The organism is Aquirufa originis, assembly GCF_042714495.1.
In the GTDB taxonomy this organism is placed as follows: domain Bacteria; phylum Bacteroidota; class Bacteroidia; order Cytophagales; family Spirosomataceae; genus Aquirufa; species Aquirufa originis.
Genome location: NZ_JBBKXY010000003.1, coordinates 57,672 through 115,342, shown reverse-complemented (window position 1 = coordinate 115,342; position 57,671 = coordinate 57,672). Strand labels below are relative to the sequence as shown.

At 42.2% G+C, this 57,671-nt stretch carries 56 protein-coding genes and 1 riboswitch (2 of these 57 cut by a window edge); of the genes, 30 read left to right on the top strand and 26 right to left on the bottom strand.

Translation table 11 applies throughout. The features are described 5' to 3' along the window. The 10 genes from SKC35_RS08880 to SKC35_RS08835 all read right to left on the bottom strand — a co-directional run. Nucleotides 1-1,000, bottom strand: the start of a protein-coding gene (locus SKC35_RS08880; protein ID WP_377979046.1) for a hypothetical protein. It extends 1,565 nt beyond the left edge of the window; the window shows 1,000 of its 2,565 coding nt (coding positions 1-1,000); its start codon is at nt 998-1,000; the stop codon falls past the left edge of the window. A 57-nt stretch (nt 1,001-1,057) separates the two neighbouring features. Continuing rightward, nucleotides 1,058-2,389, bottom strand: coding sequence for a glycosyltransferase (locus SKC35_RS08875; RefSeq protein WP_377979045.1), 1,332 nt, complete (start codon nt 2,387-2,389; stop codon nt 1,058-1,060). An 84-nt stretch (nt 2,390-2,473) separates the two neighbouring features. After that, nucleotides 2,474-3,265: a GLPGLI family protein gene (locus SKC35_RS08870; protein WP_377979044.1), complete on the bottom strand. Its 792-nt coding sequence runs from the start codon at nt 3,263-3,265 to the stop codon at nt 2,474-2,476. Then, a complete protein-coding gene (locus tag SKC35_RS08865) occupies nt 3,262-3,993 on the bottom strand; it encodes a GLPGLI family protein (protein WP_377979043.1) in 732 nt (243 codons plus the stop codon). The genes SKC35_RS08870 and SKC35_RS08865 overlap by 4 nt, the downstream gene beginning before the upstream one ends. A gap of 418 nt (nt 3,994-4,411) precedes the next feature. Next, nucleotides 4,412-4,642: a helix-turn-helix transcriptional regulator gene (locus SKC35_RS08860; RefSeq protein WP_377979042.1), complete on the bottom strand. Its 231-nt coding sequence runs from the start codon at nt 4,640-4,642 to the stop codon at nt 4,412-4,414. A 343-nt stretch (nt 4,643-4,985) separates the two neighbouring features. Further along, the gene (locus SKC35_RS08855; protein ID WP_377979041.1) at nt 4,986-5,426 is read right to left on the bottom strand and encodes a nucleoside deaminase; all 441 of its coding nucleotides are present in this window, start codon (nt 5,424-5,426) and stop codon (nt 4,986-4,988) included. Continuing rightward, on the bottom strand, nt 5,423-6,514 hold the full coding sequence (gene aroC / locus SKC35_RS08850; RefSeq protein WP_377979040.1) for a chorismate synthase: 1,092 nt from the start codon (nt 6,512-6,514) through the stop codon (nt 5,423-5,425). Before aroC ends, SKC35_RS08855 begins: the two co-directional genes overlap by 4 nt. Nucleotide 6,515: 1 nt before the next feature. Continuing rightward, nucleotides 6,516-7,892, bottom strand: coding sequence for a BatD family protein (locus tag SKC35_RS08845; protein ID WP_377979039.1), 1,377 nt, complete (start codon nt 7,890-7,892; stop codon nt 6,516-6,518). Between the two features lie 36 nt (nt 7,893-7,928). Next, a complete protein-coding gene (locus SKC35_RS08840) occupies nt 7,929-8,660 on the bottom strand; it encodes a transporter (protein ID WP_377979038.1) in 732 nt (243 codons plus the stop codon). Between the two features lie 36 nt (nt 8,661-8,696). After that, nucleotides 8,697-9,551 (bottom strand): hypothetical protein, encoded by an 855-nt coding sequence (locus tag SKC35_RS08835; RefSeq protein WP_377979037.1) that lies wholly within the window; start codon nt 9,549-9,551, stop codon nt 8,697-8,699. 151 nt (nt 9,552-9,702) lie between these two features. Here SKC35_RS08835 and SKC35_RS08830 point away from each other — a divergent pair, with 151 nt between their 5' ends. Beyond that, entirely contained in the window at nt 9,703-10,530 is an 828-nt protein-coding gene (locus SKC35_RS08830; protein WP_377979036.1) for a phytanoyl-CoA dioxygenase family protein, read from the top strand. A 32-nt stretch (nt 10,531-10,562) separates the two neighbouring features. Here SKC35_RS08830 and ruvX read toward each other — a convergent pair whose 3' ends face one another. Then, a complete protein-coding gene (gene ruvX / locus SKC35_RS08825; protein WP_377979035.1) occupies nt 10,563-10,976 on the bottom strand; it encodes a Holliday junction resolvase RuvX in 414 nt (137 codons plus the stop codon). Nucleotide 10,977: 1 nt separating this feature from the next. Next, nucleotides 10,978-11,526, bottom strand: coding sequence for a YcxB family protein (locus tag SKC35_RS08820; protein ID WP_377979034.1), 549 nt, complete (start codon nt 11,524-11,526; stop codon nt 10,978-10,980). 97 nt (nt 11,527-11,623) lie between these two features. On the opposite strand from SKC35_RS08820, the gene SKC35_RS08815 reads away from it, so the two are divergent. Next, nucleotides 11,624-12,127 (top strand): phosphoribosyltransferase family protein, encoded by a 504-nt coding sequence (locus SKC35_RS08815; protein ID WP_377979033.1) that lies wholly within the window; start codon nt 11,624-11,626, stop codon nt 12,125-12,127. Here the strand turns inward: SKC35_RS08815 and SKC35_RS08810 are convergent. The 3 genes from SKC35_RS08810 to SKC35_RS08800 are packed head-to-tail and all read right to left on the bottom strand — an operon-like array spanning nt 12,124 to nt 14,280. After that, nucleotides 12,124-12,882, bottom strand: a complete 759-nt coding sequence (locus SKC35_RS08810) for a shikimate dehydrogenase family protein (protein ID WP_377979032.1) — start codon at nt 12,880-12,882, stop codon at nt 12,124-12,126. The two genes, SKC35_RS08815 and SKC35_RS08810, sit on opposite strands and share 4 nt — an antisense overlap. A 1-nt stretch (nt 12,883) precedes the next feature. Then, nucleotides 12,884-13,513, bottom strand: coding sequence for a VTT domain-containing protein (locus tag SKC35_RS08805; protein WP_377979031.1), 630 nt, complete (start codon nt 13,511-13,513; stop codon nt 12,884-12,886). Between the two features lie 5 nt (nt 13,514-13,518). Continuing rightward, on the bottom strand, nt 13,519-14,280 hold the full coding sequence (locus SKC35_RS08800) for a phosphosulfolactate synthase (RefSeq protein ID WP_377979030.1): 762 nt from the start codon (nt 14,278-14,280) through the stop codon (nt 13,519-13,521). 181 nt (nt 14,281-14,461) lie between these two features. Between SKC35_RS08800 and SKC35_RS08795 the strand changes: the two genes are divergently transcribed. Together SKC35_RS08795 and SKC35_RS08790 are read left to right on the top strand one after the other, a co-directional pair. After that, the gene (locus tag SKC35_RS08795) at nt 14,462-14,881 is read left to right on the top strand and encodes a DUF2147 domain-containing protein (RefSeq protein ID WP_377979029.1); all 420 of its coding nucleotides are present in this window, start codon (nt 14,462-14,464) and stop codon (nt 14,879-14,881) included. Between the two features lie 18 nt (nt 14,882-14,899). After that, nucleotides 14,900-15,349: a PaaI family thioesterase gene (locus SKC35_RS08790; protein ID WP_377979028.1), complete on the top strand. Its 450-nt coding sequence runs from the start codon at nt 14,900-14,902 to the stop codon at nt 15,347-15,349. On the opposite strand, the gene feoB is transcribed toward SKC35_RS08790, so the two are convergent. Together feoB and SKC35_RS08780 are read right to left on the bottom strand one after the other, a co-directional pair. Further along, the gene (gene feoB / locus SKC35_RS08785) at nt 15,346-17,472 is read right to left on the bottom strand and encodes a ferrous iron transport protein B (RefSeq protein WP_377979027.1); all 2,127 of its coding nucleotides are present in this window, start codon (nt 17,470-17,472) and stop codon (nt 15,346-15,348) included. The genes SKC35_RS08790 and feoB overlap by 4 nt on opposite strands. Before the next feature lie 3 nt (nt 17,473-17,475). After that, the gene (locus SKC35_RS08780) at nt 17,476-17,703 is read right to left on the bottom strand and encodes a FeoA family protein (RefSeq protein ID WP_377979026.1); all 228 of its coding nucleotides are present in this window, start codon (nt 17,701-17,703) and stop codon (nt 17,476-17,478) included. 101 nt (nt 17,704-17,804) lie between these two features. Here SKC35_RS08780 and SKC35_RS08775 point away from each other — a divergent pair, with 101 nt between their 5' ends. The 7 genes from SKC35_RS08775 to SKC35_RS08745 are packed head-to-tail and all read left to right on the top strand — an operon-like array spanning nt 17,805 to nt 23,861. Next, nucleotides 17,805-18,473, top strand: a complete 669-nt coding sequence (locus SKC35_RS08775) for a heme exporter protein CcmB (RefSeq protein ID WP_377979025.1) — start codon at nt 17,805-17,807, stop codon at nt 18,471-18,473. Next, entirely contained in the window at nt 18,461-19,129 is a 669-nt protein-coding gene (gene ccsA / locus SKC35_RS08770) for a cytochrome c biogenesis protein CcsA (RefSeq protein WP_377979024.1), read from the top strand. The genes SKC35_RS08775 and ccsA (SKC35_RS08770) overlap by 13 nt, the downstream gene beginning before the upstream one ends. Continuing rightward, nucleotides 19,129-19,338: a CcmD family protein gene (locus SKC35_RS08765; RefSeq protein WP_223131047.1), complete on the top strand. Its 210-nt coding sequence runs from the start codon at nt 19,129-19,131 to the stop codon at nt 19,336-19,338. Before ccsA (SKC35_RS08770) ends, SKC35_RS08765 begins: the two co-directional genes overlap by 1 nt. Then, on the top strand, nt 19,335-19,778 hold the full coding sequence (locus SKC35_RS08760; RefSeq protein ID WP_377979023.1) for a cytochrome c maturation protein CcmE domain-containing protein: 444 nt from the start codon (nt 19,335-19,337) through the stop codon (nt 19,776-19,778). Before SKC35_RS08765 ends, SKC35_RS08760 begins: the two co-directional genes overlap by 4 nt. A gap of 1 nt (nt 19,779) precedes the next feature. Beyond that, nucleotides 19,780-22,329: a cytochrome c biogenesis protein CcsA gene (gene ccsA / locus SKC35_RS08755; protein ID WP_377979022.1), complete on the top strand. Its 2,550-nt coding sequence runs from the start codon at nt 19,780-19,782 to the stop codon at nt 22,327-22,329. A 1-nt stretch (nt 22,330) separates the two neighbouring features. Next, a complete protein-coding gene (locus tag SKC35_RS08750) occupies nt 22,331-22,555 on the top strand; it encodes a hypothetical protein (RefSeq protein WP_377979021.1) in 225 nt (74 codons plus the stop codon). Next, on the top strand, nt 22,542-23,861 hold the full coding sequence (locus SKC35_RS08745) for a hemolysin family protein (RefSeq protein ID WP_377979020.1): 1,320 nt from the start codon (nt 22,542-22,544) through the stop codon (nt 23,859-23,861). Before SKC35_RS08750 ends, SKC35_RS08745 begins: the two co-directional genes overlap by 14 nt. On the opposite strand, the gene SKC35_RS08740 is transcribed toward SKC35_RS08745, so the two are convergent. Beyond that, nucleotides 23,850-24,938, bottom strand: a complete 1,089-nt coding sequence (locus SKC35_RS08740; RefSeq protein ID WP_377979019.1) for a chorismate-binding protein — start codon at nt 24,936-24,938, stop codon at nt 23,850-23,852. The genes SKC35_RS08745 and SKC35_RS08740 overlap by 12 nt on opposite strands. Further along, nucleotides 24,938-25,357, bottom strand: coding sequence for a hotdog fold thioesterase (locus SKC35_RS08735; protein ID WP_377979018.1), 420 nt, complete (start codon nt 25,355-25,357; stop codon nt 24,938-24,940). The genes SKC35_RS08740 and SKC35_RS08735 overlap by 1 nt, the downstream gene beginning before the upstream one ends. A 45-nt stretch (nt 25,358-25,402) precedes the next feature. Between SKC35_RS08735 and SKC35_RS08730 the strand changes: the two genes are divergently transcribed. From SKC35_RS08730 to SKC35_RS08720, 3 genes are read left to right on the top strand one after another with little or no spacing between them, the layout of a single operon-like run. Continuing rightward, nucleotides 25,403-26,056 carry a histidine phosphatase family protein gene (locus tag SKC35_RS08730; RefSeq protein ID WP_377979017.1) on the top strand — a complete coding sequence of 218 codons (654 nt, stop codon included), beginning with the start codon at nt 25,403-25,405 and terminating at the stop codon, nt 26,054-26,056. Between the two features lies 1 nt (nt 26,057). Then, a complete protein-coding gene (locus SKC35_RS08725) occupies nt 26,058-27,104 on the top strand; it encodes a sensor histidine kinase (protein ID WP_377979016.1) in 1,047 nt (348 codons plus the stop codon). A gap of 7 nt (nt 27,105-27,111) precedes the next feature. Further along, nucleotides 27,112-27,849, top strand: coding sequence for a LytR/AlgR family response regulator transcription factor (locus tag SKC35_RS08720; protein WP_377979015.1), 738 nt, complete (start codon nt 27,112-27,114; stop codon nt 27,847-27,849). Here SKC35_RS08720 and SKC35_RS08715 read toward each other — a convergent pair. Next, nucleotides 27,827-28,909, bottom strand: a complete 1,083-nt coding sequence (locus SKC35_RS08715) for an AI-2E family transporter (protein ID WP_377979014.1) — start codon at nt 28,907-28,909, stop codon at nt 27,827-27,829. The two genes, SKC35_RS08720 and SKC35_RS08715, sit on opposite strands and share 23 nt — an antisense overlap. A gap of 67 nt (nt 28,910-28,976) precedes the next feature. On the opposite strand from SKC35_RS08715, the gene SKC35_RS08710 reads away from it, so the two are divergent. The 5 genes from SKC35_RS08710 to SKC35_RS08690 are packed head-to-tail and all read left to right on the top strand — an operon-like array spanning nt 28,977 to nt 34,255. Next, entirely contained in the window at nt 28,977-29,678 is a 702-nt protein-coding gene (locus tag SKC35_RS08710) for a response regulator transcription factor (RefSeq protein ID WP_377979013.1), read from the top strand. Between the two features lie 30 nt (nt 29,679-29,708). After that, on the top strand, nt 29,709-31,202 hold the full coding sequence (locus tag SKC35_RS08705; protein WP_377979012.1) for a glycoside hydrolase family 10-like protein: 1,494 nt from the start codon (nt 29,709-29,711) through the stop codon (nt 31,200-31,202). 1 nt (nt 31,203) lies between these two features. Next, nucleotides 31,204-32,250 (top strand): 2Fe-2S iron-sulfur cluster-binding protein, encoded by a 1,047-nt coding sequence (locus SKC35_RS08700; RefSeq protein WP_377979011.1) that lies wholly within the window; start codon nt 31,204-31,206, stop codon nt 32,248-32,250. A 1-nt stretch (nt 32,251) separates the two neighbouring features. Then, entirely contained in the window at nt 32,252-33,955 is a 1,704-nt protein-coding gene (locus SKC35_RS08695; RefSeq protein WP_377979010.1) for a M3 family oligoendopeptidase, read from the top strand. A gap of 51 nt (nt 33,956-34,006) precedes the next feature. Further along, nucleotides 34,007-34,255, top strand: coding sequence for a hypothetical protein (locus SKC35_RS08690; protein ID WP_377979009.1), 249 nt, complete (start codon nt 34,007-34,009; stop codon nt 34,253-34,255). Between the two features lie 73 nt (nt 34,256-34,328). Here SKC35_RS08690 and SKC35_RS08685 read toward each other — a convergent pair whose 3' ends face one another. Further along, complete coding sequence (locus tag SKC35_RS08685; RefSeq protein WP_223131033.1) at nt 34,329-34,775, bottom strand: hypothetical protein; 447 nt, start codon at nt 34,773-34,775, stop codon at nt 34,329-34,331. Continuing rightward, the gene (locus SKC35_RS08680) at nt 34,775-36,772 is read right to left on the bottom strand and encodes a protein-disulfide reductase DsbD family protein (RefSeq protein WP_377979008.1); all 1,998 of its coding nucleotides are present in this window, start codon (nt 36,770-36,772) and stop codon (nt 34,775-34,777) included. Before SKC35_RS08680 ends, SKC35_RS08685 begins: the two co-directional genes overlap by 1 nt. 150 nt (nt 36,773-36,922) lie before the next feature. On the opposite strand from SKC35_RS08680, the gene glyA reads away from it, so the two are divergent. The 6 genes from glyA to SKC35_RS08650 all read left to right on the top strand — a co-directional run bounded on the left by glyA (nt 36,923) and on the right by SKC35_RS08650 (nt 43,562). Next, nucleotides 36,923-38,212, top strand: a complete 1,290-nt coding sequence (glyA, locus tag SKC35_RS08675) for a serine hydroxymethyltransferase (protein ID WP_377979007.1) — start codon at nt 36,923-36,925, stop codon at nt 38,210-38,212. Between the two features lie 6 nt (nt 38,213-38,218). Beyond that, nucleotides 38,219-39,085 carry a twin-arginine translocase subunit TatC gene (tatC, locus tag SKC35_RS08670; RefSeq protein ID WP_377979006.1) on the top strand — a complete coding sequence of 289 codons (867 nt, stop codon included), beginning with the start codon at nt 38,219-38,221 and terminating at the stop codon, nt 39,083-39,085. Between the two features lie 22 nt (nt 39,086-39,107). After that, on the top strand, nt 39,108-40,973 hold the full coding sequence (locus SKC35_RS08665) for an ABC-F family ATP-binding cassette domain-containing protein (protein ID WP_377979005.1): 1,866 nt from the start codon (nt 39,108-39,110) through the stop codon (nt 40,971-40,973). A gap of 274 nt (nt 40,974-41,247) precedes the next feature. Continuing rightward, nucleotides 41,248-42,507 carry a hypothetical protein gene (locus tag SKC35_RS08660; protein ID WP_377979004.1) on the top strand — a complete coding sequence of 420 codons (1,260 nt, stop codon included), beginning with the start codon at nt 41,248-41,250 and terminating at the stop codon, nt 42,505-42,507. Nucleotides 42,508-42,518: 11 nt separating this feature from the next. Next, nucleotides 42,519-43,019: a hypothetical protein gene (locus SKC35_RS08655; protein WP_377979003.1), complete on the top strand. Its 501-nt coding sequence runs from the start codon at nt 42,519-42,521 to the stop codon at nt 43,017-43,019. A gap of 3 nt (nt 43,020-43,022) precedes the next feature. Beyond that, complete coding sequence (locus SKC35_RS08650) at nt 43,023-43,562, top strand: hypothetical protein (protein ID WP_377979002.1); 540 nt, start codon at nt 43,023-43,025, stop codon at nt 43,560-43,562. Nucleotides 43,563-43,693: 131 nt separating this feature from the next. Here SKC35_RS08650 and SKC35_RS08645 read toward each other — a convergent pair whose 3' ends face one another. Beyond that, nucleotides 43,694-47,062 carry a ThuA domain-containing protein gene (locus tag SKC35_RS08645; RefSeq protein WP_377979001.1) on the bottom strand — a complete coding sequence of 1,123 codons (3,369 nt, stop codon included), beginning with the start codon at nt 47,060-47,062 and terminating at the stop codon, nt 43,694-43,696. 85 nt (nt 47,063-47,147) lie between these two features. Between SKC35_RS08645 and SKC35_RS08640 the strand changes: the two genes are divergently transcribed. Together SKC35_RS08640 and SKC35_RS08635 are read left to right on the top strand one after the other, a co-directional pair. After that, on the top strand, nt 47,148-47,984 hold the full coding sequence (locus tag SKC35_RS08640; RefSeq protein ID WP_377979000.1) for a dienelactone hydrolase family protein: 837 nt from the start codon (nt 47,148-47,150) through the stop codon (nt 47,982-47,984). Next, nucleotides 47,984-48,121 (top strand): hypothetical protein, encoded by a 138-nt coding sequence (locus tag SKC35_RS08635; RefSeq protein ID WP_377978999.1) that lies wholly within the window; start codon nt 47,984-47,986, stop codon nt 48,119-48,121. Before SKC35_RS08640 ends, SKC35_RS08635 begins: the two co-directional genes overlap by 1 nt. Here the strand turns inward: SKC35_RS08635 and SKC35_RS08630 are convergent. Further along, nucleotides 48,108-48,902 (bottom strand): phytanoyl-CoA dioxygenase family protein, encoded by a 795-nt coding sequence (locus tag SKC35_RS08630; protein ID WP_377978998.1) that lies wholly within the window; start codon nt 48,900-48,902, stop codon nt 48,108-48,110. The two genes, SKC35_RS08635 and SKC35_RS08630, sit on opposite strands and share 14 nt — an antisense overlap. Before the next feature lie 114 nt (nt 48,903-49,016). On the opposite strand from SKC35_RS08630, the gene SKC35_RS08625 reads away from it, so the two are divergent. Beyond that, nucleotides 49,017-49,886, top strand: a complete 870-nt coding sequence (locus SKC35_RS08625; RefSeq protein WP_377978997.1) for an AraC family transcriptional regulator — start codon at nt 49,017-49,019, stop codon at nt 49,884-49,886. Here the strand turns inward: SKC35_RS08625 and SKC35_RS08620 are convergent. Further along, nucleotides 49,883-50,938: a TerC/Alx family metal homeostasis membrane protein gene (locus SKC35_RS08620; protein ID WP_377979467.1), complete on the bottom strand. Its 1,056-nt coding sequence runs from the start codon at nt 50,936-50,938 to the stop codon at nt 49,883-49,885. The genes SKC35_RS08625 and SKC35_RS08620 overlap by 4 nt on opposite strands. A gap of 52 nt (nt 50,939-50,990) precedes the next feature. On the opposite strand from SKC35_RS08620, the gene SKC35_RS08615 reads away from it, so the two are divergent. Next, nucleotides 50,991-51,728, top strand: a complete 738-nt coding sequence (locus SKC35_RS08615) for a glycosyltransferase family 2 protein (RefSeq protein WP_377978996.1) — start codon at nt 50,991-50,993, stop codon at nt 51,726-51,728. A gap of 38 nt (nt 51,729-51,766) precedes the next feature. Here the strand turns inward: SKC35_RS08615 and SKC35_RS08610 are convergent, their stop codons facing one another. Continuing rightward, nucleotides 51,767-54,136: a TonB-dependent receptor gene (locus SKC35_RS08610; protein ID WP_377978995.1), complete on the bottom strand. Its 2,370-nt coding sequence runs from the start codon at nt 54,134-54,136 to the stop codon at nt 51,767-51,769. Between the two features lie 93 nt (nt 54,137-54,229). Then, nucleotides 54,230-54,324, bottom strand: a riboswitch (TPP riboswitch). A gap of 67 nt (nt 54,325-54,391) precedes the next feature. Here SKC35_RS08610 and mfd point away from each other — a divergent pair. Further along, nucleotides 54,392-57,671 carry the 5' portion of a transcription-repair coupling factor gene (gene mfd, locus SKC35_RS08605; RefSeq protein ID WP_377978994.1) on the top strand. 65 nt of this gene lie beyond the right edge of the window, so the window shows 3,280 of its 3,345 coding nt (coding positions 1-3,280); its start codon is at nt 54,392-54,394; its stop codon lies beyond the right edge, outside the window.

Sequence of the window (57,671 nt, the reverse complement as noted above, 5' to 3'; positions counted from 1 at the left end):
GTTTTCTATGGATTTTAAATATATTATTTACATTCACATTCAGCTGCTTATTCCTGTTCAATTTTAGCTTCCCTTCATTTGGGAAGCTTCCTCCATAGTTCAGAGGAAAACTAGGAAGATTTTCATACATCGGACTCATATCCCGGTAATCCGAATAATTAATAGATGATTGATTATCCCCTACATTATTGGTGGTAAGCAAGGCGAAGGTCTTAACATATTTTGTATTGATTATAGAATTGGATTTAATGGAATAACCATTCAGTTGATCTTCCACTACGGCCATATTAGCTTCTCCAAATTGGGTGTAAGAAAAATTCCTGGCAAACTTAAGATTAAGCGCAACAGATTGCGATGACCCTAAACCTGCCACAATGGAATTTTCGGAAAAATGATCATATGCTTCTATTTCTTCAATTTCATCTATATTGATATTTTTAGTAGCCATTGTGTAATTAGATTCCATCAGGTTATCTCCATCCAAAAGCACTGTTTCAACCGGCTTATTTCGATAGGTCATCCTACCACTTTCTTCCACTTTGACTCCTGGAAATCTCCTCAATAGATCTTCTATTTTTTTATCCGTTGAGAGTCGTAAATCTTTCACCTTGATAGATACGGTATCAGGTAAATAATGATAATTTTTAGGTCGAACAATCACTTCTGTAAGCTGATAGGCCGTATCTTTTTTCATGAAAAAATACTGGGTCTCGCGCACAGGAAAATGGATTACATCTGAATAAGTATGATAATTTATCGAATTAATGGACAGCTTGAGCACCTTGTTGGGAACCTCATCTTTTGAAATACTAGAATCAATTTTGGTGAATTTGACAAAATTCCCGAGTGTATCTTCATAGGTAATTATGCCCCTGTGAATAGGCTTTCCTGTAGCACCGTCTAAAAGCTGAAATCGATACATAGAATTTTGAGCCATTCCCTGCCATGAGCAAAAAAATACTACACAAAACGATAAAGAAGTAAATAGCTGCTTAGTCAATCTCCAAGTTTTTTCCACATATTCGAAATACACATTAAATGAATCAGAATTTTAAAACTAGGCAAATAGTAAATTCTCTATATCATAAACTTCTTCCTGTATCTTTTTCTTCAAATGTTGAATTCTAATTTTATAAGAATTGCTTTGTTGAATTAACAGGTCCATCTTATTTGTCCATTCATTCAAGGGCTGATTAAAATCTACAAATTCTCCACATCCGTGATATTTAATTCGTGCGGCATTTCCATTTTGATCAAAAATAGAATTATTGAGTGTGATTAAAATAGGACATTCGGCTAAGATGCTTTCTAAAATGGAATTCGCACCACCATGAGAAATAAACAGATCTACCTGAGGCAGTAAACTCCTTTGAGGTAAAAAATGAGTAGCATATAAATTTGCATATGCACTTAAATCAGTCGATTCTAAAAACGTTTGATCAAAAGAAGCTATGAAATAATACGTGGGATACCATTTTACCAATTCTAAAAACTTTTGATAAAATGAATTCAAATCTGAATTTAATTCCCTTTGTAATGTACCTTGACTTAGTAAAATTACTTTTTCATATTTTATGGAATTCCTTAAAAATAAGTTTGCCTCATCTGAATTAAGCACCGGATTTTCGAAATAGCCTAAATGCTTAATCAAACTACTGCCTTCACTTGAAAACTCAACAGATTTAGGAAGTAATAGTATGGTTTCTATAGTTGATAATCGAGGACTAAAAGAGTTCCATTTATTAATTTTCAACTTAACTTTTCGGGTTTTATTTATTTCTTTTAATTGGGTTTTAATTTTTCGAAATTCGGTATAGCCCAAAAACTTAAATTGATATACAGTATTTCTAACAAATTTGATGATCCAATACCTTAACCAAACTAAGGTAATCGTCATCCTTCCTACGAGGTCAAAAGAAGTGGGAACAAACCTAGAATGAAGTGGTAAGTTTTTTGTAGAAAAATCCGCGTTAAATAGGGTCTGGATTCCTTTAATCTTAAAATCAAGTTTTGCAGATTTGATTTTTTCTAAAACTACTTGGTCTCCCCAAAGCATCGAATCAACAAAAACATAATCAGGCCTTATTTTTTCAATATGTTCCAAAAGATCAATTCTCCTATTTTCAAAATTATTTTCATTCAAGCAGAAATGAAGTTTTTGTAAATAGTTTTGGCAAAAAATCTCGTGATTTTCTAAACCGAAATTCAATGATTTACACTCAATAAAATGAAAACCATTTTCTTCGATGCTAGATTGAAAAGAAATATGAGAAATAAAATAAGGGTCAAGATCATTGCCTCTTCTTAAAAGCGCATGGAATAAATTAAAAACAGGGTTTAGGTGACTAATCGAATTTTCAATAATGCAAATGATTTTAATTTTTGTCATTGTATAAACGATTTATAATATTCCCCTAAAGAACTTACCTACATAAATAGAAAATCGAACCCTCTAAATTGCTATAAATAAAACTTAAAGCTGAAGGTTTTTTTCTAAGTGCGGAAATTCATGAATACGTATTTCACCTGGAGCTGTGGGATATCTTTTTATCAATTCTTTAATCGCTCTTTTGTCATCCTGTTTTTGCCAACTGGCATAGGTGTGGAACGGGATAGATTTTTCCTTGAATTTTTCAGTTATTCCTACATTAGCTTTTTCGTTGTAATTGATTTTGATCGCTTGCCAAATAGTATAATTATCATCCGCAGCAACTTTAATTATCAAACCAGGAAGTCCTGAAAATTTAAATGGCCCATCCGATTTCTTTATTTTAGGAGCAAAATAGGCAGTAAAATTTCTTCCTCTAAAATGCGCTTTAGCTTCATAACAATCTAATCCCAAATACCGAATAGGTTTTGATTTTTGAATTTTCCATTTCATCAAATTCAACGAATCAGATACCACAAAATAGGCCTTATTGATTTTCGGTGAAAGAAACAGAATCTTCTTGCCTTGGTAAAACTTAAACAATAAATCATTGGCCTTTTTGAATGTATCCTCAGGTTCCGAAGCCGCAAAATAGGGCGAATTATTTTTAATGAATTTAGATTGAAAATAAACCGAATAAGTAGGATAAAGAATCAATTTATGAATATTTGTACCACCAGAAATATATTCAGGAAGCGGACACCATTCTTTGTATTCAACTGAGATAGAAGATTGCGCAACCACTACATTCGACAAAAGGATAAAGCAAAACGACAACACCTGTTTAAGACATTTCATAATTGTAAAATTTAGCTTTGTTATATTATTCCGGCTCAAAATACCATTTCGAGCCTGTCGATTTTCACATCAAATTTTGTATTCCTTTGATCTGGAGGTAGAGTAGACAAAAACTGTTTATAATTTTCTGCCATTTCTTTTTTGGCTAACTTCACATAGGCCCAAAATGGAATTTGATTGCTGAAATACTTGGGCGCAATCTTAATCTGAGGATTCTCTACAAACTCAATTTTTGTCGCTGAAAAAGAAAACATGTGATCATCGGTTTCTATTTTCAATATTATACCTGGTAACCCATTAAATTTAAAGGGCCCATCAGAAATAGGGATATCGGGACAATAATAAGCGATATAGTTTCTCTCCCGAAATCGACATTTAGCTATTTTCACTTTTCTACCTAGGTACTTTGTCGGTGGAATATTAGACATAATTTTCCATTTGATTGAATTTAAAGAATCGGAAATAATCTCTTTTTTTCGATCAAAAACACGAATCGCGGGATACAAAATTTTATTCTCCTTAAAAAGTTTCACAAGATAAATAGCGTTTTTGTCCATATCTTGTATTGCTCTCATTACTTGAGCTGGATTTTGTTGTCGCTCCTTTCTCGCCATCATTTTATAGATACTCATTTCTCCATTACTAGTCAATCGCATTGTATTGGTATTCCCAAATTGATTTTCTTCATACGTGACAATAATGCCATTTTGCGCTAAAAACATACGCGGCAATAAGGATAAAAGAATTACAATAACGTACTTTTTCATAGTCAAAGAGTTTTAGTAAAAAGAGAATGGATCTAAAAATCAAATCCATTCTCTTTAAAAATTAATATGAGGTCCGTTTTAGCATAGCTATGTAACTTTGAACTGCGTTTACATTTCCACTTGATGAACATACTTTGTAACCATAATCAACATTGTGGGATGAAGTCCAGTAGACTGTTTCACAATATTCCGCACTACTGATAAAGGGCGCGAGCCCAAGGACAACTAAAGAGAGTAACTTTTTCATAATGAATACATTAGATTTTTTCCCTACTGCTTAGTGGTTTTTCGGGATTTACCAAGGTTTCGAAACTTGGTTTAAAGGTATTAGCAATCCTTTATCTGGCAAATACTACCTAATGTAGTATTTTTGTAGTATGAAATTAAATTATTACAACAAAATATATAATAATTCTTATTATTTAAATCGAAGAGAGGGATAGTCCCGAAGAAATTTTCTGAAATCCTTTTTACCTGAAACACCTATTTTAGTCATGATATTTCGACGATGTTTACGCACCGTATTTTCTGAAATAAATAAATGTTCGGCAATTTCTTTGCATGTAAAATTATCCTTAGAAAATTGAATAACTTGAGCTTCTCGAGAAGTAAAATCAAAATTATTAGGTAGAGTTAGGTGTTGTGTCATATATTTTTTTGAATTAGGGTTAGTGATACAAACATACAAGTATCCAAAGAACTTGCAACCTAAAAACAAAAAATATAATTATATTTTAACGACGAATAATACAATTTTTATATCTTATTATTCAATTTAAGAAAATCTAAAATGTAAGGAGTTTTTAATAAAATTTATACTCAAGAATTGAGAAACTGCAATATCATTAGAAATCGAAAGAAAGCTTTTTGCTTATCTCCCAAAACAGCATTTATAAAAGTCCAACTAGACTGGCACCTCATTCACCATTTACCACTTACCATTCACCATTTATGAATGGCACCTCATTCACCACTTACCATTTACCATTTTATTAGCGTCGCATCGAAAAGAACTCCTTCAATAGTTGTTCTGATTCGTTTGCCAAAACCCCGCCAACAATCTCTGTCTTCGGGTGTAAAATGCCTGTTCCTAGTTTTTCAAAGCCGCGCTTCTCTTCTGAAGCACCGTACACTAATCGCCCTAACTGTGACCAATAAATGGCCCCTGCACACATGAGGCAAGGTTCCAGGGTCACGTAAAGCGTGCAATCTTTCAAATACTTAGAGCCGATTGTTTGGGCGGCAGAGGTAATCGCAATCATCTCAGCATGAGCCGTTACGTCGGTCAAAATTTCTGTTTGGTTGTAGGCCTTTGCCACAATTTTTCCTTGGCAAACGACCACTGCTCCTACCGGAATTTCTTCGTCTTCTAAAGCTCGCTCCGCTTGTTTCAGCGCGAGGCTCATATAATATTCATCCTCGTTTGGAATCATAAAACGTCTGCTAATTTTGTCAAGCGATTACGTAAATAGAAATCTAACAATACAATCGCTGACATTGCCTCCACGATAGGTACGGCGCGTGGCACCACACAAGGATCGTGACGACCTTTGCCTGATACAACAATTTTTTCTCCAGAATTGTTCAAACTATCCTGATCCTGCATAATCGTAGCCACTGGCTTGAATCCTACCCGGAAATAAATGGGCTCTCCATTCGAAATCCCTCCTTGAATACCACCCGAATGGTTGGTAACCGTGCTCACTTTGCCTGCTTCGTCTTTGACAATGATATCGTTGTGCTGAGATCCGCGAAGTTCAACTCCATCAAATCCAGAACCGTATTCAAAGCCTTTTACGGCGTTGATGCTTAACATCGCTTTGCCTAATTCCGCGTGCAATTTATCGAAAACCGGTTCGCCTAAACCCACCGGACAGCCTGTGATGTAGGCTGAAACGACCCCTCCCACGGAATCCCCTTGCTTGCGGATATCGTCGATGTAAGTGAACATTTCTTCTGCTAATGTAGTATCAGGGCAACGCACGGCGTTTGTTTCTGCAACCGCTAAATCCAGTTGCTCTACGGGCGTTGTTAATTTTAAGGTTCCTACTTGCGAAACGTAGGCGGTAATTTTTACGCCTAATTGTTTTAATACTAATTTGGCCAAAGCCCCTGCAGCCACCCGCGCCACCGTTTCTCTCGCCGAGCTACGGCCGCCTCCGCGGTAATCGCGAACTCCATACTTTTCTTGGTAGGTAAAATCAGCGTGGGAAGGACGGAATTGATCTGCAATGTGTGAATAATCTTTCGAGCGTTGGTCTCCATTCCAAACTAACATCGCAATAGGTGTACCAGTCGTTTTTCCTTCAAAAACGCCGGAAACTACTTCCACTGAATCCGCTTCTTTCCGTTGCGTTGTGATGCGCGATTGACCCGGTTTGCGGCGATCTAATTCCGATTGAATGAATTCCATATCGAAATCAACTCCCGCTGGACAACCCGTTACGACCACACCCACCGCAGCACCGTGTGACTCGCCGAACGTACTAATTTGAAATATTTTACCGTAGATACTGCCCATACTATTTATTTTTGGCCTTAATTATCAAAATGAAAAGCCAGAGTAAAACCAGCCCTAAAAAAGCATTAAAAATCTGTTTCCAATCAATCCATCGATAGCCGATCACTTTGTCTGCTGCTAATCTCTCTAGTCCTCGATACAGCAACATCGTTTCCGTCTGCGTGTTCAACTCGCGATCCGAGGGTTGACCACTCACGATCAAAATTGCTTCTGAACGCAAGGTATCATATGCTGCAGTCCGGGTGTTAAAGTAGATCCAATTAAAATAGGATTTCAATGCAAATTTACCCGGTTGCGATGGAATAATCAGTATTTTCTCCGTTTTATTGCCTAACATTTTGTCTCCAAAGGGGTAAACCGAACTTTGGGTCCCCACTGGAAAGAAATTTAGGAAATAATCAGACTCGATTAATTTCGAATCCCACAGAATACCATTTCCATCTCCTACCACACTCGAAACATAAACGACCGTATCCCCGGTTTGAACCTGATCTCTGGACAAGGTTTCAATTAAACGAAAATCCCCCACGGGCACCTTCCCTTTTAAGGGATGATTAGGTAATTCCTTCGGACTAATCACGATAGGTTTCGAACTAAAAACCACTTTTTCTGTATTTTTTAGCATCTGTAAACTGACAGAAGGAATGACAATTTTCTTCGCATCTAAAGCAAAATAAGTAGACTGAAAGAAGCGATACTCTGTGTATTTTTTATTCTTATAAACCACTTTAGACACCTTCACTTCCTGTAGTCCAAAACTCTCTTCCCAGCAATTTTTAGGCCTTAATTTCTGAATCAAGGCTGGTATTTGAATATCATTTCGATCAAAACTATAGCGAGTCGAATTATCGTCCGGGATAAACAATGAGAATTTCAGGGTGAATCCTTGACCTACGAAGGGTTGAGTCTGGGTAGAGGTGAGGGCTAGAAAGACGGAGTTTTGGCCTTTGAAAAGTTCTTCAATTTGGGCTTTATTTTCTTCTATCACTTCCTCCTTTTGTTCTGAGGCACTGACTTGCAGGGCAAATCCATCCATCTTTAATGATTGCTGATTCACGATGATTTCAGCAGATGGAATAAGTAAGGTTCCTGTGGCGGAAGCTTGATAATATTGAGAAAAAGTGAAAGAATAAACCGGTTCACCGTTTTGAATATCGGTAGCTTTCGAACGAGAAACCCCTAACTTTCTAAGACCCGGAAGTTCAGGGAATTTATAAGAAGGTGTTTCAACGCTGGCATTCGCGGATTTGAACACAAAGGATAAAGAGAAATTCTCTTCCAGTGTAATGGATTTCTCCCCCACGAGCAAGGTGGCCTGCGCACGTAAGTCCGTGAAGGCGAGTAAAAAGACCCCGAAGAAAAAGAAAATCCGTCTCATTGCTGCAATTTAAGAAATCCTAGTCCAACGACCGCATTATCGAATAACTCGAAAGCGAAAAGATAGTCCGAAAGCGATATAATGATCTTCTGGATGCAAAAAACTTTGGCCGGCAGAAATATCTAATTTCACATCCTCATTCACATAATAAGCAAAACCGGCATCATAGGAATGATCCGCGAATTCTGAGGCAGGGAATCGCCCAAAAACCTCCACATAGGCATAGCCCTTCTTACCAATCAACACGTTGGGAGCTACCCGGTAAATACCTTCAAAAGAGCCGTTCGAATGCATTTCTGTTCCAATATTGTAACCTATGCCTGAACGCTCATTAAAATCATTTTGCATCGTAAAAACCACGTCACCTATCGAGTGACCACGCAAATTTTTCTCGGAGAAATCCCGATTTTGGTGATCCCAATTATAATGAACAATCACCGAGGTGCGCGGTTTCCAACCAAAAGGCTGAAACAAGGCCCATTTAAATCCGATAGCCTCCGTCTGAAAACGGGTTTCCATCCCTGGCTCTTTCGCTAAAACAGAAACATAGCGCAATTCGAATCGCTTACTGACTCCGTATTTTAATAAGGAAGTAGGAAATAAATATTCTCGATTAGAGCGATTGAAACCTATTTCGGCCTGTAAAAAACCCTTTTTCACAATGAAAGGGCATTCCGTTTGATCTGGACGATCTGTTTCGATGCGACCCTCGCTCTGAGCAAAAGCGGCGAAAGAAATCATTGACAGCAACAAGATCCGTGTAAACATACACGAAGTTAGTGTTTTTTAGTCTAGTCTAAAAAATTATTTAGAAGAACCTTTTATCGTAAAACCTAAAGCCCCATAAAATTCAAGGAAATAGATGGATTGCTCCGCGTGATCAACCGAACGACCTGTGGTATGGATGTCCCACAATTTCGTAGCTCCTGTCTTGACTGTAGTTTCGAAGAACAATAATTTAGAGAAATTAAATTTCAATCCAGTTTTCAAAGAAGCTCCACCCCCGGCCAGATTCCAGAAGTTGTTTTGACCCACCCCAAATACGTGCACATCCGAACGGGGCACTAAAGCCCCAATTCCGACACCTTGCATCCAATCGATGGCAAAACGACTCTTAGAACTTTGGTATACCGGATTATAGTGCTCTAGTTCAATAGAGGCATAATTATAGCCATCCGTGTGTTCTAGGTGAACGAATTTGTTCGGATCTAAGACTAAAGGAGTTTGATTGAAATTTCCAATAGGTGAAACATAATCAGAATGTACATCAATCTCAGGAGTTGAAACCTTGGATGAAATAAAGCCATTCACTTTCACCGTTTGGCCATCAGTTACCACGTATTTCATATGGTCCCAACCAATACTGATGGATAAATTATCTTTTATGAAATAACCCGCATGGAAATTAAATTGAGGAATTGACAATAAACCGGGATCTACGTAAGTTTTAAACTCACTTAAAGGCGTGGGAGCATCTAAGGCCTGCGCATCTAATAGGGTAAAATCATAACCCGGTCCTACAAAACGAATATCAGAATTTGCATAGCTAGAACGATTATACCCCCAGGTGATATAATAGGAACCCTTTTTATTCGTTTGTTGTGAAAAAGCGGAAAGGCTCACCAAACTAAGCAAAGCGATAAATAGGATTTTTTTCATAATGCGGATCTTAAATTCGAGTCACAAAGTTCGGCATTTTTTGACGCTTTTATATACCAAAAACTTGATTTTCATCAGAAATCAGGAACGCGATAACTATAATTCGTACAGATTGCCGTAAATTGCATCCCGAATTCATTACCATTACCTTATGAGAAAACCATCTGCGAAATTTGAATACAAAACCTTTACGTTAGGCGAAAAGCTGACGGAAGAGCAGAAAGAATACTTCAAGAAGTATGGAGTAATTCACTTTAAGAAATTTATTGAGCCTGACACAGCAGAACTTTTCATTTCGGAATTAGCGAAAATTGAGACACAATGGCTAAAAGAGGGCATTGAAAAGGTAAAAGGAATTCCTTTGAAGTTTGGCAAAGACCACGAAGGAAATCCGATGATTCAGCGCATGTGCTTTACGAATCAGTTTAGCCCAGTTTTAGCGGAATTAATTAGAGATCCTCGCTTACAGTTATTAATCGAGCTTTTAGGACCCTACGAAGGTCGCATCAGCGAAGATGAAAAAGATGGCTTAGTATTTAACCATTATATCAACCAACCTAATTCGAAGTTCAGCCAAATGGGCTGGCACACGGATAGCCCACGTGATTTATTCTTAGGACAAAAAATCCTTCCGATGTTAAATGTGGGAATTCACTTAGACAATTGCCCTTCTTCGAATGGCGGTCTACGTGTACTTCCTGGCACACATACGCAAGGGGTCTTAAAATTATTGTTTGGAAAGAAGCAATTCATCGATCACAAACCAGATCCTAGAGAAGCGGCGTTCGAAATCGAACGTGGCGATTTAACCATTCACGATGGCCGCTTATGGCACCGGGTGGAGGTTTCTCCGAATGTGGGTGAAAAATCCCGTCGCCGTGTGATGTATGTTCCTATTATTACCGGGAAATACAAACCGAAAACGGATCAAAGTAAGACTCCATTCTACCACCGCTTCGCGAAAGTGGTAACGAAATAAAAAAAGCGGCTCTTTTCGAAGAGCCGCTTTTTTTATGATTTAGATTCTAAATAGGATTGCAAAATGATCGTGGCTGAGACACGGTCGACTGTTCCTTTTTCTCTCCGATCCTTCTTCGACATCCCTCCCGCGATCATCGCTTGCATGGCTAGCTTGGAGGTGAAACGTTCATCGTGTTCTTCTAAAGGAATCAAGGGAAACTTCTTACGAAAGCTTTTGATAAAAATGCGAACACCGGCTGTGGAATCCGTATCGGTATTGTCGAGATTTTTGGGCATTCCGATCACTACTTGATCGACCGTTTCCTTCGAGAAGTAAGTTTGTAAAAATACCAACAAAGTATGGGTGGGAACCGTATCTAAACCATTTGCGATAATCTGCAAAGGATCTGTGACAGCAATGCCAGTTCTTTTTAAACCAAAATCAATCGCTAGAATGCGCCCCATCTTAGGAATTTAAATACCCCTTGTCGCGCAATATCTTATCGAGTAATTTCTTGTCATTATCGTTATTAAACACGCTAAATGGCAAGTGCAAGAATTGGTATTTTCCCATCTCAAGAACGTAGGCGTCCTTGTCTTTGTAAGCGCCTAAAATCATATCCCATTTGATCATTCCGCCTTCTTTATCAGAAAGCTTCATGAAGATTTGGCGACTATCGATTTCGTAGCGGTATTTATCAAATAATTGCTTGTATTGCGCTAATTGTGTAATTCCGGTAAACTGAATTAACCAAAAAAGAATGTAGGCAATCACCGCAATGGCGATGAAAATATAGATCCAATAGTTCTTATAGGCCCCTGTCAGGTTCAAAGCTACATTTCCTATAATAAGTACCAAAGGAATAAAAGCAAACTTCCACTGATTCGAGAAAAGCTGACGCATACACAGACCTACAAACTTGTTTTTTTCTAAGGCGAATTTCTTCGTTTTGATCGCTAATGGATTGGAAGGTGCTTGCATTTGGCGCTGTTGAGCCCCGTACATTTTAGACATATAGAATGATTTTTAAACGCTATTTAAGGCGTAAAGGTACGAAAATTGGATAATTTTGGTAATTTTAAATCGCACTATTTGAATTAAAGCAATCCCTATGTCTGCCAAACAAGTACTTGATGGCCCTGCCCTCCTCCAAAAAATCCGTAGAATTGCCTTTCAAATCTATGAGAATAACTTCGAAGAGTCCGAAATTGTTATCGCAGGGATCGTAGGCGAGGGATTCGCGTTTGCCGAAATGTTATGTGATGAGATCAAAAGCATCTCGAAAATCCAGGCTATCCCGGTCAAAATTGATTTAAATAAAGAGCAACCTTACGAGCGTCCAGTAAAATTTGAAGGCGGAACGGACGCCTTAGAAAACAAGGTGATCATTGTGGTAGATGATGTATTGAACACAGGCCGAACCTTCTCTTATAGCTTAGCTCCTTTCTTGAGCATGCACGTAAAACGTATCCAGGTAGCCGTAATTGTGGATCGCAACTACAAGCGCTTCCCTATTTCAGCTGATTATAAGGGATACGAGCTTTCTACAACGCTTTCGGAGCATGTACAAGTGATCTTATCAGATCCCACAAAAAGAGGAGTTTATTTAGCTTAGTTTTTTTGCCAAATTTCCCAAGCCTTATCGGCTTGGCCTTGTAACATCTCCAATCCGGCATAGATGCCTCCCACCTTCTGATCTAGACCTGCTTTCAAGAAAGCAGTCTCCAATGGGTTGTAGACGATATCATATAAATAATGTTGCTTATTCAGTAATTCATAAGGGATAGGGGGTTTGTCATCCACCTTGGGGAACATCCCTAACGGCGTCGTATTCACGATCAAACCAATTTCTTCCATCAACTCAGGCATTTGTTCGTAAGTGATCGTTTCATCCGATGATTGACGGGAAACCTTGATTACCTCAAATCCCATATCCTCCAAGGCCACAATGATCGCTTTTGCAGCGCCTCCCTGACCTAAAACACAGGCCTTTAGTGAGCCAAAGTTCTTGAATTTATCCCAAAACTCCACCGTCGTACGAAACCCCCAATAATCCGTATTGTACCCACGGGTATAGCCGTCTGCGGCAATTTTGATCGTATTGACAGCGCCTATTTGGGCAGCGGCTAAATCAATCTCATCGAGCAAAGGCATCACCAGTTGCTTGTAAGGAATGGTCACATTCAGCCCTTTCAGATTCGGATTCGCTGCTAAAATTGCCTTGAACTCGTCGATACTCGGGATCGGAAATTGTTCGTATGCATGGGTTTCTGAGAGACCCAGCTTTTCAAATTTTTCCGTGAAATACGCTTTGGAAAAAGAATGACCTAAAGGATAACCAATCAGACCATATAAGTGCGAGATAGCCATCTTATTTGCGTTTTGAAATCAATCCCCAAACAATAGGCAGAACAGAAACGCCAACGATTCCTAAAACGACTTTCTCAAAATTTGCTTTCACAAATTCGTTATCTCCTAAGAAATAACCCGCCGCAGAAATACTGCTTACCCAGAGAGTCGCCCCTAAAAAGCCATATAACAAATAAACCGGATAAGACATGCGTCCCGCTCCTGCCACAAAGGGCGCTACGGTACGAACGATCGGGATGAATCGGGCTAGGATAACGGTTTTCGGGCCATATTTGGCATAAAATGCTTCCGTCTCTTCAATGTGCTCTCGCTTCAAAAACAAAACCTGTTCTCGTTCTCGAATGAGATTACTAAAATATTTACCAATAAAATAATTCACTTGATCTCCTAAAAGAGCCGCTCCGATTAACAAAGGAATCACCGTTCCTAAAGACAATTCACCACTGGCCGCGGCTAATAAACCCACCGAGAACAAAAGAGAATCGCCAGGTAAGAAAGGCATCACCACGAGCCCCGTTTCCACAAAAACAATCAGAAACAGGAGACCATAAGTCAATGCGCCATGAGCGGCAATGAATTCTGATAAAAACGTCAAAGGATCCTTTAAGAGATCTAACAAAAGCTGTAGCATTCGAACTATTTCGTTAAGAAGTGGTCAAATGTATCGCCACGTAATCCTAAACGAATCGTTTCAAGAGAAACAACTTCCTGCGGTGCAATATTTCCTACGTTTACGTTCGCGCCTACTAATTTCACGAACCAAACTTGTTGCGACTTCTGCGGTGCCTCCCAGATGATTTTCTCTTCTGGAATCTCCGTTAAAATTTCTTCTACTAATCCTTGGCGAACTTCTCCAGAGGAACGGAACAAACCTACATTTCCTCCTTCACGTGCCTCACCGATTACTTTCCATGCACCTGCCTCTAATTCCATGCGCATCAATTTAATCCACTTATACGGTGGAATAATCTTTGCCTCATCTTTCGACCCTACTTCAGAAAGAACAGTTACTTGCGTTGCTAACGTGCGAATTAATTCACATTTAATATCTGACTCCATTTCGATCGAACCGTCCGAAACTTCCGCATATTCCATACCGAATTCATCTAAAATACGGCGGTAATCATCAAATTGTCCACGGATATAGAATGCTTCAAATAAGGTTCCACCAAAATAAACGGGAATCCCAGCAGATTTATACAAAGCTAATTTCTCCTTCAAATTAGGGGTAACATAAGAAGTCGCCCAGCCTAATTTAACGATATCTGTATAATCAGCGCCTGTTTCCAAGAAGTCTTCTACTTGACGCAGACTTAGTCCTTTATCCATGACCATGGTTAAACCTTTTTGACGTGGCTTAGTTGTACGATCAGGAATTTGATTTAAATGATAATTCATATAGTTTATTAATGGATTGGTACGGTTTTGTGCCAAATATCTACAAAAATAAGCATTCCAAACGAGAGCCACAATTTTCCCTTGTTTTCTGACTTAAAAAATAAACTTTTAGGGTCTAGAATAGTTTCGTATTTTTGACCCAACAATCAGTGATCTTCACCAAACAAAAATTTTTATTCGTATGAAAAAGTTCACTTTCTCATTCCTTACTCTATTTTTTGTATCCCTTGCTGTGTTAGCGAACTCTACTGCAGATACCATTATTGGCGAGTGGATTTCACAAGAAAAGGATGGCAAAATCATTATTTACAAACAAGGAGATCAATACCATGGCAAAATTTCCTGGGGCAAAACTCCTGGAAGAAAAGATGGAAAAAACCCAGACGAGAAATTACGCGGTCGCGAACTGCTGGGTGCTGTCATACTAAAGAACTTTAAATTCACTGGTTCTGCGTGGGAAAATGGAACGATTTATGATCCTAATTCTGGAAAAACATACGATTGCATTCTTAAAATAAAAGACGGGAACAAAACGCTCGACATCCGCGGCTTTGTGGGTATCTCGATGTTTGGAAGAACATCTACCTGGTCACGCTCTTAATTAAACTAACCGCCTAACATGGAACCAAACGAACAAGTATTAGCCTACCTCAACCAAAATCTACATAAAAAAATTGCAGACGGGAATCCGGCACCCATCGGAAAATGGCTCGATGGTACATTGGTCAAAGCGGAAGCTGGGAAATTAACCGCAGAATTCATTGTCCGCCCAGATCAATTAAATCATGCGGGAGTTATCCACGGTGGTGTGATCTCCGCGATGTTAGATGAGATGATGGGAATGACGTTGATTACAGCAAAAATCGATCACCTTTACGTGACGATCAATTTGTACATCGACTTTTTATATGGAGCGAAGGCAAACGAAGTTATCACCGTAACTACCGAAATTCACCGCGTAGGCAAGAAAATTGCGAACGTAGAAGCGAAGTTGCACAATGCAGAGGGCAAATTGCTCGCAAAAGGAGTAAGCAACCTAGCGGCGACTTCGATCCCTTTCTCTTTCTAAGACAATAATTGGTAGACGGCGAAGGCTGATAAGTAGGCCAAAGCCGTCATATAGCCAAACTGGATCAAGGGATATTTCCATGACTTTGTTTCGCGGTAGGTGGTAGCGAGTGTACTCATACATTGCATCGCAAAAGCGTAGAAAATCAATAAGGAGAAACCTAAGGCCGCATCGTACATGGGCTTTCCGGTAAGTGGATTAATTTCTGCACGCATCCGGTTTTTAATCGTTGCATTTTCATCATCGACCTCACCGCCCATACTATAGATAGTGGACATCGTCCCCACGAAAACTTCGCGAGCTGCAAAAGAAGTAATCAACGCAATTCCAATTTTCCAATCGTAGCCTAATGGACGAATAACGGGCTCCACAAAATGCCCAAAATGTCCCGCATACGAATTTTCTAATTTCTCAGCAGAGATCTTATTCTGCAATTTGACTCCTTGCAAGGTTGGATTTTCCTGACGAACCCGAGCTTCAGATTGTGCAATCTTATCCCCAGGACCATAACTCGCTAGCACCCATAAAACGATGGAAATAGCCACGATAATTTTACCCGCTTCAAAAACAAAGGCATTCACCGAATTCCAAATGGTCAAAGCCACATGTTTGAACCGAGGTCCCTTATAGGTAGGTAATTCCATGATGAAATAACTTTTCTCTTTGGCTTTCAAAATCACTTTCATGACCCAAGCAGAAACCAGTGCCATGAAGAAACCCAATAAATAAAGTCCAAACAATGCCACTCCTTGTAAATTGAATAAGCCAAATAAGGCTTTATTCTCCGGAACCACCAAGGCAATCAGAACCGTATAAATGGGCAAACGTGCAGAACAAGACATCAATGGCGTCACTAAAATCGTGATTAAGCGATCCTTCCATGAACCAATCGAACGCGTACTCATAATCGCCGGCACCGCACAAGCCACCCCAGAAATCAAGGGCACCACAGACTTGCCATTCAAGCCAAATCGGCGCATCAATTTGTCCATGATGAACATGACGCGTGACATGTAGCCGGTCTCTTCCAAAAGAGAGATAAATAAAAACAAGAAGGCGATTTGGGGAATGAAAATTAACACCCCACCAATTCCCGCTATCAAACCATCGGTTAACAAGGCGGTCAAAGCCGAATCCGGTAATACTCCTTTCAACCAGTCATTCAACATCGCAACACCCCCATCGATGGCGTCCATTGGATAGGTAGCCCAGGTGAAAATAGCCTGAAACATCACAAAAAGAATGGCTAAGAAAAACACATAGCCTCCCACCGGATGTAAAAAGAATTTATCTAAACGATCTGTCCACGTCCGAACAGGTGCTGCATCCCATTGGCGATTTAAATTAATCACACAACGATCCACGACTTCCGTAATTTGCTCGTAACGTTTGACGGTTTCTTCAGATTGGTATTTCTTAGACGAGAAATGGTGTTTGTTTTGGATAGAATCAAACGTTTCACGCTGTTGAGTAGAGAACATTTTCATGCGATCATGTTCCATCAACCACAAAAGTGAACGGTAGGTCTCGCCATCCCCAAATTTGGCTTGGACCTCTTGAATAAGATCTTCCGCAACAGGTAAGGGAAGTGCGTCGTTCGAAGCATAGCGGTTCGCCAACGTCTTCACAACGGCTAATTTCAGGCCATTCAAACCGATTCCCTTTTTGGCATTCACCTCTGCCACTTCGACGTTTAATTCGCGTGCCAATTTAATCGAGTTGATCACATAGCCCTCGTTCTCTGCGACATCAATCATATTCAAGGCCAAAACCGTCGGAATACCGAGGTCCCGAACCTGCGAAAACAATAATAAGTTACGCTTAAGATTAGACGCATCCGCTACTACAATCGCCATATCCGGAAAATCTGGATGCGTGGGATCACCTAAAATATTGATAACTAATTCCTCGTCGATTGACTTTGGATATATACTATAGATACCTGGCAAATCTAAAATTTCCACCGGACGCTTGGGTTCTAATTCCCAAATCCCCGTCAGCTTCTCCATCGTCACCCCCGGAAAATTACCCGTCTTTTGATTCAATCCCGTTAAGGAATTAAAAAGAGAGGATTTTCCTGCATTTGGATTACCAATCAGCGCTATTTTAGGTGTTTTTGCCAAAATTTAAGTTCGTTTAATCAGCATCGTTTCCGCTTCTTCTCTCCGCATAGAGAGGGTATAAGACCCAGAAACGCGAATGGCGATAGGGTCGCCGAAAGGTGCCAAATGAGTCAATATGACTTCAGTTCCTGGCAAACATCCCATTTCCAATAGCTTTAAAGAAAGCAGTTCGTCCGTAAAGCCCACAATCTCCCCTTTTTCACCAATCTTCAAGTCGGCCAAATTTGCCATGCTCACTATTTAGAATAATTCAAAATTAGACACAAATGTACTAAGTATTTCTGAGCTAAAAAATGATACAAATAGTTTTTTCTGTCGTAAATTGCAGGTTCATGGCATTAACAGAAATATTCGTGTTGATTCGCAAAGAAATGCAATTAGAGTGGCGCAATAAGTATGCGATCCACGGGCTAGTGCTATATTTAGCGGCGACGATTTTCATCTGCTATTTATCCTTTAAGGCCAAACAACAATCCATACATCCGATTATGTGGAATACGCTGTTTTGGATTATCCTTTTGTTTTCTGCCGTGAATGCGGTGGGCAAGAGTTTTACACAAGAATCTGCGAATCGAAATATCTTCTATTATACGTTTGCAAAGCCTGAATCGGTTATTTTCAGTAAAATCATCTACAACACTTTAGTGATGCTAGGTGTGTCCTTGATCGGGATTTTCTTTTACTCCTGGGTGATGGGGAACCCGGTGGGAAATATGCCACTGTACCTTGTTTCCCTGATTTTGGGCGCGATTGGGTTTGCATCTACTCTTTCTTTAGTGGCTGGAATTGCGGCACAGGGAGAAAATTCAGCCACTTTGATGGCGGTGATGAGTTTCCCGCTAATCATTCCGTTGCTTTTGTTATTATTAAAATTATCCAAAAGTGCCCTTGACGGTATTTCTCTCGCAGAAAACTGGGATGAGATCGCCATTTTGGGGGCTTTAGATATCATCGTTATTGTATTTTCTGGGATCCTTTTCCCGTATATATGGAAACATTAAAACGCCAGTATTGGAAGATTTTGTCGATCATTTTATTGATCTACACCGTCTATGCCGGTTTTAACGGACAAGTGCCGCGCCAACCGATCTTGAACGAGACAATCCGCAACCTGTATTTCCACGTGACCATGTGGTTCACGATGATCTTCTTGCTAGGAACATCCGTGTATCATTCGATTCAGTATTTGCGTAAATCAGATTTGAAATCTGACCTCATTTCGAGCACATACGTGGAAGTGGGGATGGTTTTTGCCATTTTAGGTTTGATTACGGGAAGTGTGTGGGCGAAGTTTACGTGGGGAGATTGGTGGACAAACGACCCAAAATTGAATTCCGTGGCGATTGGTTTATTGATTTACCTGGCTTATTCGTTAGTGCGCTCATCGATGCCCGATGAAATGCAGAAAGCCCGCATTTCGTCGGTTTACAATATTTTCGCGTTTGTGATCTTTATGGTGTTGATTTGGATCTTGCCTCGCATGACCGATTCATTGCATCCAGGAAATGGAGGAAACCCTGCTTTTTCCAAAATGGACTTAGATAACCGCATGCGAATGGTCTTCTATCCAGCGATTATTGGATGGACATTATTGGGCTTTTGGATAGCCCAAATTCGCATTCGAATTAAAAACCTTGAACAACAAAACGAGTTATAATGAAAGCATTTCTTTTACTCTTAGTAAGTATTACGTTAAGTTTTACGGCCAGCGCTCAAGCGAGCGATATCGAGATGGCAGATCAATTCCGTGCTGATGGAAAAATCTACGTGGTGATTGCGGTAGTGAGCGTCGTATTGATTGGGCTATTTGCCTATTTATTCCGTTTGGAGAGAAAAGTCACTGAATTAGAAAAACGCAGCAAATGAAAAAGACACACATCATTGGATTAATCTTAATTGCGGTTGCTATTGGAATCATTATGATAACAACAGCTGACGTAAGTACCTATGTAGGTTTTGATGAGGCGGAAAGCATTTCGCAACAGGATCCGAGCCAAAAAGTACACGTAGTGGGAACCTTAAAAAAGGATGCAGCTGGAAAAATTATGGGCTTAAACTACAACCCTGCCTTAGATGCAAATCGCTTAGAGTTTTTAGTACAAGACAGTTTAGGTCGCGAAAACCAAGTGGTATTCGCAGGACCTAAGCCTCAAGATTTAGAAAAATCAGAGAAGATTGTTTTAGTAGGCAGTATGCATTCCGATAAGGTATTCTATTGCGATAAAATTAATTTAAAGTGCCCTTCTAAGTACCAAGAGGGTAAAATTTCAGCAGACTCAAGCGCCTCAGTAGCCGCAAAAAATTAATATGATACACGAAACCATCGGTTCGGTCGGACATTTATTTGTAATTATTTCATTCGTAACAGCGCTACTAGCGACTTTTGCGTATTTCAAATCGACACAATCCGCAAATGAGATTGAGAATGATTGGAAGATCACGGCACGTGTTTTATTCGGGCTGCATTTTATCTCGGTGATCGTCGTGGCGGCGAGTCTATTCGTGATCATTTACAACCATTATTTCGAATACCATTACGCGTTTACGCACTCCTCGTTGCAATTGCCTACCATGTTCATGATTTCCTGTTATTGGGAGGGACAAGAGGGTTCGTTTTTATTATGGATCTTTTGGCAAGCGGTTTTAGGGCTTTTGTTAATGATCAAAAACCCGAAATGGGAGTCGCCTGTGATGACGGTTTTTGCGCTGGTGCAGACTTTTTTGACTTCCATGATTTTAGGGGTTATTATCCCTTGGATCGATTTGAAAGTGGGTTCTTCGCCTTTCTTATTGTTGCGCGAAGCGCAGCCGGATCTACCGGTTTGGAGCATGCAGCCTAATTTTATTCCCAAAGATGGCCGCGGATTGAATCCTTTACTTCAAAACTATTGGATGGTGATTCACCCGCCTACCTTGTTCTTAGGTTTTGCCTTGACACTAGTTCCGTTCGCCTATTTGATCGCGGGTTTGTGGAAGAAGAAATTGACAGAATGGGTGATGCCAGCTTTGCCTTGGGCCCTTTTTGGCGCGGGAGTTTTAGGGATTGGTATTATGATGGGGGCTTATTGGGCTTATGAGACCTTAAACTTTGGGGGGTATTGGAACTGGGATCCGGTAGAGAATGCGTCATTTGTGCCTTGGTTAGTTTTATTAGGTGCCATCCACACAATGATTGCGCACAAGACGTCGAGTTCGGCATTAAAGACATCGATTATTTTAGTGATTGCGACCTTCATTTTAGTCTTGTATTCGACTTTCTTGAACCGTTCTGGAATTCTTGGAAATGCCTCTGTGCACTCCTTTACGGATTTAGGCCTATCTGGACAACTCTTGTTGTATATGGGAACCTTCCTTTTAGTGGCGATCGGGATGTCAATCTACCGTTGGAAGGATTTGCCTAAGGACCAAAAAGAATTAGGGACGTATAACCGCGAGTTTTGGGTTTTTGTGGGTGCAGCCGTTTTAGGATTGTCTGCTTTCCAATTAACGTTCACGACTTCGATTCCGGTATATAATAAAATCGCGGAGGCTTTTGGCATTCTATCAAACATCGCCTTACCGGCAGACCAAGCAGAACACTACAGCAAAATTCAGATTTGGATTTTCTTAGCGGTAGCTATTTTGAGTGGTATAGGCCAATATGTGTGGTGGGGAAAAATCAAACAAAGCACGACTTTCAAACCTCTCTTAGGTCCAGCTTTAACGGCGACTTTATTGAGCGTGGTATTTATCAATATCGGCAAGATTTACACACTTTCGTACATCGCGTTGTTGTGGAGTAGTTTGTTCGCGGTTTTGGCGAACTTCAAAATCTTGTGGTTCCTGATTCGCGAGAAATTCTCTTTAGTAGGTGGAGCTTTAGCCCACGTAGGATTAGCCATTATGTTAATCGGTATTTTATTCTCCGCGGGTTATTCTAAAGTCGTTTCGTTGAACCGCTCTGGTTTCGCGATTAGCACGAAAGTGGAGGAATTCACGAAGGATAATAATAAGGAGAACAAGGAAAATTTACCCCTTTGGTTAGGACAAGGAGCCCAAATGCAGGACTATTTAGTGACCTACAAAGGACGCCGCATCGAGGTCCGCGGACATAAAGGCTATTTCAATAAGAACGATTTCGAAATTATTGAAGGCGATTTTCACGCATTGGCTTTGAAAAACATCGAACGCGATGGCGTAAAAATTGCGAGCAAAGGTGATACCGTTACCGTAGAACCGGAGAACACTTATTACGAATTAGAATTCAAAAACGAGGAAGGAAAAGCTGTTTCCTTATTCCCTAGATGGCAAGTAAACCCCAAAATGGGCACGGCGATTTCTCCAGACGTCAAACACGCGTGGAACCACGATATTTATACCTACGTCTCCCTTGATCCGCGTTTAGCAGCTGAAGCAGGCTCTGAAAAACAATGGTCACAGACAGAAGCCCAAACGGTTACCACCGGCGACACGCTTTTCATCAATGACTTCGTTGCCATCTTAAAAGAGGTGAATCGGGTAACCAATGTAGATGGAGTAGAATTAGGCGCAAACGATGCGGCGGTTCAAGCGAACTTCCAAGTATTAGGTAAAAATTCACAACAATTTACCCTAAGCCCTACCTTCGTGATTAAAGGGGGAATGGTCGCGATGCCAGCTTTCGAAAGTGAAGAGACTGGTATTAAGATTAAATTCACAGGTATTAACCCGCAAGCTCAGGAGTTTGGTTTTGCGTGGAATACCACCCAACAGGAATTAATCGTCGTGAAAGCCTTAGAGAAACCCTACATTAATTTAGTGTGGATCGGATCTATCTTGATTTTCATCGGTTTATTTATTGCGACGTATCGCCGTTTAAAACCCGCGACCGCGGCTTAATATGGGAAAGAAAGAGATCTTCAGTTTAGCGGCAGCCATCGGGTTTATCCTGATTTGGATTATCGATTTGAATAGCCCTACGCCGGCGGAGGTGAAAGGGCAGTTTTGGGGAGAAATCTTCTACCATTATGGCTGGTTAATGTATGGCGTAGGCTGTTTGTTCTATTACCAATTCGCTAAAAACGAGCGCATTAAGAAAGAAAAAGAACAGGATGGGAGCAAATAACATCAGTTTAGATAATGCCCAAATCATCGGCATTATCGCCTCGATGGTTTTTTCAGCCTTCTTTTCTGGCGTCGAAATGGCCTTCGTTTCTTCGAACAAGCTTTACTTCGAACTCAAGGCGAAACAGGATATTTTAAGTGCGAAAATCATCGCTAATTTCAATCAGCAGCCTTCTCGTTTTATCGGAACGATGCTCATTGGGAATACCTTGTCGCTGGTAGCCTATGGTATATTTATGGAGGAGTTTTTGCACCATGTCGTATTGCACTTCTTATCCATTAATGAGATTTTAGCTCGGTTAATTGCGACGATTGTAGCGACGATTCTTATCCTAATGACCTCGGAGTTTACGCCCAAAAGTGTCTTTTTAATCAATCCAGATGCTATTTTAGAATTTTTAGCGGTGCCTATTTGGGTGATTTACACCTTGATGTTCCCTTTAGTTTGGGTGACAGTGGGTCTGTCTAAATGGTTCATTACGAAAGTCCTTCGTTTGAGTTATTCGGAAGAGAAACCGGCCTTTGGGTTAACGGATTTAAACCATTACCTCCAAAACCTAAACCGCAAAATATCCACCGAACAAGAAGCGGAAGTGGACCACAAAATTTTCCACAATGCACTTGAGTTCAAACAGGTGAAAGTGCGTGATTGCATGATTCCCAGAACGGAAATCACCGCGATTGACATCGAAGATGGAATGGAGAAACTGAAAGAAGTATTCTTAGAAAGCGGGCACTCAAAGGTATTAGTTTACAAAGAAACCTTAGAGGAGGTCGTGGGTTATTGCCATTCTTTGGCCCTATTTAAAAAACCTAAAGATCTACAATCCATTCTGACCAGCATTCCGATTGTTCCAGAGGCGATGCCGGCGAATGATTTAATGATCAAGTTCTCGAAAGAACGTAAATCTCTTGCTCTAGTCGTGGACGAATTCGGTTCCACGAGTGGATTAGTCAGTATGGAAGATGTGATGGAACAGATTTTTGGGGAGATTCAAGACGAATATGATGATTCAGAGGACTGGATCGAAAAGCGAATGGATGATCACACGTTCGTTCTTTCTGGTCGTCACGAGATCGACTATTTAAATGAGAAATACGAATGGAATTTACCGGAGGGGGATTACGAAACATTAGGTGGCATGTTGATCAGCTTGTATGAAGATATTCCACAGGAAAATGAGTTGATTACCTTTGCGCCTTTCCAATTCCAAATCTTGACCACAACGGACGCTCGGATTGATACCGTCAAAGTAATGATTACCGGCAAAATCACTCCAGCTCCCTCATCGGAATTATTGCATTAAAATTCGCTGCAAGGTTTGGCATTTCATTTGTGTTTCCTGCCATTCCTTCGCAGGATCAGAATCCTCTGTTATGCCACAGCCCGCATAGAATACCGCATGATTTTCTTTGATCTCTACTGTCCGTAAATTCACAAATAAATGCGTGGCATTTCCGAGGTTCACAGGCCCCAGATAGCCAGAATACATCGAGCGATCATGACTTTCCGTTCTGGAAATAAATTCAACTGCTTCCTGTTTAGGCGTACCGCAAACAGCAGACGTAGGGTGCAATAATCCTAACATCAAACCGGGCAATTGCGGAAAATCCATCGCCTTCGTATCGACGATGTATTCCGTTTTCAAGTGTAATAAATTGCCAGTAGAAATGGTTTTAGGACCTATTTCTGTATATTCTCTCAATCGAATCTTCTTAAAACAATCAATGATATAGCGACTGACGAAGGCCTGCTCCTCGATCTCTTTTTGAGACCAACGCGCCTGTGAAGGCGAAATGCCAAATCCGTCTGCGTCGACTCCGGATTGAGTGCCCGCTAACGAAATCGTACGAAAAATCCCTGCCGCATTTTGCTCGACTAAAATTTCTGGGGTCGCACACATCCACACACCTGGAAGGGCTGGAATAGACAAAGCACAAACGAAGGCATTCGGATAAGCGGCACCTAATTCTTGCAGAGCTGTCATCACCTTAAAATCGGCTGGCAAATCTTGCTCATCCGTTCTGGACAAAACTACTTTCTGCAATGGTCCCTGCTTGATGGCCGCAATGGCCTCTGAAACCCAGCCCATAAATTCCGTTTTCTTAGCCAGATTTTCAACAGGTGCATCGAAAGGTTTCGAACTTTCAGCTGAGTGAAGCGGAAAAGAAGTAACGGAATCCGCTTGTAAAAAATAGGGCAAACCGATAAAAGGCGCTGCTAAGAATCCAGCCGATAAATCAGCGAGATTCCAACCTTCTTCTAGAATGGATCCTCCTGAAAAATCTTGCAAAAGAAAGGCCTCCTCTCCATGCGGCAAGCGCCAAGCTGCAACCGCTGCCCCTTTTGCAATCCCCTCTTCCCAAGCTAACTCTTGTTTCATTATAATGGTATAATCGCCACCGTTAAACGGCTCGCGCAAATCAAATTCTCTTCCTCGTCGTGGATTTTAATCTCATACACATGAATCTTTCGACCAATGCGCAAGGGAATACACGTCCCAATCACATAACCACCCCGCGCAGACTTCAAATGGTTCGCATTAATCTCCACTCCCACTCCTGTTTCCGTCTTCGGATCTTTCACGGCTAAAACGACCGCCACACTTCCTAGCGTTTCCGCTAAAACCACCGAAGCTCCTCCATGTAACAAACCCAAGGGCTGTTTTGTTCGGTGATCGACCGGCATTTTGGCCTTAATAAATCCAGGCTGAATTTCCGTAAACTCAATACCCAAATGCTCGATCATATTTCCCTTCGACATCGAATTCAATGTGTCTATGGAGATGAAAGTATTAAACATATATTTCGTAATTTTGGCTAAAATTCGGAATAAAATACGATTAATATGCAAGCTCGGCCTGATTTAGTGAAAGATATTTACCTGATTCGCCACGGCGAAACGGAATACAATCGCAAGGGGGTCGTGCAAGGCAGTGGGATTGATGCAGATTTAAATGAATTAGGCCAAAAGCAGGCCGCGGCTTTCTTTGCGCATTACCAAGACCTCCCGATAGATAAAATCTACACTTCGGCGCTTCGCAGAACCCATCAATCAGTGAAAGGATTCATCGACAAAGGTTTACCTTGGGAACAACATGAAGGTTTAAACGAGATTTCGTGGGGAAATAAAGAAGGGAAATCGCCTAATACAGCCGACGATTTATACTATAAAAATCTAACCAAAACTTGGCGCGAGGGTAATGTCCACGTACAATCTGAGGAAGGTGAAAGTCCAGTAGAAGTTTTAGAACGCCAAAAACCGGTGGTCGATCTGCTACTTTCAAGACCCGAAGAAAAGGCTATTTTAATCGCCATGCACGGACGTGCGATGCGGGTTTTATTAACGCATTTATTTAACGCCCCACTTCACCAGATGGATAACTACGCACACCAAAACCTGTGCCTTTATCACTTGCAATACGATTATGCAGCGCAGGAATTCAGGCTGGTGAAAGGCAATTGTGTTATTCATTTAGCTGGCTTACCAGAATCCATGTAACATGTCACGAGAACGTATGTATTGGGTATTTCAATGCGGCGGCTGGATCGCTTGGATTCTCAATGAGGCGGTATTGTACACAAATCAATATGGCTGGCATTGGGCCTGGCTGTATGCGTCTATGGCCAATATCTCGTTAGCCATTTTACTTACACACCAATACAAACGTATCGCGAAGCATTTTGCCTGGCAGGACTTACCTCTTTTTGCGATGTTGCGCAATCATTTCATCGCCCTTAGTGTGATGGCTACCTCCCTAGTAGCACTAAATTTACCGATCGATCAATACTTGTTAGGGGAGAATTTTGAAGTTCAAATGAGCCCCTTCATCATCACCCAATACCTCTTTAATTTTATGAAGCCGTTGGCGATTTGGATGTTGATCTATTTCTTCTTCCAATATTCGAAAAAACAGCTCGTGATGGAGCGGGAAAACAATCAACTCGAACGGGCCATTCAAGAAACAGAGGGCAAGGTCTTGCGTGCGCAAATGAACCCCCATTTCGTATTCAACGCCCTGAATAGCATTCGAGCCTTAATCACAGAGGATCCATCGAAGGCCAAAAAAGGAATCAACCAACTCTCCAAACTGCTCCGCAGCTCCCTGCTCACCGAGCGAAAAAAGACCATCTCCATCGCAGAGGAATTAGACACGATTATCGACTACCTGAATTTGGAAAAGATCCGCTATGAAGAACGCTTGACCTGGAAAGTAGACGTAGCGAAGGAAATAAATCAAGCCCAGATTCCGCCTATGTTATTGCAGACTTTAGTGGAGAATGCGATCAAACACGGTATTGCGCATTCTTCGAAGGAAGGATTAATCGAAATCAAGGGGGAGGTCATTGGTGATCAAATTCTATTACAAGTCATCAATCCGGGGCATTTAAAAAGCCGTGGGGAATCTACCGGCATTGGCTTGATCAATTCCCAAAATCGCCTAACCTTATTGTTTGGAGAGACCGCTCATATTGACTTAAAACCTTTGGACAAAAATCACGTCCAGGCTTCCGTCACGATTCCGTACCTTGCTGAAACAATAGCCTAAATCCTATATGAGAGCCATCATTGTCGACGACGAACGCCTTGCCAGAAATGAACTGAAACGTTTATTAGAGAATTTTCCTTCTATTGAAGTAATTGGAGAAGCAGCGAATACGGATGAGGCAAGTCAACTCATCGAAGAATTACAACCTGATGTAGTCTTTTTAGATATCCAAATGCCTGGCAAAACGGGTTTTGAATGGTTAGAGGAATGGGATGGTTTTCTGCCTGAAATTATTTTCACAACCGCTTTTGATGAATATGCGCTGAAGGCGTTCGAAGTGAACGCTTTGGACTATGTTTTAAAGCCTATTGAGTTAGCGCGCTTAAGTGAAAGTATTCAAAAATTAGAATCCCGTTTTCAGCGTCCAGCTTCCACGGAAAAATCGGTTACAGCCAATCACGTGTTAGGCGGAAACGACCAAATTTTCGTGAAAGACGGGGAGAAATGCTGGTTTGTGCGCTTGGATCGCGTACGCTTGTGTGAATCGATGGGGAATTATGTGCGCTTGTTTTTTGACGACCAAAAACCTCTCGTCTTAAAATCCCTCAATTCCTTAGAGGAACGCTTAGATCCGAAATTATTCTTCCGTTGCAACCGCAAACACATCGTCAACCTGAACTTCATTGAGAAGATTGAACCTTGGTTTTCCGGTGGACTACAAGTAACCTTAAAGGGAGATAAGGCAGAGAAAATCGAAATTTCTCGCCGTCAATCGATTCGGTTTAAGGAGCTTTTGTCTCTTTAGTACTTTTAGTAGTTCGCGCTGGTGCTTCTCCTAATAAGAAACCGTAAGGTTCTAAATTAGGAATCGAATCGAATATCACTTTCATCACGGCCGTTAATGGCAGCGCTAAAATTAATCCTGGAATACCCCAAAGCAATTCCCCACATAACAAGGCCAGCATCGCCACCATGGGGTTCATACTCACCTTCGATCCCACCACGAGTGGCGTAATAAAATTTGCTTCAATAAACTGAGCAGCCGCTACCCAAGCCACCACGGCTAATGCATGCGATGGACTCAAAGTCACCAAGCTCAATAAAATGGGCAACAAAGCACCCATCCAAATGCCTATGTAGGGAATCAATAAAAGTATCCCCGTTAAAAATCCGAAAAACACGGGATACTCCACTCCAATCCACCAAAATCCAACCGAGTTCAACACACCCACAATCAGCATCACCACGAGTAAACCCACTAAATATCCTTGGACCACTGAGCCTGTTTTTTCCATTACCTTCGTCAAAACCTGCCCCTCCGTTTTAGGGAAGACTTTTTGCAAAAAGCTTTCAAAGAAATCGCGGTAGAATAAGAAGAAAAAAGTAAATACCGGGACTAAAATTAAGGCCGTGATGGCGTGCAAAGCGGTCGAAAAAGTCGTACTGATAATTACACCTGAATTTTTCATCAAGGACATGAGCTCATTACTCAGCTCTAACATTTGCTTCCGGCGCGAGATATTGAAATTCGCAGAAATAAAGGACTGCAAACTGGAAATCCACTTTTCCGCCTTTTTCGCAAAGAGTGGAAGCTCAGAAGAGAATTCCATAATTTGCATTCCTGCTACGAAAAGCAAGGAAGAGATCAGTGCAAAAGTCAACAAGATGGCGATGAAGATGGCGAGGGCGCGTGGAAAACCTTTGGCCTCCATCCACTTACTAGCAGGCAATAATAACAAGGATAATACGAGCGCAAAAGAAAGCAAAATCAGTAGGTCCTGTAATACGTAGGCCGCCGCAATAATCAGGGCCATCGATAAGAGGGCGCTGGACAAACGAGACGAATAAGTGGTGTTGATTGACATATCTAATAAATTAACAATTACATAACATACGACTTCCTATATTTGTGTCGTAATCCGTTCACAACCTATGGCACAAGCTTCACCCGCATACAAAATTCTACTCGTAGATGATGATGCAGACATTTTGGAGTTATTGGAATACAATTTACTAAAAGAAAACTTTCTTTTAGCAAAAGCGACGAATGGAAAAGAGGCCATCGCAGCCGCGAAAACTTTCCAACCACATTTGATCATCATGGATGTCATGATGCCCGAAATGGATGGAATCGAAGCAGCCCGCCAAATCAAATCAAATCCCGAATTCAAAAATACACTCATCCTGTTCCTAACGGCACGCGGAGAAGAGTATACGGAAATAGCTGCTTTTGAGAGCGGAGCCACGGATTATGTGGTAAAACCCATCAAATTACGCGCACTAATTAGCCGTATCAATGCCCTTTTAACACGGGAAGCTATCGTTCCTGAATCGAAAAACGACGTCATTTCCATTGGCGATTTAGTGATTGATCGGGTGCAATATGCCGCGACATTTCAGGGCCGTGCGTTGATTTTGCCCAAGAAAGAATTTGAATTACTTTCTTTCCTGGCAAAGAACCCGAACAAGGTTTTCAATCGCGATGAGTTATTGGAGAAGGTTTGGGGATCAGATGTATTCGTAGTGGAACGCACCGTGGATGTGCATATCCGTAAATTGCGTGAGAAAATCCCTGAATATTACATCAAAACACTGAAGGGTGTGGGCTATTTATTTTCAATAGACAAAGCCTAATTACCCATTTTTAGGTAAATTGCATCCCGAATGATGCGCCTAATTTCAATCCTTATTTTTTGTCTTTTAACTACCTGTGCTCTAGCGCAGGGACCTAAACGCGAGTTAAGGGGAGTTTGGGTGGCAACCGTCCAAAACATCGACTGGCCCAGCCCGCGCAATTACGACGGCGCTAAGCAAAAAAACGAATTTATCGACCTATTGAATTCCCACCAAAAAACGGGGATTAATGCCTTATTCGTCCAAATAAGAACGGCTTCCGATGCGCTCTACGCGAAAAGTGCGGAACCCTGGACGACGTATCTTTCTGGAAAACAAGGGCAGGCGCCTAGTCCCTATTACGATCCATTAGAGTTTATGATCGATCAGACTCATGCGAGGGGAATGGAATTTCACGCATGGTTAAACCTGAATCGCGCTTCGATGTCTTCGCGGTCGTTATTAAGTTCAGAACATGTGGCTAGAAAGCATCCGGAATGGTTGCTGACCTATAATGGCCAATTATTGTTTGATTTTGGAATACCGGCGGCGCGCCATTATATCGCTGGATTAGTGCGAAATATTATTTTGAATTACGACGTAGACGGGATTCACTTTGACGATTATTTCTATCCGTATCCAGATCCGAAATCAACATTGAATGACGACGATACCTATGTGAAATACCGGCTTGCTGGGGAGTCAAAGGCAGACTGGAGACGTCGCAATACCAGCGCACTGATTCAGGAAATCTCCGAGACCATTCGCAAAACGAATCCGAAAATCAAGTTTGGAATCAGTCCATTTGGGATTTGGCGACATAAAACATCTGATCCAGTGAACGGATCGCCTACGGTGAAAGGTTTGCAATCTTATGACGACTTGTATGCCGATACAGATCATTGGTTAAAGCAAGGTTGGTTAGATTATATCGCGCCGCAATTGTATTGGGATACGGCACACCGAGTGGCGCCTTTTAAACCATTAGCCGAGTGGTGGAATGCGCATTCGTATGGAAAACCGGTGTATTTTGGGATGGCTTCTTATCATTTAGGGGATGTGTGGTCAAACAAGGAGATGAAAAAGCAGGTGGAGATTAGCCGCAGCATGTCTCAAGGCGAAGGATTGATTTTTTACAGCTCCACTTCGCTAACTAAAAATTCGAAAGGCTTTCGAGACACCCTTCGCTCGAATTATTTCGCCCATCCCGCCTTATTGCCTACCACGCCGTGGCTCGATAGTATTGCACCGCATGCGCCTACACAGGTGTTTTTAGCGAATAAAAAACTGACCTGGCAAGTCGGAGAAGAATCAGATGATAAAGATCCGGTGGCCTATTATGTGGTGTACCGAATCCCCAAACAAGACAAAAAATACCTGGATGACCCGCGCAATATCGTGTACAAAGGGAAGGCAACTGAATTATTTTTGGAACAAGATGACCTTAAACCGGGTTATGGATTTACGGTGACAGCCTTGGATCGACTGCACAATGAGAGCAGACCGAGCGCTATCGCCTGGATTAAACCCGTTAGCAGCGATTAATATGCATTTAAAAATTAAAGAAATTACGGAAGAGACGATCGATACGAAGACGATCCATTTTTGGCAACCGATTCACGATGCTTTGCATTATCTATCGGGTCAGTTTTTAACCGTCATCCCCGAAATCGAGGGCAAAAAAGTCCGCAGAAGTTATAGCTTATCGTCTTCCTCGAAGACCGATATGTCACCTGCCATCACGGTAAAACGCATCGAAGGAGGCTTAGTATCGAACTTTCTATGCGACACTTTGAAAGAAGGCGATAGCCTAGAGGTTCTGGAACCGATGGGGAATTTTACCCTGGAAGCGGAGGCGTCTTCTTCGAAAAATTATGTATTCGTGGGCGCCGGTTCAGGGATCACGCCTTTATTGTCGATGATCAAAACGATCCTACACGGCGAATCTTTGTCTAAAATTCACTTGATCTACGGTTCTCGTCACGAGGATCAAATCATTTTCAAAAAAGTCTTGGATTCATTGGAATCCTTGCATTCTAATCGTTTCAAAGTCTTGCACGTCATTTCTCAACCAGCGGCGAATTGGCCGGGTTTGAAAGGTAGAATTAATCAGGCTTCGATTGTCTATTATTTGAAGCAGGAATTAGGTCTTGATATCGCGTCTGCGCATTATTATTTGTGCGGACCGCAAGGAATGATGACGGAGGTGCAATCGTCTTTAGCGATGTTTGATGTACCGGCGGGTCAGATACACCAAGAATCTTTTGGGGTGGTGGCAAGTGAAGCGATGGAGCAGGCCGAAGAGGATGGCTCGTTGCAAACGCAGGAAGTAACCTTGATTTATGAAGGAAAAGAACATAAAATTACCGTTCAACCGAGCGAAACCATTTTAGAGGCGGCTTTAGAGGCTGACTTAGACATCCCCTATTCGTGCCAAGCAGGCATGTGTACGGCTTGTATGGGTCTATGTTCGAGCGGAAAAGTGGGCATGGACGAGGAAGACGGCTTAACCCCAGGCGAGATCGCGAAGGGCTATATTTTAACTTGCGTGGCGCATCCATTGAGCGCTGGCGTAGTGATTGACTTAGATTAATATGAAAAAGAGAACATTTTTGCCCTCAGATTTCCAGTTAAGTACCTGGGAATCGGTGTTGCCTTATTTTGAAAAATTGAGTGCGACGGAAATCTCCAGCATTGCTGATTTACGGGATTTTTGCACGAACCGCTCCGAATTAGAATCCTACTTATCGGAAAACTTCGCGTGGCGCTACATCAAAATGTCTTGCGATAACCAAAACGAGACGTTGCAAACGAGCTACGCGCAGTTTGTGAACGAAATTATGCCGAATGCCTCTGTTTTTGACGATGCGTGGAATAAGAAAGTGATCGAAAGTCCGTTCGTGAACGAGCTTACGGAAACGGGATTTCCGGTGATGTTGCGCGGCATGAAAAAGGCCATCGAGATCTTCCGCGAGGAAAATATTCCCTTGTTCACGGAATTACAGAATTTAGAAACCAATTATGGGGCCTTAACTGGCGCCTTAATGGTGACGATTAAGGGTGAAGAAAAAACCTTGCAACAAGCGGGGGCATTATTGGAATCCACGGATCGCGCGGAACGCGAAGAGGTGTACCAAACGATGGTTCAAAAGCGTTTGACGATCAAAAATGAGTTAAACGATTTGTATACTTCGCTTATTGAGAAGCGCCATCAAGTAGCTTTGAACGCGGGTTTTGAAAACTACCGCGATTATGCTTTCGCGAGCTTGGGTCGTTTTGATTATGGTCCGGCGGAGTGTTTTGAATTCCACGAGGCGGTAGCCGAAACAGTTGTTCCTTTATTGAACGAGGCGGCGGCAAAGCGCAAAGAAGAAATGGGTTTGGATTCCTTAAAGCCCTTTGACAAGGCGGTGGATCCATTAGGTCGTGGACCTTTGAAACCATTCGAGACAGGGGAAGAATTATTGACCAAAACAATCGGAGTTTTCGACGAGATGGATCCGTTCTTAGGTAACTGCCTAAAAGAAATGGTGACATTGGATCGATTCGATTTAGACTCACGCAAGGGCAAGAATCCTGGCGGCTACAACTATCCCTTAGAGGAAACGGGCTATCCGTTCATCTTTATGAACGCGGCGGGCACGGTGCGTGATGTGGTGACTTTGTTACACGAAGGCGGGCATGCGGTGCACAGTATTTTGACCAAAGACCTAGCCTTAAATTCCTTCCGTAATTTCCCCTCTGAAGTGGCTGAGCTGGCTTCGATGAGTATGGAATTGATGACGATGGACCTGTGGGGACATTATTTCACGAATCCCGAAGAGGCGAAACGCGCCAAAATCAAACACCTGGAAGACATCTTAGAAACGCTTCCTTGGGTGGCGACGATCGATGCTTTCCAGCATTGGGTATATGAAAACCCTGCTCATACTGTCGCACAACGCGAAGAGAAGTGGAACGAAATCGTTTCGAGATTCTCGGATACGGTGACGGATTGGACGGGATTAGCGGAGGTGCGGTCGAATATTTGGCAAAAACAATTGCACCTGTTCGAGGTACCATTCTACTATATTGAATATGCGATTGCGCAATTAGGAGCGCTGGCGGTTTGGCGTAATTATTGCCAAAATCCGAAAAAAGCCCTCGAGCAATACATCGCCGCCCTTTCACTAGGATATACGCAACCGATGAAAACGATTTATGCCACAGCCGGCATCGAATTCAATTTCAGCAAGCCGTATATCCAGGAATTAATGGACTTTTTAGCGGATCAACTTAAAAAAATTGCCGAAAGTTAGGCGAACGATGACCTATTCCTTATTTTTGCAAATAATTATTGACACAGCCTTATGAAATTAACGAATTTACTTTCTTTAGTAGCCATTTTAGCGGTAGCGACTTCTTGTAATTACCAAAAAAACAACACAATCAAACAAAAAGACGTGCGCAAAGGCGATGAGTATGTGTACGGTGTTCACCCAGACAGCGCAGCAGTTCAATCTCAATTGAAATACGATGCAAAGCCAGAACTAGAAGTGAAAGCGAATGCGATCCGCGAGAAATTATTCAAAGGAAAAGCGATTAATCAAGGAAACTAATTCCTGATCACATAGATTTGAAAGAAGCCGGTTTATCCGGCTTTTTTTGTGGCTTTTTGTAAAAGTCCTGTGATTAATGCACCAGCATATCCCTTAAAAAAGTCAGTTGGTAAATACCCGCTACATAGATGAGCGACCAGATCAGCGAGGAGATGCCCATAAAGAACAAGATTCTTGCCGTGGGCACTTTGAACGAAAGCGCTAGTAAACTTCCCCCTATCGGAGTAAAAATCAATGGTGTTAACGCCGCAATTCCTTTGATTCCAAAGCGTTGCCAAATATCCACCGCATAGCGAATACGTTTCGAGAATAGTTTGGGTTTTGAACTGCGGTACTTAGCAACTAATCCTAAAATAGCTTTACCCGCGGTGATAATAATCGTTACCGTAGCCATCGCCCCTAACCACGTAAATAGCACAGTCTCATACCAAGTTAAACCAAGGCTAAAACCCGTGATAGGCCCTGCAATAAACTTCAATCCCGTGGCGATCATTACACCAGAATAGGCTGCCCAAGACATTATTTCGCAGATTGATAGATGGATTTACCTTCGTCTAAGAAGCTAACAAAGTGAGAAACATTCGCATCAAAAGCGACCGGTTGAACCATAGGCTTATCATCCTTACGAGGATCTAATAAAACGTAATGCGGTTGCGCGTTTGAGTTGAAGCGGGAGATTTGAAAGTCGAGGTTTTGGTCCCCTAAGGTCTTCTTCTCCTGTCCATCCACTTTCGACGTATACCACTTATCTGCCGGCAATTCCGTTTTGTCATCGCAATACAAGGCCACGACCACATAGTCATTTTTTAGTCGCTGTAAAACGGAAGGATCAGACCAAACGTATTCCTCCATCTTCCGACAATTCACACAACCGTGCCCCGTGAAGTCGATAAACAAGGGTTTGTTTGCTTTCAACGCAGCCGCTTTCGCCTGCTCGAAATCAAAATAACCATCCAGGCCTAAAGGCAATTCTAAGAAATCACTGTATAAAACGTCGCTTTTTTGTGCGGTAGGTTCCGCTGCTTGCGAACCCTTAAAATCTTGTGAATTCATCGGTGGCAACCAGCCCGAAAGCCCTTTTAACGGCGCTCCAAACATCCCCGGAACCAAGTAAATGACAAAGGCTAATACCGCCGTCGCAAACAAAGTACGTGGAACCGATAAATTCTTCGATGGGCCATCATGTGGCAAGGAAATCTTGCCAAATAAATACAAGGTCAAGGCCGTAAAGATCGCAATCCAAATCGCTAAGAAGATCTCCCGATCCAACAGATGCCAGTGGTATACCTGATCTGCTATGCTTAAGAATTTAAACGCAAGCGCGATTTCTAAGAAGCCTAACACCACTTTCACCTCGTTCATCCAATTGCCGGATTTAGGCAATTTCTGCATAAAGCCCGGGAAGATCGCAAACAAGGTAAACGGAATCGCAAAGGCTAAGGAGAAACCTAACATCCCGATGATTGGTTTCAAGAAGGCACCTTGGGAAGCCGCAATTAAAATGGATCCAGCAAGAGGCCCTGTGCAAGAAAAGGACACTAATACTAAGGTGAAAGCCATAAAGAACACGCCGATGAATCCGCCTTTATCCGACTTCGCATCTACGGTGTTCACTAGATTCGATGGCAATACAATTTCAAACGCACCTAAGAACGAAATACCGAATAAGATAAATATCGTAAAGAAGAGCATATTCGGGATCCAATGCGTGCTCAGGAAGTTCGCAAAACTTGCACCCGCGAAGAAGGCTAAAAGCGTTCCGAAAAACACGTAAATCAACACGATAAATCCTCCATATAAAAAGGCTAATCCTTTACCGCCCTTTTGCTTCGTGAAGAAACTTACGGTCATCGGGATTAATGGATAAACGCAAGGAGTTAATAGGGCTAAGAATCCGGCGCCCAAGGCAATCCAGAAGAAAGCGAAAAGGGAGTCATCTGCGGGTGCTTCAGTAGGTGTGGCCGCAACGGTAGGTTTTGCCACTACGGAGTCCACAGTCACCGGCTCGATAACGGGAACGGCAGCCGTGTCAGCGGAAACAACCTTCTCCGCCTTTCCCTTCAAGCTAAATGACCCTTTGATAGGAACGCAAAGTCCAGAAACGTTCGAGCAAGATTGGGAATCGTAGGAACCCTCAATCGTGTAAGCCGAGGCGGTAATTTTGATTTTTTGGCGAAATTCTGCTTGACCCGTGAAATAGGTATAGGTCCCATTCCAAATCTCCGTATCGTTTTTCGAGTGCGGATTAATCGCTTTCAATTCACCCACTGTTTGGTAACCAGCACCTGGCTTAAAGGTAACGGTCGTTACCGTGGGGCCTAGATCTTTATCAAAATCAGAGGAGTACAAATACCAATCCTTTTCAATCGCGACCTTAAAAATAACTTCTGCCTGCTCCCCCACTTTCGGGTTTGCGGGCTTGATGGACCAAGACCATTTAGCGGGGGTAATCTTCTGAGCAAGGGCTGGAATAGCCAAGAAAGCGAACAAAAGAAAGGCGATATATTTTAATTTCATGTTTGTCTCAAAATGCAAAGTCAAAATTAAGAAAAAAGCGCAGAAACGCGCGTGATATTTGTCTTATTATAAGGTCCTTTCATTTTTCAATTTGGAGAAAAAAGCGTATTTTTGACCTTTCAAATTGTAATCCAGAACCCATTCTTTTTTATGGCATCCACTTTCCCTACACAACGAGACAAAGAAATTTTTGACCTGATTAACCAGGAGGCACATCGCCAAGAATTTGGCATTGAATTAATCGCCTCTGAAAACTTCACATCGCCACAGGTGATGGAAGCACAGGGAAGTGTTTTAACGAATAAATACGCGGAGGGTCTTCCTGGAAAGCGTTATTATGGTGGCTGTGAAGTAGTGGATGAAGTGGAGACCTTAGCGATTGAGCGTGCGAAGCAATTATTTGGTGCGACTTGGGCAAACGTTCAACCGCACTCTGGCGCGCAAGCGAATGCGGCGGTATTCTTGTCGTTCTTAAACCCAGGCGATAAAATCTTAGGATTTGATTTGTCACACGGTGGTCACCTTTCACATGGTTCACCAGTGAACTTCTCGGGTAAATATTTCCAAGCGTTCTTCTACGGTGTAGAGAAAGAAACAGGATTGATCGATTGGGACAAAGTAGAAGCAACTGCCTTAAAAGAAAAACCAAGATTGATCATTTGTGGAGCGTCTGCTTATTCTCGTGATTGGGATTATGCCCGTCTTCGCGCGATTGCTGACCAAGTAGGAGCGATTTTATTAGCTGATATTTCACACCCATCTGCGTTAATCGCAAAGGGTTTATTAAATAACCCAGTTCAACATTGCCACATTATCACGACCACGACGCACAAAACACTTCGTGGACCGCGTGGTGGTTTGATTATGATGGGGAATGATTTTGAGAATCCGTTTGGCTTCAAAACCTTAAAAGGAGAATTGAAAATGATGTCTGCGTGTTTAGATGGCGCCGTGTTCCCAGGAACGCAGGGTGGTCCATTAGAGCACGTGATTGCTGCGAAAGCCATTGCATTTGGCGAGGCATTAACTCCTACGTTTGAGGCGTATGCAAAGCAAGTGCAGTCGAATGCGCAAGCGATGGCGAAGGCCTTTTTAGCGAAAGGTTACGATATCATCTCAGGCGGTACAGATAATCACTTGATGCTAATCGACTTACGTCCGAAAGGATTGAGTGGTAAATTAGCAGAGAATACGTTGATTCAAGCCGATATTACGATCAACAAAAATATGGTTCCATTCGACGACAAGTCTCCATTCGTTACTTCAGGTATGCGTGTGGGAACGGCGGCGATGACGACGCGTGGTTTGAAAGAAACGGATATGGCTCAAATCGTGGAAATGGTCGACAAGGCCTTGATGAACCACGATAACGAGGCGGTATTGAAATCAATCAAAGGAGAAGTAAATGAGTGGGTGAAGCAATTCCCCTTATACCTATAATAACACATGGCAACAGATCAAGATTTTGACGATTTCGACGACGATGACGCATCGGATGGCACAGAGATGTCCTTCCTAGGTCATTTAGAAGAATTAAGATGGCATATTCTGCGATCTGTTGCTTCCTTTTTTATCTTCGCAGTGGCCGCTTGGTTCTTCCGTGAATTCATTTTCAGTTCGATCATTTTAGGTCCCACGAAAACGGATTTTTATACGAACCAAATCCTGTGTCAAGCCGCTGACCTCTTCAACATGCCTAGTTTGTGCATGCAGAAGGCTGATTTTATACTTCAAAGTAGAGAGGTTTCAGGTCAATTCATGATGGCCCTAACACAGTCGATCATTGTAGGTCTTTTATTTGCGTTCCCCTACATGTTCCACGAATTGTGGCGCTTCATTAAACCAGGCCTAAAGAGCAAGGAATTGAAAGCGGCTCGTGGGGCGGTATTTTGGGTTTCTGTATTGTTTTTTAGTGGGGTTGCTTTCGGGTATTTTGTGGTGGCACCTATGGCCATTAACTTCCTAGCGAACTTTAAATTAGATCCGAGCATCCAAAACCAATTTGACATCAACGATTACATTTCTTTGTTATCGATGTTAACGTTGGCCTGCGGAATCACCTTCCAATTACCGATGGTAGCCTTTGTGTTATCTCAAGTAGGCATTTTAACCCCGTCCTTCATGCGGGAATATCGCAGACATGCCCTTATTGTCATTTTTATCGTGGCGGCGATCATCACTCCTTCTCCAGATGTGGTTTCACAGCTTTTAGTGGCGTTCCCACTTTTAGGCTTGTACGAAATCAGTATCGGCGTTTCAGGTCGCGTCTTGAAGCGCAAAATGAGAGAAGAAGAGATGGAATCGAATTCTTAATCGAATTCTCAACAACAAACGAATGAATTATTTATCGGCGGAGAATATATCACGCAACCTAGGCGAAAGATGGGTGTTTAAAGGTTTATTTTTTGGCCTCCAAAAAGGCGAAAAAGTAGCCCTCATCGGAAAAAACGGCACGGGTAAAACCACCTTGATGGAATCCCTGATGGGGATGCAAACGCCAGACGAGGGAAAAATCTCCATCCGCAAAGGAATTCGCGTAGGTTACCTACCTCAGAATCCCATTTTCGCCGAAAACGAACAAGTCCTTAATTACCTGTTCTCGGACGATTTACCTAGCGCAGTTGCCATCAAATCCTACGAGAAAGCGATGCTTTCTGGCGATTCAAAAGAACTGGAAGACGCCTTCGCCTTAATGGAAGCCCATAACGCATGGGATTACGAGGCACGTGCCAAACAAATCATCAGCCGCTTAGGCATTCCAGATGGCGACCAAAAGGTTTCCACCTTATCTGGGGGCCAAAAGAAGCGTCTTTCCTTGGCTAAACTTTTGATCGAGAGTCCAGATATTATGATTCTGGATGAGCCGACTAACCATTTGGACATCGAAACCATCGAATGGCTAGAAGGAATCATGTCCGGCCCTAATGTCACCGTTTTAGTCGTCTCCCACGACCGTTATTTCCTAGACAAGGTCTGCAATAAGATGATGGAATTAGCCGACGGCTCCATCTATACCTACGAAGGAAACTACGCCTACTTCTTGGAGAAAAAAGCTGAGCGCGAAGCATCTGATGCCAGCAGCGTTTCGAAGGCAAAAAACCTCTACCGTAAAGAACTCGAGTGGATGCGCAAGCAACCCAAAGCGCGTGGAACTAAGTCCCAATCCCGCATCGATGCCTTCTACGAAACCGAAGAAAAAGCGAACAAAAAACTAGACGACAGCAAACTGGAACTCAACATCCAAATGTCCCGTCTAGGTAACAAGATCATCGAAATCAACCACCTAAAAAAGGCTTGGGGAGACAAGAAGATCATCAATGATTTCACCTACACCTTTAAGAAGAAGGACCGCATCGGTATCGTAGGCAAAAACGGCGCCGGCAAAACGACCTTCCTTCAACTCTTAACCGGATTAGAACAACCTGATTCAGGCACCATCGATCCAGGTGAAACGCTAGTGGTAGGTTATTATACCCAAATACCATTCGATTTCCGCCCAGAACAACGCGTCATCGACACCATCACAGAGATCGCAGAAGTCATTCCTTACGGAAAGAACGAATCACTCAGCCCAAGCCAATTCTTGAGCAAATTCCTCTTCCCTACTGCTCAGCAATATACTCCGGTAGAAAAGCTGTCAGGTGGCGAAAAGAAGCGCCTTCAATTAATGCGGGTGCTGGTAAAGAATCCGAATTTCTTGATTCTAGATGAGCCAACCAATGATTTGGACTTAGACACCTTACAATTATTAGAAGACTTCCTTAGCGAATTCCAAGGCTGTCTACTTTTAGTTTCCCATGATCGTTATTTCATGGACAATCTAGTCGATCAATTAATCCTAGTGGAAGGCGAAGGTGAAGTGAACTTCTTTAACGGAAACTATACCGATTACCGCACGGCCTTAGAAAACAAAGAAAATGAGCCAGCTGCTAAGCAAAGTCCTGTAAAAGCTCCATCGACATCGGCTCCCGTAGCGGCAGCACCTAAAGGACCTAAGCTTAGCTTCAAGGAACAAAAGGAGTTTGAAGAGTTAGAAAAAGAAATGGCGGCTTTGGAAATCGAGAAAGATTCCTTCGTCGAAAAACTCAACCAAGGCTCGGAAGACTTTCAATTGTTAACCGATTGGGCGAAAGCCATTGAAGACATCAAGAATAAGCTGGAAGAGAAGGAGCTGAGGTGGCTCGAGTTATCGGATAGATAAGCTAGCTGAATTTACAAAGACCGAAGAAAGATATTCTTCGGTCTTTTTTTCTTCCAAAATTGTTTTTTTACAAAAAAATTCTACTTTTGACCAGTGGACTTAATCATTCTTGAATTTGAGGTCCGCATGTATCGCTTCATATTATTGAAATATTTCTGTTTTAATAATCCTGTTCTCCCCCATCATAATTTGTTTTAATCACCCAACGTATGGATGGTTCTCACCTATCCTCTATTTTGGCTTAGCTAAAAAAGAGATAAAAACATCTTTTATTATGGAAAACAAAGTACACTTTTCTCCCTTCACTTTAAGTGAGTTTCGAATTTTTCATTTGGCCAAAGAAGGTCTTTCCAAACTGTTACTCGGGCTAATTTTTCTGTTCGTTTTGAATTCCTGTAGTAAGGAAGCTACATTGGATGAAGTAAGTCCTTCTTCTGTTGAGACCATTTCTGAATTAAAAACATGGGCAACAAAAAATGACCGTTTAAATCAGGCTAATCTAATTGAATGGAATTACTCCACTCCAATTACCTTATCTGATAGTATCAAAGGATATGCGGCTCCTGTGAAGACAGCATCTGGATACAAAGAGTTTATTACTTTTGAGCTAGGCGGAAAAAGACACGGATGGTACAAGTCTTACAACAGATTAAATAGTACTGATATGGGGATCGTGATTCAGACAGTAGAGGGAAAAACGTTAAGATCTGGATTTATACGAGAGAAAAGTGCAACTGATCCCAAAGGTAAGTCCACACCGATGCGTGAAATGAATTTAGACATACCTATAGATTGGATGCTTATAGAAGAAATATTAGGCATTATGCTGGAAGATGTTACCGTAACGGCACCTAGATTAAACCAAGGGGGTGGTGGGTTTTATTTTGGAAATGTCAGATTCGATATGAATACTTTTAATTATTATTTTGAAGCTGGTTTCTTTAATGCAGGAAATTTCGGTGGGGGTAATTCTCCGTATAGTTTTGTTGATTATAATTACACGGAATTCGAAGATAACTTTACCAATCCTTGTTTTTCAAAGGTTTTAACTAACTTAAAAACACATAATTTTCATGGAGTAATAGGTGATATCATTAAAAAATTTGTCAATAGCCCTACCTTCAATTTAAAATTCTCAAATGAACCAGTAATTTGGAATGACAATAAAACACATAAATTGGACGGGGGTTACTACGAAAGTAGTAATACGATTAAGTTAAGCGAAAGTTCACTATCCCAAGCATCACAAGAGTATATTGCTGCAGTTTTAATTCATGAAATTTTACATGCTAAGATCGGTAAAACAGAACGAATTGATCACACAACAATGCTTCGAGAGTATATTTTACCAGCAAGCGAATTTTTGCATTCCATGTATAATAATATTAGAGTAGATCAAGCACAAACTCTATTTTTACGTGGAGTATCAAAAAATGCAGACGGATACTCTAATGTCGTGTCTATTCCGAAATCAATTGAGATTGAAATAGAAGCTGAACTTTTGAAATTTTATTTTGGCCATTCATGTAATTAAATTTTAATGTTATGAAAAAATCAATCATTTTGTTAGTTATCATATCGTCATTTACTGCTTTCTCACAAAAAAAATATCGAATTCATCCAGAAGGCACACAAATTTACGACCTATATGAACACATAACCTCTGGCTTAAAGATAGACTCCACCGATAAACTTCAATCTGGATGGTTATTTATTAAAGTTGAAAAAACGGGTAAAGTATCTGACTTCAAAGTAAATGGATTCTTTGATGAAAAATTTGTCAATGTTTTGAAATCTAATATATACAACCCCAAGGCACCCTGGTTGAAAAAAAATAAAAAAAAATACATCTGGTATATTTTACCAATGACTTTTGGGCAAATACAACCTAATTCCACTCCGAAAGATGTACAATTAGGAATTTTAATTCAGTATTATAATTTAAATGCTTTGAGAGAGTATATGATTAGTGAACCTGGGCATGTTGTGCTTTTAAATACACTTAAGGAGCTGACTAATGAAGGAATGCGCGAACTTAGAATTTGAATTATGGGAAACACTGCTATTAAAAGATTGCTTTTATGCATTCTAGTTACCTTAGTATTTGAACAATCGTACTCTCAAAGTACTATTGAACCTAAACCATTTTCCTTTAATTTAAGAAAGGATACTAGTTTACCAGAGGAGTATAAGCTAATTAGTTTTATTAATAATTATGAACTGAGTTATTTGAAAATGGAAGACGACAAACCATCTTTCAATATTTTTCTTTTCAAAGTTAATGGTGATGGAAAAATTTCAGATATTTGCCACTTAGGGGAAATGCGAAAAACATCATCAGATGCAATTAAATCAAGAATAATTAAAACAGAACCTTTTTGGTCATTACCGAAAGATGTCAAAGAATATAAGTGGGTTGCAATTCCCTATTTTTATGGTAATTATGAGTTGTCAGATCTTCACGATAATAGTAGAATGTTCCTCTCTGGATTGAAATATTTTGAAAAGCTTTCAGAGATACTTGGATCAGATAGTAAAAATTTATTTTTAACACCTCCCTTGGGAATTGGTACATTAATGAAAGAGTAGATGACTTTTAATGAATTTAATTCAGGACTCCAATCTTTATGGCTATAGTAGAACTATTATTTAGAGAGGACATTTACCCCATAAAAAAAGCCCCGATCGCTCGGGGCTTTTTTCGTTTAAATACTTCCTAACTAATTCTGGAAGTTCAAATTCATCAAAGCGTATAACGCTCCTTCTTTCACTTTGTCATTCACAAACACCAAGTAGATATCGTGTACACCTGAAGTGTTCAGAGGGAAATTGTATGCTTTAGTTGCGTTTACTTCAACAGAACCCAACAATGGACCTGTTACGCTACCTGTTCTGAGCTCTAATTGACCTCCTACTGTTTGACCCGCCATATAAGTAGCCATAACAGAAAGGTTCTTGATACCCGTTAAGTCGATCGCATCGTAACGAGCATATCCGCCCGAAGCAGTTGCTACTAAGATTTCGCCAATTCCATCTACTTTGAACTTCATCGTTTTAGCTGTTGCATCTGCGCTTACTGCAGGGAACTTCGCATCACGTAAAGTAACGACTTTAGAACCTGTTACCGGCGCAATTTTACCCGCTCCTTTGTCTGTGTACATCGCACGGAAGATAAATGTTCCTGGCTTTCCTTTGTCTTGTGGGACATATTGTCCAGCCACTGGCTTAGATGCTTTTTTCTTGTCTGCTAAACCTAAGATGTATTTCACCATCTCACGTGCATCCGCTACGGAAACTTGTGGGTGAGCTGCCATCGCATTCTCTCCCCAAACTCCACCACCACCAGAGATAATCTTCTTCGATAACTCATCGATGTTTTGTGAGCTCGCACGGTATTTCTTACTTACATCTGTATAAGAAGGTCCTACTGACTTCTTATCGATCGCGTGACACGTCTTACAATCCGACAAATCGATTAAACGCTTACCTGCAGAAAAGGAAGTATTCGCTTGGTGACCTTGTGCAATTACGGTCTTGTCAAATCCTTCTAAATAATCAATTTGCATAATGACATCGTCTTCCGCAATTTTCTTATTCGCTAAGCTTCCATCCTCTTTATCCTGAACCGAAACTTTGTAAGTTACCGGCTTGTCATTCCAATAGAATGATTTGTTACCTTCAATAGTTACATCTACCGCTGGCACTTCATTACCCGCTGTGATTTTGATCACTTCAGAGTTTGAATTACCCGCTGCATCTTTCACCGTCAATTTCACATTGTAAACACCTGCTTTCGCGAAAACGTGTAGTGGATTTGCTGCAGTGCTAGTACCACCATCGCCAAAATTCCAAGCATATTTGATCGCATCGCCATCAAAATCAACGGTGCCCGCTGAAGAGAACTTCGCTTTCAAAGGTAAAGCACCTACCGCTTTATCAACAGCCACCTTCACTTTAGGTGTTCTGTTACCAGCATTGTATTCAATCTTGTAAAGAGCTGCTTCTTCACTTGCTGCAAACCAGTTCGGACCATACTCTAAACCGTACATCGTACCGTTTTTGTCAAACTCTAAATCCATCGGATGAGAGAAAGTCGTATTAGGCAAGAAGCGCTCCATTTGAACGAAATCACCTTTCGCATTCATCGAAACGGTGTAGATCATATCGCGTGACCAATCGTAGGCGAAGAATTTACCATCATAATAAGCTGGGAATTTCGTCTTCGATGTTACTGGAAAATCATCACGGTAATAGATTGGGCCAGCCATGGCGTTACGAGAACCTTTTGAAATAACGGGGCCAAATTCAGGTGAATCTACATATGGGTAGTAGATGAACGCTTTTTGAGCCGCTGGTAAATGCGAGAATCCTGTGTTGTGAGGAGAATTATTAATAGGCGCTTTGGGATTATAAGTTGCCCAAGTGCTGTCCTTCGCAAAATCACGTTGGTTGTAGGGACGGTTATCCGCCACGAACAATGGCCAGCCAAAATAACCTGCCTGACGTGCTTGATTCACTTCATCGTGTCCACGTGGACCATATTTCTTCGAATCTTCACCCGCATCCGGACCTACTTCACCCCAATACAAGAAACCGGTACGCTTATCCACCGAAATACGGTATGGATTACGGTTTCCCATCACATAGATTTCTGGTTTAGCATGGTAGATACCCGCTGGGAATAAATTACCCTCTGGAATCGTATAACCTCCTTCTGGAGTGGGTTTAATACGTAAAATCTTTCCTCTTAAATCATTCGTGTTAGAAGAAGTAGCACGTGCATCCCAGCCCGAACGTCCTGGACGGTTATCCATCGGCCCATACCCATTTGAGTCAAATGGATTTGTGTCATCTCCTGTAGAAAGGAATAAATTACCTGATTTGTCCCAAGCGATCGAACCTCCAGTATGGCAACATCCGTCGCGCTTAACAGGTACTTTTAAAAGCACCTTTTCAGAACTCATAATCAACGTATCCTTCACGTCATCATACGTAAAACGAGATAAGTGTTGTGCCGTATCTGCTTTGCCTGTTTGAGGAGAATAGAACAAATACAACCAGTGATTCTTGTTGTAATCAGGGTCGATATTCACACCCATTAAACCATATTCGAATTTAGAGAATACGTCCAAATCAGCTACGACCTTCGTCTTTCCCTTTTTAGGGTCATACATCTTTAATTTACCCTTGCGCTCTCCGAAAAAGATTTTTCCTCCGTCAGTTACGGCTAATTCAGTAGGCTCGTCCAAATTGCGATCTAAAACCACTTTCGTGAAACGATTCTCCTCTGGAGGCAATTCTGAACGTAGTTTCTTCGTATAATCCTGAGCTGGACCTGAGGCTAACCATTGCAAAGCACCCCATAAATGTTGTACTACAATAGGCTCTTCAAAAGACTCGTGTGTGTGACCCCAGTTCGTATAGAACGCACGGCCACCGTCGAATTCGTGGTACCAAGCCATTGGGTGGAAATCACCCATTTTACCATCAGTATATGATTTCTCATCTAAGGTAATTAACACTTTAACGTCTTTGTTAAAGTTCTTTGTGTCATAAAATTCATCCGTACGATCAAACGTCTCAGGCATGTGCGCCGTCGAAATGTGTGTGCGATCTACTGCGGTAAATTTTCCTTTTTGTACATTCGGACGACCTGGGTGTGAAGCAAATTGGCCACCGGCTAATTTTGTATACCAAGCCCAATCGTATTCCGTATCTGTTGCCGCGTGAATACCTAAATAGGCTCCACCTGCTTGAATGTAGCGCTCAAAAGCGATTTGTTGCACATCGTTTAATACGTTAGAAGTCGTGTTTAAGAACACCACCACGCGGTATTGTTTCAAATTTTTCTCTGTGAAGTTCGCTGCGTTTTCAGTCGTATCGACAGAAAAGCCTTTCTCTTTGGCCATCTTAAACAAGGCAACTTGACCCGGTTTAATAGACGAGTGGCGGAAACCTTTCGTAGAAGAGAAAACTAAGATTTTCTTACCTGCTAATGGATTAGCCGCCTGTGCAAATACAGAAAGCGTAGAAACCAATAAGGCAAAAATGAGAGTGATTCGGAGGATCCCGAACGAGGAATTTTTCATGTTTAAAATAAATAGGTTTGGGACAAAGTTAGGGCAAAACAGAAATTTTCGGCTACATTTAAGAAAAAATTTATCAAATCAAGCTATGAAAAAATATATCGCAACCTTGGCGCTCGTTTTCGCCTCGTTTTTCGCTTATTCTCAGGTCTCTTGCTGCTTCGTAAAGAAGGATGGAATGCAGCTTTTGGCCTCTAATAAGACCTTTATTAAATCTCACGCACTACCTAAGCCTTATCACCACGTGAGTAAAGCAGGTGGCGTGATGGTCGAATTCAAGACGCCGGATGATCAGATGGCCAAAGGTTTCTACATCCCAGCAGACAAACCAACCGAATACACACTCCTTGTTTTCCAAGAATGGTGGGGATTAAACGACCACATCAAAAGAGAAGCAGAGCATTTCTACAGCACTTTAGGCAACGTAAATGTCTTAGCAGTGGATATGTATGACGGAAAAGTGGCTACAACCCGCGAAGATGCCGCTAAATATATGGGCGGTGCTAATCCAGCTCGCTTAGAAGCAATCATTAAAGGCGCCATTGCCTTTGCTGGACCGAAAGCGAAGATCGCTACGGTGGGCTGGTGTTTTGGCGGATCTTTATCGTTAAAAGCTTCCATCTTAGCGGGCAAACAAGCCGCTGCTTGTGTCATGTATTACGGTATGCCGGTGAAAGAAGTGGATCAATTACGTTTATTAAACACAGACGTTTTAGGCCTTTTCGCGGGTAAAGAACAATGGATTAACCCTACCGTGGTGAAAGAATTCGAAGCGAATATGAAGACAGCTGGAAAAGGTATTCAAACTAAAATCTTTGATGCAGAACACGCTTTCGCAAATCCATCTAACCCCGCTTATGACAAAGCCGCTACGGAAGAGGCTTGGGGAATGGCCATTAATTACTTCAAAGCTCGTTTAAAATAATGCGCTATCTGATCCTATTATTGTGTGTTTCGATGTTAGCCGGATCCTGCGCGAGCCGTCGCTATCAGGCGAAACCATACAAGAAAAAATGGTCCTTATTTAAGAAAAATGCCTGCGACTGTCCTAATCTCCGATAAGGGGATTTAGGGCAGAAGCTGCGGGCGATCCTGGAGCTAAACCTTGCAACCACCGTTGGCGATCTGCCTCTTGGTTCGGATTTTGCGGTTCCATCACCCGTGCCTCCGCGTCCATATAGATGATGGTCATTACTTCTCTCATCTTAGTCGATTCATTTCCAGGGGCATTATGCAATGTCCAGCCTAAATGAAAGGTGGCATCACCCGCTTTCATGTATTTTTGGGCCACAATAGCGTATCCTTGTTTAGCCACATAATCCCCTATCAGCACCTCTGACTCATCGGAGATTTGTAGGCGCGGCAAGTCAGCTCCGGATGATTTCGAGGCAAATGTAAGCATTCCCATTCCCTCTTCGATATCCACCAAAGGCATCCACATCGTCACCGTTTTAGGCGTATCTAAAGGCCAATAGTATTGATCCTGATGCCAAGGGGTATGGCCGCCGCCGGGTTCTTTGAACAAGGCTTGATCGTGGTACAAACGGACCTGTTGAACTCCTAATAATTGAGCTGCGACTGAGGCGAAACGTTTTGCCAGCGTGAACTCCTTCACTGTTTCAGAACTCTCCCACAAATTCATCATCTGCAAAAAGGCCTTTCCGTACGTATCACGTTCTTCCATCGGCTTTTGCTGCGCCCTAAAATCAGCTGCCCAGTCCAAAATCGCCTGACGATAGGGCTGTAATTCAGCGGCAGAGATTAATCCAGGAATGTAGGCGTGGCCATTCGCAGTGAAATAGGCTCTTTGCTCAGGCGAGACAGAAAAGGGTTGGTTTAGCATCTTTTTTCTTGCAAAGATTTCGGAAAATATTTTAGCGGGCTACCTTTATTTTGGCCAAAAAAGATGCAATTTTACCTTTTTACGAATCCCCACACTCCGAAAGGCTAAAATTAAATGAAAGCACAGCGCGAACACCTCACCTCTGGATTTCAAATCAAACATGTGAAACAGTCCCGTTTTGACGCACCGTACCATTTCCACCCCGAATTAGAATTAACGCTCATTATTGCAGGCGAAGGCAAGCGTTTCATTGGAAACCAGATTACGGATTTTAGACCGGGCGATCTCGTTTTACTAGGCGAAAACCTACCCCATTGCTGGCAGAACCACCAGAAAGATTGGCTTTTAGCAGATCCAGATCCGGAAGGGGCGCAGGCTTTGGTTATCCACTTTAGGAAAGATTTTCTGGGAGAGGAATTTCTCAGCCATGAAGCCTGTGCCGGCTTGAAAAATTTGTTCGAAAAAGCGAAAACGGGATTCTCCATCGTGGGACCTACGCAAGATAAGATTGCGCGAAATATGCTGGCTCTGGCAGAGATGGCGCCGTTTCCACGACTTTTGGCCTTCTTACAAATCCTACATACCATCGGAATTTCCACCGCGGATGTGCAGGCCATCGATACAACAGAAGGAAATTATGCGATCGCGGAAGGGGATCTTGAGCGGATCAATCGGGTATATGCGTATGTCATCGCGAATTATACGCAAGAAGTGCATTTAGACGAGGTGGCGCATTTAGCCAATATGACCGAAACGGCTTTCTGCCGGTATTTCAAGAAAGTGACGAACAAAACCTTCGTCGAATTAGTGACAGAGTTTCGGGTGAAACATGCTTGCACTTTATTGCGTACGACGAATAAACCGATGATTGAGGTGTGCTTTGAGAGCGGTTTTGGCAACATTTCCCATTTTAATAAGCAGTTCAAAGCCTGGATGAATACGCCTCCACTGCAATACCGTAAAATGGTGAACGAATGGCATTAAGCCTCCTTTTTCGCAGGAAATAAAACACTCAACAGAATACTGATCGTCAAGATTCCAATGATCACCCCTAAGGAAGATAGCGTCCCAAAACCCCATTCTTCCAGCTTCGAATGCGCTAACATTTTGCCTCCCACGAAGCTCAATAAAACGCCCAAACCCATAGGCAAGAAACGGAACAAGCCCATTAAACTAGAGAGAAAAAAGAAAAGGGAACGAAGTCCCATCACGGCAAAAACATTAGAAAAGAAGACGATATAGGGATCTTTCGAGATCGAGAAAATCGCTGGAATAGAATCCACTGCAAATAAAATATCGGTAAAGGCAATGACAACCACGATCACAAAAATGGGAGTCATAAATAATTTCCCTGTCTTCATGCGCACAAAGAATCGCCCAATCACATTACGCTTATACACATTAAAATACTTCGACAAGATCTTTACAACCGGATGTTCACCCGGTTCGATGTGCTCTTCCTCTCCAGAAGAGAAAAGAATTTTCACCCCTGTATACACTAAAAACGCCCCAAAAACGTAAATAATCCAATCGAATTTCTGCAATAAAGCCGCGCCCAAGAAGATAAAAATCAAGCGCAAAACAATCGCGCCCAAGATCCCCCAAACGAGGATTTTCTTGTAGTAACGCTTTTGGACTCCAAAAGAATTAAAGATCAAAATGAACACAAAAACATTATCCGCTGACAGCGAATATTCGACTAAATAGCCCGTAATAAATTCCAATGAAAGGTTATTCTGAAAAATCGCTAAGGCTTCTGAAAATGAGCCATTCCCTAAATCGATGTGCGAAGCATAGGCTTGCTGAACGGCTTTTAAGCTCGCCATATCCGTTATCCCGTGGACCATCGCCCCGTTATACCCTAAGAAAATATAGAACGCGATCGCTAATAACACCCACATCCCGGTCCAAAAACCGGCTTCCTTAAACGTGACTTCCGCCGCCGTATCCTTCTTGAATACTCCTAAGTCAATCAACATCACGGCCATCACACCCACCGAAAAAAGAAGAAAAAATAGCGTTTCGCTCATAAATATTTAATTTTACACTTTGGCCGCACAAAGGTCGCAAAAATAGCTTAGAAAAAATATGTACGAAGGCAAAAAGGTCATTGTCGTTATGCCCGCTTACAAGGCAGCGCTAACCCTGGAAAAAACATACCATGAAATCCCGCACGATTGGGTGGACGAGGTGATTTTAGTCGATGACCACAGCCCTGATAATACGGTAGAAGTGGCGAAAGCGGTAGGCATCAAGCACGTGATCAGACACGATAAAAACTTGGGTTATGGAGGGAATCAAAAGACTTGTTATACCAAAGCTTTAGAGCTGGGCGGTGATATCGTCATTATGTTACACCCTGATTACCAATACACGCCTATGTTGTTAAAAGCAATGATTTCGATCATTGGGAATGGCTTGTATCCAGTGGTTTTTGCCTCTCGAATTTTAGGAAAAGGCGCATTAAAGGGAGGCATGCCCATTTACAAATACATTGCGAATCGTCTGTTGACCTTGTTCCAGAATATCATGATCGACCAAAAGCTTTCGGAATACCACACGGGATACCGGGCGTTTTCGAAAGAAGCTTTGGAGGCCGTGAAATTCACAAAATGCGACGATGATTTCATCTTCGATAACCAGATGGTCTTGCAACTTTTCTGGAAAGGTTTTGAGGTAGGTGAAGTTACTTGCCCTACGAAGTATTTTGACGAAGCTTCATCCATTAATTTCAAACGCAGTTCCATCTATGGTTTAGGCGTTCTTTGGTATTCTGTCCGTTACCGCCTCGCGAAGTGGGGATGGAAATGGGATTTAATGAACTAAAAAAAAGCCTCAGATTTTACGGTCTGAGGCTTTTTCATTTAGAATCGGATACTTGCTCCCAGCAAGAAATTAAATCCGGCTTGCGGATAATAGAAATTCTCGGTCGTCGTCGCTCCCCCATAACGGTACGAGTACGTGTACCCATTCGAAGAGTATAGCTCGTTTAATACATTGTTCAGCAATAGCGTAAAGGCCGGGCCTTTCTTCATCGTATATTTCAATCGAATATCTTGTGTCGAGTAGGCTTTTAAGGAGCGCCCTTCATTCGATGTATTGTCCAAGTATTGTTTCCCCACATATTTGCTCAACAAACTCGCTTCGAAAGCGCCTACGGAATAGGTCAGCGTATTTCCTGCGATAACGGACGGAGAATAGGCGATATCGGTATTTCCGTGATTAATCACCACCTGATCATAGGTATCGTAGTCAGTCATTTTCTCTTGGAAATTGCGGATACGGTTTTGGCTTAACGTCAAATTGCCATTCCAAAATAAGCGCTTCGAAAGCTGGTAATTCAACACCGCCTCGACACCCAAACGGTAACTCGACGCCGCATTTGTGCGAATCGCCTCACCCACCGCATTTACCGCGCCCGTTAAAACGAGTTGATCTTGGTAATCCATGAAATAGCCATTCAATTGAAAACCGTATTTCGCACCGCTACGCTGGTAACCTAGTTCATAATCCTGCACGTATTCTGGACGAGGTGCTGTTAAAGGGTTGTCCACAAAATCCTGACGACTCGGCTCTTTGGCACCCGCCGAAACTGAGGCGTAAATTTTTGATTGATCGGAGATCTGGTGCGTTAGACCGAATTTGGGGTTAAAGAAGGAATAGCTTTTGTCATTCGCTAACACTAAAAACTTATCCGCCGTCCCCTGCATCACATGACCTACCGTGCGGTATTGTAAATCCAGATAGGCATTCCAGCGGTCAGATAGAACCACATTCGTTTTTGCATAAAGTGTCATATCCGTTTTTTGCGAGCGACTGCGGTACCATTCGACTCCAGGCAATGGATCTACTAATACTCCATAATGACGACCGATGTAGCGATTCCATGCCCCTCCAAAAGTGAATTTGAATTTCTGCGAACCTGTGTAATGTAAGGCAAACGTCGAACCGTAAAAGTCATTGTCTAGCCATTTGCGGCGAATCACATTCGCAGTCACAATCGACGTAACGCCATAATTCAACATATCTGCATCGGGCTTGTATTCCTCATAATACCCACGACCATACGTATAATGGGCATTTAAATCCAGATTCCAAACCTCCGACAAGCGGTGATTTGTAATGAATTGCACGTGATCTTGGGCATAATTATCCGTCTGATTATCAAACGTATAATAATTATAGGTACGACCACTTTTTAACAAATTATCTGCCTCCGCTGCGGTTAAATAATTCCGATCGATATACTCTTGCATACCTGATACGGAGCCGTTGATGCGACTTTCAGGCGTTCCATACCAAGACTGATACGTCTTTTCTTTGCCGGTAAAGTAGTTTAAACGGATGAAACTTTTTGTGCCAAAATACCCAGCAGAAACATAGGCCGATTGCAAATTAGACGAAGCGCGATCGATGTAACCATCCGAAACGATGCGAGACAAACGACCATCGATGGTAAATTTTCCACCTAAAAGACCGGAACCTGCTTTGATGGTTGTTTTCAACGTCCCAAAAGATCCGCTTGACGCATTCACTTCGCCATAAGCCTTAGGTTCATAGCTGTTCGTTTGCATGTTCACTGAACCCCCAAAAGCACCCGCTCCGTTCGTCGAGGTTCCCACTCCGCGTTGGATTTGGACTGAATTCACCGAACTCGCAAAGTCGGGCATATTCACCCAAAAAGTACCCTGCGATTCCGAGTCATTTATCGGAATACCATTCACGGTCACATTCACACGGGTTGCATCAGAACCACGAATACGAATTCCTGTATAACCCACGCTAGCTCCAGCATCTGAAGTAGTAACAACGGAAGGCGTGAAATTGAGTAGTTGAGGCATATCCTGGCCTAGATTACTTTTTCCTAGTTCGGCAGCCGATACATTCGAATAAGCCATCGCCGAATTTTCATCCGCCCGCGTCGCACGAACCACGACTTCATCTTGCAAGAAATTGGATTTTTTCAGCGCGATTTGATTGGCTTGCGCTGCGACGATTTCAACTGGCTCATAGCCGACAAAGCGCACGACTAAAACGGCCTCAGAGGAGACGATTAAATTGAAATGCCCTTTCGCATCCGTCACGTTTCCTTTCTGACTTCCTTTCACTGAAACGGAGGCACCCCATAATGGAGCTTTCGTTTCTTGATCGAAGACGATTCCTTGGATTTTTTGAGCCCAAAGAACTTGCACACACAAAATAAGCGTAATAATAAGCGTTGTTGCCTTTTTCATTTTTTTGAATTTTAGCAACAGGTAAAGGAGCCAAATCCTGTTATGATTTAACTTTTTAACCCTTACATTGATGATTTTTTTGAGTTTTCAGCGCTAAAAACTCGACAAAACCCCTTCGACGGCACTACCCGCATCAGGTTCAATGGGTATAATCTCAGCCTTTTTTACGGGCACCCCTTTTTGTAGATGCACAAAGATACAAAATTTCCTACCTTTGCAAGCCCTACGTAAATTTTGTAGGGAATTTTTGCACGTATGATCGTCAAAGAATTTCTCAGTATCTACCAGAGCGACGGAATTGTCCAAAGCATTTCTGACAAGATAACTACGTCCAAACCGGGCGAATCCATCCACCTAAAAGGCCTTTGCGGCTCCCTCGACACCGTTTTGATGTCTGCCTTTCTAAAAGAGAAGCAACCTTTCCTCATCATCTGTGAAGAAAAGGAAGAGGCACAATACGTCTACAACGACCTGCAGGCCCTCATAGGCGACACGGCTGTCATCTTGTTTCCGATGTCCCACAAGAAACCCTACGAATGGGAAGAAGTGGACAATGCGAATGTCCTTTTACGCGCGGAAGTACTCAATATTTTAAGTAATTATTCGGGCCAAAGTCTCGCCATCGTTTCCTATCCGGCGGCGATGACCGAGAAGGTGATTAATCGAAAGTCTTTGGTCAAAAACACCTTATCCATCCGGGTAGGAGATAAAATAGATCGCAATTTCGTAGCCGAAACGCTGAACGAATATGATTTCGAACGAACGGATTTCGTCTACGAAGCGGGACAATATTCCGTTCGCGGAGGTATTTTAGACGTCTTCTCGTACGCGGCGGAATATCCTTACCGCCTCGATTTCTTCGGAGATGAAGTAGACAGTATTCGTACGTTCCACCCAGAAACCCAGCTTTCCATTCAATCCGTTTCTGCGATGCACCTCATCCCCGATGTGCAAACAAAACTGATCCAGGAGACGCGAGAATCCTTTTTCACGTTCTTACCAGAAAACACGAAGATCTGGATCAAAGACCTGAGCATCCTAAGCGATGTGTTAACGGAAAATTTCGAAAAAGGAACAATGGTCTACGAGGTCAATTCGTCCTCAGATATCAATCTATTAAACAAACCAGAGGAACGTTGGGAGACCGCAAAAACCAGTAGAAAATCCTTGCAAGGCTTCGCCTGCATCGAATATGGCAAGCGGTCACACTTGAAAAACTCGGAAACGATCGTGTTTCCAGCTAAGAATCCTGGCGCCTTCCAAAAGGACTTCGAGCGCTTAGCTACAACTCTATTGGACAACCAAACCCATGGTTTTCACAATATCATCAGTTCAGAATCCCCGCGGCAATTAGAACGGCTCGAGGTGATTTTTAACGAAATCAACACGAGTATTCAGTTCAAGCCCTTGCAAATTTCGCTTCGCGAAGGTTTTGTGGACGAGCAAACCAAGGTGGCCTTTTACCCGGACCACCAGCTGTTTGAGCGCTACCACCGCTATAAGGAAAAGAATAAGTTCTCGAAGAACAAGGCCTTAACCCTAAAGGAACTGAGGTCTTTACAAGTGGGTGATTTTGTCACGCACATCGATTACGGGATTGGTCGTTTTGCCGGATTGAATCTAGTCGAAACTGCGAACGGAGAGCAAGAGGTCATTCGCCTGATTTACCGCGATGACGACGTTTTATCAGTCTCGATTCATTCTCTGCATAAAATTTCGAAATATTCCGGCAAAGAAGGAGCACCTCCCTCGATGTCGAAACTAGGTTCACCGGATTGGGATAACAAAAAATCTCGGGTGAAGAAGCAGGTGAAGGATATTGCTAAAGAGCTCATTTCCCTTTATGCCAAACGCAAAAACGCGCCAGGCTTCGCCTTCTCCCCAGACACTTATTTACAAGCCGAGCTAGAATCCTCGTTCTTATATGAGGATACGCCGGATCAAGCGAAAGCAACGATTGACGTGAAAGCGGATATGGAGAAACCGCATCCGATGGATCGGTTGGTGTGTGGAGATGTGGGTTTTGGGAAGACGGAAATCGCGATTCGCGCCGCCTTCAAGGCCGTAGCAGATTCGAAACAAGTGGCCGTCCTCGTGCCCACAACGGTATTAGCGATGCAACATTACCGCACCTTCCACGACCGTTTAGCCGCGTTTCCCTGCAAAGTGGAATACGTAAACCGCTTCAAATCAACCAAACAAATCAACGAAACTCTAGCCCGCGTGGCGAGTGGCGAAACCGATATTTTGATCGGAACACACCGTCTCGTAAATAAGGACGTGCATTTCAAGCAATTGGGCTTGATGATTATCGATGAGGAACAGAAGTTTGGGGTGAAAGTAAAAGACCGTTTGAAAGAAATGCGGGTAGATGTGGATGTGTTGACTTTGACAGCCACTCCTATTCCTAGAACACTCCATTTCTCTCTAATGGGAGCGCGGGATTTAAGTATCATCGCCACACCTCCGCCCAACCGCCAGCCGGTTGAAACGAAATTAGTTGTCTTGTCTGACGAAATCTTGCGTGATGGAGTAAGAGAAGAAATTAGTCGTGGAGGCCAAGTCTTCGTGGTCTACAACCGTATTGGAGAACTGGAAAGCATTGCGAACCGCATTTTGCGTTTAGTTCCAGATGCTAAAATCGCCGTCGCACACGGCCAAATGGAGGGCGACCAGCTCGAAAAAATCATGATGGGCTTCATCGAAGGCCACTACGACGTACTTGTTGCGACAAACATCATTGAATCCGGACTTGACATTCCGAATGCGAATACGATCTTCATTTTAAATGCCAATAACTTTGGGCTTTCAGACCTGCACCAAATGCGAGGTCGCGTAGGTCGATCCAATAAAAAGGCCTATTGTTATTTAGCCACGCCGTCTTTAGCGAATTTAACCAGCGATGCGCGCAAGCGTTTGAGTGCGCTTGAGGAATTCTCGGATTTGGGCGATGGCATCAAAGTGGCGATGCGCGACTTGGATATTCGCGGTGCCGGAAACTTGTTAGGTGCGGAGCAAAGTGGCTTTATCAATGATTTGGGATATGATATGTACCATAAAATTCTAGATGAGGCGGTGCAGGAATTGAAGGAAAACGAGTTCAGAAAACTATTCGAAGTCGATTTAGAACAGGTGGCAGAAATGCTCAAAGTGGACTGCACGATCGAAACCGATCTGCGCGTTTTGATTCCTGAGGAATATGTCCAAAGCATCTCCGAACGCCTCGCCCTCTACACCCGTTTGGACGAAATCGAGGACGACGAAACGTTGGCAGTCTTTATCAAAGAGATTAAAGACCGCTTCGGCGATTTACCGAACGAAGTTCAAGATATGATTGAATTAGTGAAGTGTCGCTGGAAGGCTCAATTGTTGGGAATTGAAAAAATCCTCTTAAAAAACAATAACCTGAAGTTCCATTTCGTTTCATCGGAGTCCGCTCGACCGCTCGACCAAAGTCTCATTATAAAGGTTATTTCGTTTGTCAATAACAAAAAGGGGCAATGCCAATTAAGAGAAAAAGCAGGAAAAATGATTC

What these genes read in the sequence shown, in the direction of transcription:
- SKC35_RS08875 (WP_377979045.1), bottom strand. Translation starts at nt 2,389, where the DNA reads ATGACAAAAATTAAAATCATTTGCATTATTGAAAATTCGATTAGTCAC.
- SKC35_RS08865 (WP_377979043.1), bottom strand. Translation starts at nt 3,993, where the DNA reads ATGAAAAAGTACGTTATTGTAATTCTTTTATCCTTATTGCCGCGTATG.
- SKC35_RS08860 (WP_377979042.1), bottom strand. Translation starts at nt 4,642, where the DNA reads ATGACACAACACCTAACTCTACCTAATAATTTTGATTTTACTTCTCGA.
- SKC35_RS08855 (WP_377979041.1), bottom strand. Translation starts at nt 5,426, where the DNA reads ATGATTCCAAACGAGGATGAATATTATATGAGCCTCGCGCTGAAACAA.
- aroC (WP_377979040.1), bottom strand. Translation starts at nt 6,514, where the DNA reads ATGGGCAGTATCTACGGTAAAATATTTCAAATTAGTACGTTCGGCGAG.
- SKC35_RS08845 (WP_377979039.1), bottom strand. Translation starts at nt 7,892, where the DNA reads ATGAGACGGATTTTCTTTTTCTTCGGGGTCTTTTTACTCGCCTTCACG.
- SKC35_RS08840 (WP_377979038.1), bottom strand. Translation starts at nt 8,660, where the DNA reads ATGTTTACACGGATCTTGTTGCTGTCAATGATTTCTTTCGCCGCTTTT.
- SKC35_RS08835 (WP_377979037.1), bottom strand. Translation starts at nt 9,551, where the DNA reads ATGAAAAAAATCCTATTTATCGCTTTGCTTAGTTTGGTGAGCCTTTCC.
- SKC35_RS08830 (WP_377979036.1), top strand. Translation starts at nt 9,703, where the DNA reads ATGAGAAAACCATCTGCGAAATTTGAATACAAAACCTTTACGTTAGGC.
- ruvX (WP_377979035.1), bottom strand. Translation starts at nt 10,976, where the DNA reads ATGGGGCGCATTCTAGCGATTGATTTTGGTTTAAAAAGAACTGGCATT.
- SKC35_RS08820 (WP_377979034.1), bottom strand. Translation starts at nt 11,526, where the DNA reads ATGTCTAAAATGTACGGGGCTCAACAGCGCCAAATGCAAGCACCTTCC.
- SKC35_RS08815 (WP_377979033.1), top strand. Translation starts at nt 11,624, where the DNA reads ATGTCTGCCAAACAAGTACTTGATGGCCCTGCCCTCCTCCAAAAAATC.
- SKC35_RS08810 (WP_377979032.1), bottom strand. Translation starts at nt 12,882, where the DNA reads ATGGCTATCTCGCACTTATATGGTCTGATTGGTTATCCTTTAGGTCAT.
- SKC35_RS08805 (WP_377979031.1), bottom strand. Translation starts at nt 13,513, where the DNA reads ATGCTACAGCTTTTGTTAGATCTCTTAAAGGATCCTTTGACGTTTTTA.
- SKC35_RS08800 (WP_377979030.1), bottom strand. Translation starts at nt 14,280, where the DNA reads ATGAATTATCATTTAAATCAAATTCCTGATCGTACAACTAAGCCACGT.
- SKC35_RS08795 (WP_377979029.1), top strand. Translation starts at nt 14,462, where the DNA reads ATGAAAAAGTTCACTTTCTCATTCCTTACTCTATTTTTTGTATCCCTT.
- SKC35_RS08790 (WP_377979028.1), top strand. Translation starts at nt 14,900, where the DNA reads ATGGAACCAAACGAACAAGTATTAGCCTACCTCAACCAAAATCTACAT.
- SKC35_RS08780 (WP_377979026.1), bottom strand. Translation starts at nt 17,703, where the DNA reads ATGGCAAATTTGGCCGACTTGAAGATTGGTGAAAAAGGGGAGATTGTG.
- SKC35_RS08775 (WP_377979025.1), top strand. Translation starts at nt 17,805, where the DNA reads ATGGCATTAACAGAAATATTCGTGTTGATTCGCAAAGAAATGCAATTA.
- ccsA (WP_377979024.1), top strand. Translation starts at nt 18,461, where the DNA reads ATGGAAACATTAAAACGCCAGTATTGGAAGATTTTGTCGATCATTTTA.
- SKC35_RS08765 (WP_223131047.1), top strand. Translation starts at nt 19,129, where the DNA reads ATGAAAGCATTTCTTTTACTCTTAGTAAGTATTACGTTAAGTTTTACG.
- SKC35_RS08760 (WP_377979023.1), top strand. Translation starts at nt 19,335, where the DNA reads ATGAAAAAGACACACATCATTGGATTAATCTTAATTGCGGTTGCTATT.
- ccsA (WP_377979022.1), top strand. Translation starts at nt 19,780, where the DNA reads ATGATACACGAAACCATCGGTTCGGTCGGACATTTATTTGTAATTATT.
- SKC35_RS08750 (WP_377979021.1), top strand. Translation starts at nt 22,331, where the DNA reads ATGGGAAAGAAAGAGATCTTCAGTTTAGCGGCAGCCATCGGGTTTATC.
- SKC35_RS08745 (WP_377979020.1), top strand. Translation starts at nt 22,542, where the DNA reads ATGGGAGCAAATAACATCAGTTTAGATAATGCCCAAATCATCGGCATT.
- SKC35_RS08740 (WP_377979019.1), bottom strand. Translation starts at nt 24,938, where the DNA reads ATGAAACAAGAGTTAGCTTGGGAAGAGGGGATTGCAAAAGGGGCAGCG.
- SKC35_RS08735 (WP_377979018.1), bottom strand. Translation starts at nt 25,357, where the DNA reads ATGTTTAATACTTTCATCTCCATAGACACATTGAATTCGATGTCGAAG.
- SKC35_RS08730 (WP_377979017.1), top strand. Translation starts at nt 25,403, where the DNA reads ATGCAAGCTCGGCCTGATTTAGTGAAAGATATTTACCTGATTCGCCAC.
- SKC35_RS08725 (WP_377979016.1), top strand. Translation starts at nt 26,058, where the DNA reads ATGTCACGAGAACGTATGTATTGGGTATTTCAATGCGGCGGCTGGATC.
- SKC35_RS08720 (WP_377979015.1), top strand. Translation starts at nt 27,112, where the DNA reads ATGAGAGCCATCATTGTCGACGACGAACGCCTTGCCAGAAATGAACTG.
- SKC35_RS08715 (WP_377979014.1), bottom strand. Translation starts at nt 28,909, where the DNA reads ATGTCAATCAACACCACTTATTCGTCTCGTTTGTCCAGCGCCCTCTTA.
- SKC35_RS08710 (WP_377979013.1), top strand. Translation starts at nt 28,977, where the DNA reads ATGGCACAAGCTTCACCCGCATACAAAATTCTACTCGTAGATGATGAT.
- SKC35_RS08705 (WP_377979012.1), top strand. Translation starts at nt 29,709, where the DNA reads ATGATGCGCCTAATTTCAATCCTTATTTTTTGTCTTTTAACTACCTGT.
- SKC35_RS08700 (WP_377979011.1), top strand. Translation starts at nt 31,204, where the DNA reads ATGCATTTAAAAATTAAAGAAATTACGGAAGAGACGATCGATACGAAG.
- SKC35_RS08695 (WP_377979010.1), top strand. Translation starts at nt 32,252, where the DNA reads ATGAAAAAGAGAACATTTTTGCCCTCAGATTTCCAGTTAAGTACCTGG.
- SKC35_RS08690 (WP_377979009.1), top strand. Translation starts at nt 34,007, where the DNA reads ATGAAATTAACGAATTTACTTTCTTTAGTAGCCATTTTAGCGGTAGCG.
- SKC35_RS08685 (WP_223131033.1), bottom strand. Translation starts at nt 34,775, where the DNA reads ATGTCTTGGGCAGCCTATTCTGGTGTAATGATCGCCACGGGATTGAAG.
- SKC35_RS08680 (WP_377979008.1), bottom strand. Translation starts at nt 36,772, where the DNA reads ATGAAATTAAAATATATCGCCTTTCTTTTGTTCGCTTTCTTGGCTATT.
- glyA (WP_377979007.1), top strand. Translation starts at nt 36,923, where the DNA reads ATGGCATCCACTTTCCCTACACAACGAGACAAAGAAATTTTTGACCTG.
- tatC (WP_377979006.1), top strand. Translation starts at nt 38,219, where the DNA reads ATGGCAACAGATCAAGATTTTGACGATTTCGACGACGATGACGCATCG.
- SKC35_RS08665 (WP_377979005.1), top strand. Translation starts at nt 39,108, where the DNA reads ATGAATTATTTATCGGCGGAGAATATATCACGCAACCTAGGCGAAAGA.
- SKC35_RS08660 (WP_377979004.1), top strand. Translation starts at nt 41,248, where the DNA reads ATGGAAAACAAAGTACACTTTTCTCCCTTCACTTTAAGTGAGTTTCGA.
- SKC35_RS08655 (WP_377979003.1), top strand. Translation starts at nt 42,519, where the DNA reads ATGAAAAAATCAATCATTTTGTTAGTTATCATATCGTCATTTACTGCT.
- SKC35_RS08650 (WP_377979002.1), top strand. Translation starts at nt 43,023, where the DNA reads ATGGGAAACACTGCTATTAAAAGATTGCTTTTATGCATTCTAGTTACC.
- SKC35_RS08645 (WP_377979001.1), bottom strand. Translation starts at nt 47,062, where the DNA reads ATGAAAAATTCCTCGTTCGGGATCCTCCGAATCACTCTCATTTTTGCC.
- SKC35_RS08640 (WP_377979000.1), top strand. Translation starts at nt 47,148, where the DNA reads ATGAAAAAATATATCGCAACCTTGGCGCTCGTTTTCGCCTCGTTTTTC.
- SKC35_RS08635 (WP_377978999.1), top strand. Translation starts at nt 47,984, where the DNA reads ATGCGCTATCTGATCCTATTATTGTGTGTTTCGATGTTAGCCGGATCC.
- SKC35_RS08630 (WP_377978998.1), bottom strand. Translation starts at nt 48,902, where the DNA reads ATGCTAAACCAACCCTTTTCTGTCTCGCCTGAGCAAAGAGCCTATTTC.
- SKC35_RS08625 (WP_377978997.1), top strand. Translation starts at nt 49,017, where the DNA reads ATGAAAGCACAGCGCGAACACCTCACCTCTGGATTTCAAATCAAACAT.
- SKC35_RS08615 (WP_377978996.1), top strand. Translation starts at nt 50,991, where the DNA reads ATGTACGAAGGCAAAAAGGTCATTGTCGTTATGCCCGCTTACAAGGCA.
- SKC35_RS08610 (WP_377978995.1), bottom strand. Translation starts at nt 54,136, where the DNA reads ATGAAAAAGGCAACAACGCTTATTATTACGCTTATTTTGTGTGTGCAA.